General features: G+C 69.8%; 43 protein-coding genes and 3 pseudogenes (2 of these 46 cut by a window edge). 17 read left to right on the top strand and 29 right to left on the bottom strand.

Annotation, left to right across the window (positions count from 1 at the left end):
• Window positions 1–268: the 3' portion of an SMP-30/gluconolactonase/LRE family protein gene (locus tag ACZ6SQ_RS12080; RefSeq protein ID WP_469559824.1), read on the top strand. It extends 695 nt beyond the left edge of the window; only the last 268 of its 963 coding nucleotides appear in the window; its start codon lies off the left edge, out of view; its stop codon occupies window positions 266–268.
• Between the two features lie 716 nt (window positions 269–984).
• A complete protein-coding gene (locus ACZ6SQ_RS12075; RefSeq protein WP_469559821.1) occupies window positions 985–1,695 on the top strand; it encodes a hypothetical protein in 711 nt (236 codons plus the stop codon).
• Window positions 1,696–2,505: 810 nt separating this feature from the next.
• Here ACZ6SQ_RS12075 and dmpG read toward each other — a convergent pair.
• The 3 genes from dmpG to mhpD are packed head-to-tail and all read right to left on the bottom strand — an operon-like array spanning window position 2,506 to window position 5,302.
• Window positions 2,506–3,537 (bottom strand): 4-hydroxy-2-oxovalerate aldolase, encoded by a 1,032-nt coding sequence (gene dmpG, locus ACZ6SQ_RS12070; RefSeq protein WP_469559818.1) that lies wholly within the window; start codon window positions 3,535–3,537, stop codon window positions 2,506–2,508.
• Window positions 3,534–4,484 (bottom strand): acetaldehyde dehydrogenase (acetylating), encoded by a 951-nt coding sequence (locus tag ACZ6SQ_RS12065; protein WP_469559815.1) that lies wholly within the window; start codon window positions 4,482–4,484, stop codon window positions 3,534–3,536. The genes dmpG and ACZ6SQ_RS12065 overlap by 4 nt, the downstream gene beginning before the upstream one ends.
• Complete coding sequence (mhpD, locus tag ACZ6SQ_RS12060; RefSeq protein ID WP_469559813.1) at window positions 4,481–5,302, bottom strand: 2-keto-4-pentenoate hydratase; 822 nt, start codon at window positions 5,300–5,302, stop codon at window positions 4,481–4,483. Before mhpD ends, ACZ6SQ_RS12065 begins: the two co-directional genes overlap by 4 nt.
• A gap of 184 nt (window positions 5,303–5,486) precedes the next feature.
• On the opposite strand from mhpD, the gene ACZ6SQ_RS12055 reads away from it, so the two are divergent.
• Window positions 5,487–6,233, top strand: coding sequence for an IclR family transcriptional regulator (locus tag ACZ6SQ_RS12055; RefSeq protein WP_469560250.1), 747 nt, complete (start codon window positions 5,487–5,489; stop codon window positions 6,231–6,233).
• 258 nt (window positions 6,234–6,491) lie between these two features.
• The gene (locus tag ACZ6SQ_RS12050) at window positions 6,492–7,655 is read left to right on the top strand and encodes an amidohydrolase family protein (RefSeq protein ID WP_469559810.1); all 1,164 of its coding nucleotides are present in this window, start codon (window positions 6,492–6,494) and stop codon (window positions 7,653–7,655) included.
• Between the two features lie 93 nt (window positions 7,656–7,748).
• Here the strand turns inward: ACZ6SQ_RS12050 and ACZ6SQ_RS12045 are convergent, their stop codons facing one another.
• The 5 genes from ACZ6SQ_RS12045 to ACZ6SQ_RS12025 form a co-directional block, all read right to left on the bottom strand.
• Window positions 7,749–9,389, bottom strand: a complete 1,641-nt coding sequence (locus ACZ6SQ_RS12045; RefSeq protein ID WP_469559808.1) for a sodium/solute symporter — start codon at window positions 9,387–9,389, stop codon at window positions 7,749–7,751.
• Window positions 9,386–9,802 carry a DUF485 domain-containing protein gene (locus ACZ6SQ_RS12040; protein ID WP_469559804.1) on the bottom strand — a complete coding sequence of 139 codons (417 nt, stop codon included), beginning with the start codon at window positions 9,800–9,802 and terminating at the stop codon, window positions 9,386–9,388. Before ACZ6SQ_RS12040 ends, ACZ6SQ_RS12045 begins: the two co-directional genes overlap by 4 nt.
• 335 nt (window positions 9,803–10,137) lie before the next feature.
• Window positions 10,138–11,157: a VOC family protein gene (locus ACZ6SQ_RS12035; RefSeq protein ID WP_469559802.1), complete on the bottom strand. Its 1,020-nt coding sequence runs from the start codon at window positions 11,155–11,157 to the stop codon at window positions 10,138–10,140.
• Window positions 11,154–12,029 carry an alpha/beta fold hydrolase gene (locus ACZ6SQ_RS12030; RefSeq protein WP_469559800.1) on the bottom strand — a complete coding sequence of 292 codons (876 nt, stop codon included), beginning with the start codon at window positions 12,027–12,029 and terminating at the stop codon, window positions 11,154–11,156. Before ACZ6SQ_RS12030 ends, ACZ6SQ_RS12035 begins: the two co-directional genes overlap by 4 nt.
• 13 nt (window positions 12,030–12,042) lie before the next feature.
• Window positions 12,043–13,650: a bifunctional 3-(3-hydroxy-phenyl)propionate/3-hydroxycinnamic acid hydroxylase gene (locus ACZ6SQ_RS12025; RefSeq protein ID WP_469559797.1), complete on the bottom strand. Its 1,608-nt coding sequence runs from the start codon at window positions 13,648–13,650 to the stop codon at window positions 12,043–12,045.
• Between the two features lie 139 nt (window positions 13,651–13,789).
• Between ACZ6SQ_RS12025 and ACZ6SQ_RS12020 the strand changes: the two genes are divergently transcribed.
• The 4 genes from ACZ6SQ_RS12020 to ACZ6SQ_RS12005 all read left to right on the top strand — a co-directional run bounded on the left by ACZ6SQ_RS12020 (window position 13,790) and on the right by ACZ6SQ_RS12005 (window position 17,292).
• Complete coding sequence (locus tag ACZ6SQ_RS12020) at window positions 13,790–14,422, top strand: TetR/AcrR family transcriptional regulator (protein ID WP_469559794.1); 633 nt, start codon at window positions 13,790–13,792, stop codon at window positions 14,420–14,422.
• Entirely contained in the window at window positions 14,419–15,210 is a 792-nt protein-coding gene (locus tag ACZ6SQ_RS12015) for a 2-keto-4-pentenoate hydratase (RefSeq protein ID WP_469559791.1), read from the top strand. The genes ACZ6SQ_RS12020 and ACZ6SQ_RS12015 overlap by 4 nt, the downstream gene beginning before the upstream one ends.
• Before the next feature lie 257 nt (window positions 15,211–15,467).
• Window positions 15,468–16,517 (top strand): amidohydrolase family protein, encoded by a 1,050-nt coding sequence (locus ACZ6SQ_RS12010; protein WP_469559789.1) that lies wholly within the window; start codon window positions 15,468–15,470, stop codon window positions 16,515–16,517.
• Window positions 16,518–16,575: 58 nt separating this feature from the next.
• On the top strand, window positions 16,576–17,292 hold the full coding sequence (locus tag ACZ6SQ_RS12005; protein WP_469559785.1) for an LmeA family phospholipid-binding protein: 717 nt from the start codon (window positions 16,576–16,578) through the stop codon (window positions 17,290–17,292).
• Window positions 17,293–17,422: 130 nt separating this feature from the next.
• Here the strand turns inward: ACZ6SQ_RS12005 and ACZ6SQ_RS12000 are convergent, their stop codons facing one another.
• The 5 genes and pseudogenes from ACZ6SQ_RS12000 to ACZ6SQ_RS11980 all read right to left on the bottom strand — a co-directional run bounded on the left by ACZ6SQ_RS12000 (window position 17,423) and on the right by ACZ6SQ_RS11980 (window position 22,355).
• Window positions 17,423–19,285: a SpoIIE family protein phosphatase gene (locus ACZ6SQ_RS12000; protein ID WP_469559782.1), complete on the bottom strand. Its 1,863-nt coding sequence runs from the start codon at window positions 19,283–19,285 to the stop codon at window positions 17,423–17,425.
• A 25-nt stretch (window positions 19,286–19,310) separates the two neighbouring features.
• Window positions 19,311–19,886, bottom strand: a pseudogene (locus tag ACZ6SQ_RS11995) (PAS domain-containing protein); the annotation flags it as partial.
• A 698-nt stretch (window positions 19,887–20,584) separates the two neighbouring features.
• Window positions 20,585–21,376, bottom strand: a complete 792-nt coding sequence (locus ACZ6SQ_RS11990; RefSeq protein WP_469559779.1) for a maleylpyruvate isomerase family mycothiol-dependent enzyme — start codon at window positions 21,374–21,376, stop codon at window positions 20,585–20,587.
• Between the two features lie 122 nt (window positions 21,377–21,498).
• On the bottom strand, window positions 21,499–21,813 hold the full coding sequence (locus ACZ6SQ_RS11985) for a type 1 glutamine amidotransferase family protein (RefSeq protein ID WP_469559778.1): 315 nt from the start codon (window positions 21,811–21,813) through the stop codon (window positions 21,499–21,501).
• Window positions 21,814–21,977: 164 nt separating this feature from the next.
• Window positions 21,978–22,355: a winged helix-turn-helix transcriptional regulator gene (locus ACZ6SQ_RS11980; protein ID WP_469559775.1), complete on the bottom strand. Its 378-nt coding sequence runs from the start codon at window positions 22,353–22,355 to the stop codon at window positions 21,978–21,980.
• Window positions 22,356–22,432: 77 nt separating this feature from the next.
• Here ACZ6SQ_RS11980 and ACZ6SQ_RS11975 point away from each other — a divergent pair, with 77 nt between their 5' ends.
• From ACZ6SQ_RS11975 to ACZ6SQ_RS11965, 3 genes are all read left to right on the top strand, one after another.
• Window positions 22,433–22,843 carry a RidA family protein gene (locus ACZ6SQ_RS11975; protein ID WP_469559773.1) on the top strand — a complete coding sequence of 137 codons (411 nt, stop codon included), beginning with the start codon at window positions 22,433–22,435 and terminating at the stop codon, window positions 22,841–22,843.
• A gap of 562 nt (window positions 22,844–23,405) precedes the next feature.
• Window positions 23,406–24,266 carry a YihY/virulence factor BrkB family protein gene (locus ACZ6SQ_RS11970; RefSeq protein ID WP_469559771.1) on the top strand — a complete coding sequence of 287 codons (861 nt, stop codon included), beginning with the start codon at window positions 23,406–23,408 and terminating at the stop codon, window positions 24,264–24,266.
• 844 nt (window positions 24,267–25,110) lie between these two features.
• On the top strand, window positions 25,111–26,205 hold the full coding sequence (locus tag ACZ6SQ_RS11965) for a barstar family protein (protein ID WP_469559768.1): 1,095 nt from the start codon (window positions 25,111–25,113) through the stop codon (window positions 26,203–26,205).
• Between the two features lie 591 nt (window positions 26,206–26,796).
• Here the strand turns inward: ACZ6SQ_RS11965 and ACZ6SQ_RS11960 are convergent.
• The 7 genes from ACZ6SQ_RS11960 to ACZ6SQ_RS11930 form a co-directional block, all read right to left on the bottom strand.
• Complete coding sequence (locus tag ACZ6SQ_RS11960) at window positions 26,797–27,879, bottom strand: protein kinase family protein (protein ID WP_469559766.1); 1,083 nt, start codon at window positions 27,877–27,879, stop codon at window positions 26,797–26,799.
• A gap of 230 nt (window positions 27,880–28,109) precedes the next feature.
• Window positions 28,110–28,697, bottom strand: a complete 588-nt coding sequence (locus ACZ6SQ_RS11955) for an SMI1/KNR4 family protein (RefSeq protein ID WP_469560247.1) — start codon at window positions 28,695–28,697, stop codon at window positions 28,110–28,112.
• Window positions 28,698–29,234: 537 nt separating this feature from the next.
• Complete coding sequence (locus tag ACZ6SQ_RS11950) at window positions 29,235–29,420, bottom strand: hypothetical protein (RefSeq protein ID WP_469559763.1); 186 nt, start codon at window positions 29,418–29,420, stop codon at window positions 29,235–29,237.
• Entirely contained in the window at window positions 29,407–30,060 is a 654-nt protein-coding gene (locus ACZ6SQ_RS11945) for a DUF6338 family protein (RefSeq protein WP_469559761.1), read from the bottom strand. The genes ACZ6SQ_RS11950 and ACZ6SQ_RS11945 overlap by 14 nt, the downstream gene beginning before the upstream one ends.
• On the bottom strand, window positions 30,057–31,109 hold the full coding sequence (locus tag ACZ6SQ_RS11940) for a hypothetical protein (protein WP_469559758.1): 1,053 nt from the start codon (window positions 31,107–31,109) through the stop codon (window positions 30,057–30,059). The genes ACZ6SQ_RS11945 and ACZ6SQ_RS11940 overlap by 4 nt, the downstream gene beginning before the upstream one ends.
• Entirely contained in the window at window positions 31,109–34,534 is a 3,426-nt protein-coding gene (locus tag ACZ6SQ_RS11935) for a CHAT domain-containing protein (RefSeq protein WP_469559756.1), read from the bottom strand. Before ACZ6SQ_RS11935 ends, ACZ6SQ_RS11940 begins: the two co-directional genes overlap by 1 nt.
• Window positions 34,535–34,868: 334 nt before the next feature.
• Entirely contained in the window at window positions 34,869–35,066 is a 198-nt protein-coding gene (locus ACZ6SQ_RS11930) for a hypothetical protein (RefSeq protein WP_469559754.1), read from the bottom strand.
• Window positions 35,067–35,189: 123 nt separating this feature from the next.
• Here ACZ6SQ_RS11930 and ACZ6SQ_RS11925 point away from each other — a divergent pair, with 123 nt between their 5' ends.
• Window positions 35,190–36,713 carry an AsnC family transcriptional regulator gene (locus ACZ6SQ_RS11925; protein ID WP_469559752.1) on the top strand — a complete coding sequence of 508 codons (1,524 nt, stop codon included), beginning with the start codon at window positions 35,190–35,192 and terminating at the stop codon, window positions 36,711–36,713.
• A gap of 133 nt (window positions 36,714–36,846) precedes the next feature.
• On the opposite strand, the pseudogene ACZ6SQ_RS11920 reads toward ACZ6SQ_RS11925, so the two are convergent.
• From ACZ6SQ_RS11920 to ACZ6SQ_RS11895, 6 genes and pseudogenes are all read right to left on the bottom strand, one after another.
• Window positions 36,847–37,365: pseudogene (locus ACZ6SQ_RS11920) on the bottom strand (transposase); the annotation flags it as partial.
• A gap of 38 nt (window positions 37,366–37,403) precedes the next feature.
• Window positions 37,404–38,363, bottom strand: coding sequence for a hypothetical protein (locus tag ACZ6SQ_RS11915; protein ID WP_469559748.1), 960 nt, complete (start codon window positions 38,361–38,363; stop codon window positions 37,404–37,406).
• Between the two features lie 409 nt (window positions 38,364–38,772).
• Complete coding sequence (locus ACZ6SQ_RS11910) at window positions 38,773–41,406, bottom strand: SpoIIE family protein phosphatase (protein ID WP_469559745.1); 2,634 nt, start codon at window positions 41,404–41,406, stop codon at window positions 38,773–38,775.
• 391 nt (window positions 41,407–41,797) lie between these two features.
• Window positions 41,798–42,382 (bottom strand): GGDEF domain-containing protein, encoded by a 585-nt coding sequence (locus ACZ6SQ_RS11905; protein WP_469559742.1) that lies wholly within the window; start codon window positions 42,380–42,382, stop codon window positions 41,798–41,800.
• Between the two features lie 588 nt (window positions 42,383–42,970).
• The gene (locus tag ACZ6SQ_RS11900; RefSeq protein ID WP_469559741.1) at window positions 42,971–43,798 is read right to left on the bottom strand and encodes a class II aldolase/adducin family protein; all 828 of its coding nucleotides are present in this window, start codon (window positions 43,796–43,798) and stop codon (window positions 42,971–42,973) included.
• Window positions 43,799–43,822: 24 nt separating this feature from the next.
• Window positions 43,823–45,313, bottom strand: coding sequence for a sodium:solute symporter family protein (locus ACZ6SQ_RS11895; protein ID WP_469559738.1), 1,491 nt, complete (start codon window positions 45,311–45,313; stop codon window positions 43,823–43,825).
• Window positions 45,314–45,614: 301 nt separating this feature from the next.
• Between ACZ6SQ_RS11895 and ACZ6SQ_RS11890 the strand changes: the two genes are divergently transcribed.
• A complete protein-coding gene (locus ACZ6SQ_RS11890; RefSeq protein WP_469559735.1) occupies window positions 45,615–47,219 on the top strand; it encodes a PucR family transcriptional regulator in 1,605 nt (534 codons plus the stop codon).
• A gap of 1,092 nt (window positions 47,220–48,311) precedes the next feature.
• Here the strand turns inward: ACZ6SQ_RS11890 and ACZ6SQ_RS11885 are convergent.
• Both ACZ6SQ_RS11885 and ACZ6SQ_RS11880 read right to left on the bottom strand, forming a co-directional pair.
• Window positions 48,312–49,091: a hypothetical protein gene (locus ACZ6SQ_RS11885; RefSeq protein WP_469559732.1), complete on the bottom strand. Its 780-nt coding sequence runs from the start codon at window positions 49,089–49,091 to the stop codon at window positions 48,312–48,314.
• Between the two features lie 396 nt (window positions 49,092–49,487).
• Window positions 49,488–50,015, bottom strand: a complete 528-nt coding sequence (locus tag ACZ6SQ_RS11880) for a GNAT family N-acetyltransferase (RefSeq protein ID WP_469559730.1) — start codon at window positions 50,013–50,015, stop codon at window positions 49,488–49,490.
• A 172-nt stretch (window positions 50,016–50,187) separates the two neighbouring features.
• Between ACZ6SQ_RS11880 and ACZ6SQ_RS11875 the strand changes: the two genes are divergently transcribed.
• The 3 genes and pseudogenes from ACZ6SQ_RS11875 to ACZ6SQ_RS11865 form a co-directional block, all read left to right on the top strand.
• A complete protein-coding gene (locus ACZ6SQ_RS11875) occupies window positions 50,188–52,455 on the top strand; it encodes a fibronectin type III domain-containing protein (RefSeq protein ID WP_469559727.1) in 2,268 nt (755 codons plus the stop codon).
• A gap of 148 nt (window positions 52,456–52,603) precedes the next feature.
• Entirely contained in the window at window positions 52,604–53,434 is an 831-nt protein-coding gene (locus tag ACZ6SQ_RS11870; protein ID WP_469559724.1) for a S1 RNA-binding domain-containing protein, read from the top strand.
• A 129-nt stretch (window positions 53,435–53,563) separates the two neighbouring features.
• Window positions 53,564–53,773 (top strand): annotated as a pseudogene (locus ACZ6SQ_RS11865) (hypothetical protein); the annotation flags it as partial.
• On the opposite strand, the gene ACZ6SQ_RS11860 reads toward ACZ6SQ_RS11865, so the two are convergent.
• Entirely contained in the window at window positions 53,773–55,710 is a 1,938-nt protein-coding gene (locus ACZ6SQ_RS11860) for an eCIS core domain-containing protein (protein ID WP_469559723.1), read from the bottom strand. The pseudogene ACZ6SQ_RS11865 and the gene ACZ6SQ_RS11860 sit on opposite strands and share 1 nt — an antisense overlap.
• A gap of 389 nt (window positions 55,711–56,099) precedes the next feature.
• Between ACZ6SQ_RS11860 and ACZ6SQ_RS11855 the strand changes: the two genes are divergently transcribed.
• A protein-coding gene (locus ACZ6SQ_RS11855) for a S8 family serine peptidase (RefSeq protein WP_469559720.1) crosses the window boundary here: on the top strand, window positions 56,100–57,671 show its 5' portion. Its footprint extends 201 nt past the window's final position; 1,572 of the gene's 1,773 nt are visible here — the first part of the coding sequence; its start codon is at window positions 56,100–56,102; its stop codon lies beyond the right edge, outside the window.

Here is a 57,671-nt window from a genome sequence, read left to right as displayed (position 1 = left end):
CACTGCCCGGGTCACCGCCACCGACTTGACCGGGATCGACGACTTCGCCTTCACCGGCCACGGCGACCAGATGATCGCCGCCCTCAACACCGTCAACCAGGTCGCTCTGATCCGGCCCGACGGCACCCGGACCACCGTCCTGACCGCCGCCGACGGCCTCCAGGGCCCGACCTCCATCGCGCTGCGCGGCAACACCGTCCACATCCCAAGCGCCGCCTACCTCACCGCGAAGGACCCCAACCTCATCCTCGCCCACCTGCACGGCTGAGCCCCGCTCGGCAGCACCAGTCAGCGCATCCCGGCCGGGGAGCGTACTGCTTCCCCGGCCGCCTGACGTTTCCCGCCTCGCAAGGTGTTGTGCCAGCCGGTCTCCTGACGGACAGCCAGGGCCGGTCAGGCGGTCGGCGAGGGCGTGCCCGAACTCGTGCCGCAGGTCCCGCGCGGCGCAGCCGATGGGTGGTCCGGGCGTTGCGGTGATCTCTTCGAGCATGGCACCGCAGGCCGTGAGGCCCGCCCGGCGACGTGTCGGCTCCGCCCTCGGCGGCCGGTCGACGGCGGCGCGCGGGATGCCCTCAGGTCTGCTGGTCCTCCGCATCGCGCTTCCCACCCGCCGAGCGGTCGGCATGGCGGTATCCCGGGGCCCTTCCCCCGGCGTGCGCGTGTGCCTCGAGCAACGGGGTGTACGGGGCTCGACCACCGTCGAAAGGACCACCACACTCATGGACCTCGCCATGTTCGGTGAGCGGGTGATGTCCAGCAGCGCCTGTGCGATCTCAGCCACATCCGGTTCGTCCAACACAGTCGGCCGCCCTGGTTCTCGATCGCAAGGAAAGCAGGATCCCCATCGAGCCCGCCGCTTCCGGGTGAGCCCCTCGTGTACGAATCACAGCGCCCGCTTCCACTCGGCCCTGCCCTTCCTCCACTTGGGGCACTTCCTGGCGCGGATGCCCTCGCCTACTGGCCTGCGTCGAGCAGCATGGCCGGGTGCGGCAGACGAGTGGTGGGGACGGAGCTGCTCCGGCGTTCGACGCGGTTCAGGCGGACGTGGGGAAGCGGCTGGACGACGTGGCCAAGATCCTGGCCGGTGCCCTGGTCACGGTGGCCGGGGTCATGACCGCGCTCGGGCTGACGAGCGATCTCGTGTTCGTGGCGCTGAACAACGAGTCCTGGCCCATCTACGTCGCCTCTCTGTGCGCCATCCTTGCGATCGTCTGCAGCATCGTGGCGATGCTCATCCACCCGACCGGGAGAGGCAACGTGTGGAAAACCGCCGTGCTGGTCGTCGGTGTGATCTTCTACATGGTCGCTCTGAGCGTGTCGGTCGTCGGCGCGGCCAAGGCAGCGGGCGGGAATGGCAGGCCGACGATCAGCGACGTCAGGCTCGAAGGGCCGAGGTCCGGTCTCAGGCTGAGTTTCGGCATCCAGGCCGACGGCGTCGAGACGTGGGCGAAGGTCGGCGTGTACGTCGACGCCATCGACGAAGAGGGGAATTCCCTCGAGGGCTCGCCAGACCTCTACGACAGCAGTCTGAGGCCCGATGACAAGGGCAGGATCAAACAGGACGTCAGCGTGCCGGTCTCAGCGCCAGACGACGCCTGGGGCCTCGAGATCGTCGCGTCCAACGCCGGCGGTACCGACGACTGCGACGCCCCGGCGGTCCACGGAGCCGCATGCACGACGATCCAGCTGCCCTGATCACGATCTTCTCCAGACAGCGCTGTCACAGGCCTGGCCTCCCAGGCGGCCACCCGAGGGTGGGCGCAGAGCAGGTGCGGAGTCGTAGCCGAGCCGCATGGGCCGCAATCGACAAGAGCCGGCATCTGGTATCCGGGACCGGCTTCCGGTCTACCGCTGGAGGAGGTCTGTCCCGCTGGAGGAGGTCTGTCCCGCTGGACGAGTCCCGGTCGCACGCTCAGCATCCGAAAACCCGCCGCCCCGTCGCCGGCCCTGACTGGCGTCCACGCGCCGGTCCCCACCGACACGCAAGAGACCGCCACGGCAGGGATGCGGTCCACCGGCACCACCAGGCCCCCGACCGCCCGGTGCTGGCGTCACCTGTTTCGCAGCGCTCCGGCGCACGGCCCGGCCTCCTCCCCCGCCGGTCGGCTGTCCTTACGCCACGGCATCCGCGTCCAGCTCCGCCCCTCCGACTCCGGCGGTACGACCGCGCTGGTCATGCTCCCCGACGCCGTCATCCAACACCCAGCGGCAGGTGTGGATACGGCGGGCCCGCGCCCTGAGTGACGGGTACCGCCCCGTGCGATCAGGAGAGGCCCCGCCCATCCCAGCCGTCGCGCCGTCGCAGGCACCCGGCCGGGCCGGGTGCTCCTGGCGGCAATGTGCGCTGTAGCCCTGGTGGGCGCAGGGGCCGGCCCGCCGCCGCTGGACCGGAAAGCCGCCGAGGCGGCCACCACGTCACGGACGACCGCCGCACGTCCAGGCCCGGCTCAACTCGCCGGTCCCTGTTCCTGAGGAACCGGAGCCTCGCAGAAGGCACGCTCCCGGTCAGCCGACCGAGTCGGCCGCCGCGAGGTCGAGGGCGATGTCCGTGATCATGTCCTCCTGACCGCCGACCATCCCGCGCCGGCCGACCTCGACGAGGATCGCGCGGGTGTCGAGGCCGTGCCGGCGAGCGGCGGCCTCGGCATGGCGCAGGAAGCTGGAGTACACGCCCGCGTAGCCGAGGGTGAGGGTCTCGCGGTCGACGCGGACCTCGCGGTCCTGCAGGGGGCGTACGACGTCGTCGGCGGCGTCCATCAGGGGGAAGAGGTCACAGCCGTGCTCCCAGCCCATCAGGTCGGCGACCGCGATGAACGCCTCCAGCGGGCAGTTTCCGGCTCCGGCACCCTGGCCGGCGAGGGAGGCGTCGACGCGGGTGACGCCGTTCTCGACGGCGACGACGGAGTTGGCGACACCCAGGCCGAGGTTGTGGTGGGCGTGAATGCCGATCGCGGTGTCCGGGTCGAGGACATCGCGGTAGGCGCGGACGCGGTCGCGGACGCCGTCCATGGTCAGGCGGCCGCCGGAGTCGGTGACGTAGACGCAGCGGGCTCCGTAGGACTCCATCAGCTTGGCCTGGCGGGCCAGTTCAGCAGGGTCGGCCATGTGGGACATCATCAGGAACCCGGCCACGTCCATGCCCAGGTCGCGGGCTGCCGCGATGTGCTGGGCGGAGATGTCGGCCTCGGTGCAGTGGGTGGCCACGCGGACCGAGCGGATGCCGAGCGTGTGGGCCTGGCGCAGGTCGTGCAGGGTGCCGATGCCGGGCAGGAGCAGTGTGGTGGGCACCGCGTGGTGGACGCTGCCGCAGACGGCTTCGATCCACTCCCAGTCGGTGTGCGCACCGACGCCGTAGGTGATGCTGGAGCCGGACAGGCCGTCGCCGTGGGCGACTTCGATCGCGGCGACCCCGGCGTCGTCGAGTGCGGCGGCGATGGTGCGGGCCTGGTCGACGGTGTAGCGGTGGCGTACGGCGTGCATGCCGTCCCGCAGGGTCACGTCCTGCACATACAGATCGGGGGGCTGGTTCGCGGTCATCGGGAGAGCACCTCCGTGAGGGGCTGCGCGGCGGCCATGCGTTCGGCGGTGCGCAGGGCGGCCGAGGTCATGATGTCGAGGTTGCCGGCGTAGGCGGGCAGGTAGTGGGCGGCGCCCTCGACCTCCAGGAACACCGAGACCTTCGCGGCGTCGGCGGACCGCGTGCCGGCGGGCAGCAGCGAGCGCAGGGGGTCGTCGTCGGCGACGCGCTCGAACTGGACCTTCTGCTTGAGGCGGTATCCGGGCACGTACGCCTGGACCCGGGCGACCATGTCCTCCACCGAGGCGGTCACCGCGGCGTCGTCGCACTCGCCGACCAGGCAGTACACGGTGTCGCGCATGATCAGCGGGGGTTCGGCCGGGTTCAGGACGATGATCGCCTTGCCCCGGGCGGCGCCGCCCACCTTCTCGATGGCCGAGGAGGTCGTCTCGGTGAACTCGTCGATGTTGGCCCGGGTGCCGGGGCCGGCCGAGCGGGAGGAGATCGAGGCGACGATCTCGCCGTAGTGGACGGGTGTCACGGCTGCGACGGCGGCCACGATCGGAATGGTGGCCTGGCCGCCGCAGGTGACCATGTTGACGTTCGGTGCGCCAAGGTGGTCGTCGCCGTTGACCGGCGGGACGACATACGGGCCGAGCGCGGCGGGCGTCAGGTCCACGACCCTGCGGCCCAGCGAGCGCAGCACCTCGTCGTGGCGGCGGTGCGCACCGGCCGAGGTGGCGTCGAAGACGATCTCGATGTCCGCGAACTCGTCCAGTTTCACCAGGCCGTCGACGCCCTCGTGGGTGGTGGCGACCTTCAGGCGACGGGCGCGTGCCAGGCCGTCGGATTCGGGATCGATCCCGGCCATCGCGGCGATCTCCAGGGATTCTGAGAGCCGCAGAACTTTGATCATCAGGTCGGTGCCGATGTTGCCCGACCCGATGACGGCGACCTTCGTGCTCATGCTCCGGCTCCTTCCGTGGCGGCGGACGCGAACGTGGTCGTGACCGTGCCGAGCCCTTCGATGTGCGCGGTGAACTCGTCGCCCTCGGCGGCGACGGCCATCGGGCCGAGCGCGCCGGTCAGGACGATGTCGCCGGCCCGCAGCGGGTCGCCGAGCCCGGCGAGGGTGGAGGCGAGCCAGAGGGCGGCGGTGAGGGGGCTGCCCAGGCAGTCGGCGCCGGTGCCCTCGGAGACCGTCTCGCCGTTCTTGGTGAGGGTCATCGTCACGGCCCGCAGGTCGACGCGGCCCAGGGGAACGGGGGTGCCGCCGAGGACGTACAGACCGCAGGAGGCGTTGTCGGCGACGGTGTCGACGATGGTGATGTCCCAGCCGGCGATGCGGCTGTCGACGATCTCCAGCGCGGGCAGCGCGAACGACGTGGCGCGCAGCAGGTCGGCGACGGTCGGGTCGCGATGCGGCAGGTCCGTGCCCAGTACCAGGGCGACCTCGGCCTCTACCTTCGGCTGGAGGAGTCGGCCGGGGGCGATCGGCTGTCCCTCGGGCACCGCCATGTCGGCGAACAGTGCGCCGAAGTCCGGCTGGTCCACGCCGAGTTGCCGCTGCACGGCGGGTGACGTCAGGCCGATCTTGCGGCCCACCAGCCGCCGCCCGACGGAGACCCCGCGGTCCACGTGCAGGCGCTGCACGGCGTACGCGGCTGCGATGTCCGCCTCGTGCAGGAGCGAGCGCACGGGGGCGCACGGGACGCCGATGCGGGCGGCCTCCTCCAGGACGGCTGCCACCTGGGTCACGGCGTCGGCGTGCTGGTAAGGGCTCACGGTCGCCCCCGGCGGGGACTGGTGCTGCGGTGCGGAGCGAACATGCGGGTTACCTCCGTGCGGAGAGTGTCGGGGCTGTCGGAGAGGCGGCGCCGGCCGTCCGTCGATCCACGAGCAGGTATAGGCGTACGGTCCGAGCAGCGGCAAAATACGTTCCATGACACGGAACAGCGCGCAGGGGAACATGCTCGACAAGGCGGCTGCCGTCCTCGACTGCTACCGCCCGGGCGGCGGTGCGTTCCGTCTGACAGAAATCGCCGCTCGCACGGGAATGGCCAAGACGACCGCGTTCCGCCTCTGCGCCGACCTGGTGCGCCTCGGCATGCTCGAGCGTCACGGCGCGACCTACCGGCTCGGCGGCAAGCTCTTCGAGCTGGGCTCACTGGTACCGCGCCGGCTCGACCTGCGGGAGGCGGCGCTGCCGTTCCTCCAGGACCTCTTCGAGGCCACCCACGAGACCGTGCACCTCGGCATTCGGGAGGGGCACGACGTGGTCTACATCGAGCGGATCCACGGCCACCAGACCCTGACACTGCCCTCGCGCATCGGGGGACGGCTTCCCCTGACCTGCACAGGCGTCGGCAAGGCGCTGCTGGCCTTCTCCGGCCCCGACCTGACGGACGAGGTACTGGCCGGGCCCCTGCCCCGGCTCACCCCGCACTCGGTCACCGACCCCGCGCGGCTGCGCACCGCCGTGGAGCAGATCCAGGTCTCCGGTCTCGCATACGAGGAGCAGGAGGCCGCCCTCGGCGTCAGCTGCATCGCCTCGCCCGTCTTCGACGGACCGACGGCGGTGGCCGCCCTGTCCGTCGCCGTGCCCCTCGGCCGGTTCCACCCCGCCCAACTGGCGCCCGCCGTGCGGACAGCTGCTCTGGGCTTGTCCCGCGTGCTGCGCTCGGGCGGCGCAACGGTGGCCGGAACCTCTTCCTGAGCCGGCACCGGACGACCGGCCCGTGGGCGGCGGGCGGACCGGGGTAGTCCCCCACGTCCGCGAATCTCCACTGCCGCGATCCTTGACGGCCACCTCCACCCCTCTTACCGTAGCGATCATTCCAGTCACTGTAGTGATCACTACAAGAACGTCGGCGCGGCTGCCGCTGCGCCGGCCGTCTGTGGCTTCCAGGTGTCCGCGTGGACCTCCAGCGGACGTACCTTCTTCTCCTTTCGCTCCTTCGGTGAGGTGTTTTTCATGGCTGCTACTGGACAACCCGACTCACGCGGCATGAGGCGGCGCGGACTGCTCAAGGCGGCATTGCCGCTGGCAGCCACCGCGGCAGCCCTCGGCACCGAGCCGGCGAGCGCGACCGGCAGCCCCTCCTCGGACGCTCCGGCACACCGCAGCAGAGACCGCATCGACGTGCACTGCCACCTGATCCCGGACTTCTACCGCCAGTCCCTGGCGGCGCACGGCATCACCGAGATCGGAGGCGTGCCGGTCCCCGCGTGGAGCCCGACCCTCGCGGTCGACTTCATGAACCGATACGGCATCGCGACCCAGGTGGTCTCCGTCTCCGAGCCGGGCGTCACCCACCTGTCCTCCGCGAAGGACCGGGTGGCGATGGCACAGCGTCTGAACACCTACACGAGCCGGGATCTGATCCACAGCACGTCCGCACGCCTGAAGGGACGCTTCGGCGGATTCGCCGTCCTCCCCCTGGGCGGCACCGTCGACGAGCAGGACGTCTCCCACGCCGTCACCGAGGCCAGACGGGCGATGCGGGACCTGAAGATGGACGGCATAGGCGTCTTCAGCAGCTACGGCGGAAAGTACCTGGGTGATCCCGTGTTCGCACCGCTGATGAAGGCGCTCGACGACCTGGGCGCCATGGTGTTCATCCACCCCGTGACCCCGCAGGGCTACCCGGACCTCGGGTTGCCGCCGTTCTTGTACGAGTTCACGTTCGACACCACCCGCGCACTGGTCAACATGCTCTACAGGGGCGTCTACCAGCAGTACCCACGCATCCGGTGGCTGGCCGCGCACGCCGGCGGCACCCTGCCGTACATCTCCTACCGCACCAGCCTGCTGACCCTCACCCCTGCGATCGCGCAGCAGGCAGGGGCCGCCGGGCTGGACGACAGCAGCCCGTACTTCCGCAAGCTCTTCTACGACACCGCCCTGTCCCCGGCTCCCCAGGCGATGAAATCCGTGCGCGAACTGGCCGGAACCGAGCACATTCTCTTCGCCACGGACTGGCCGTTCACCAGCGCCTTGTTTCCGGCGGCAGGAGACCCCGCACCGCAGCTGGACGAGACCTTCTCGCCTGCCGAGCGACTGGTCGTCGAGCGGTCCAACGCGCTGGCTCAGTTTCCCGCGCTGGCCGCGAGGATAGGGGCCAGCGGGGGAAACTGAGCGGGGCTCAGCGACGGGGCCTTGTCTGTTGCTGTGAGTGAGTGCGCGGCGGGTGCCACGGCCCGGTCGGACCGCCGGGCCGCGCGGCACAGGTCACTCCTCTCGCGCTCCGACGAGAACCCGTTCACGCCATCGGGGGTCCGTCCCGGCTTCTTCTGCGGGCCGTGCGCGCTGTCCGGCGAGGCTGCCCGCCCACCCGAGCAGGAATCCCGCGGGAACGGCGATCACAGCGGTCGACTGGAGCCCGATGAGGTGGACATCGTGTCCCGGCAGGAGCGAGGCGGGCGTGCCTGAGAAGGAGAGGGAGCAGACGTACAGGGCGGAGGTGCACAGGACACCGCCGTATACGGTCCACAGCAGCCCGGTCCGGCTGTACCGGCTCCAGAACAGTCCGTACAGGCAGGCGGGCAGGACCGTGGAGGCGGCGAGAGTGAGTGCGAGATAGGTCAGGGACTGCAGGTTCCGTCCCTGGGCCGCTGCCGCCAGGAAGATGCCGAGCCCGCCCACGGCGCCTACGGCCCATCTGGCCGACCGGACTTCCCGACGCTCGGACAGACGACCCCTGCGTGTCACGTGCGCGTGCACGTCGTGCGCCAGGGCGGCCGCGGCGCTCAGTGCGATGCCGGCGACCACGGCCAGTACGGTGACGAAGACGGAGCACGCGACAGCGGTGTACAGCACGCTGCCCGCGAGTCCCGAGGTGCCGCCCCCCAGTTCCCCGGCCAGGAGGAGAAGGGCCGTCTGGCCGCTGCTGTCGACGGCACGGATCTTCTGGCCTCCCACCACACCGGCGGCACCGAGTCCCGCGATGACGACGCAGAGGAAGAAGACGGCCATGACGGCGACGGCGTAGCGGGTCGCCCGGCGGGCGGTGGCGCCGTCGGCGGCCGAGTTGATCCTCATCAGGACGTGCGGCATGCACGCGCCGCCCAGGACGACGGACAGTTGCAGGCTCAGGAAGTCGAGGCGGCCGACCGCGCTGTCCCCTGCGGCGTGACCGGGTTCGAAGTAGCGGTCGTGCAGCCCGCTCCCCTGCTCGGCCGCGGTCAGCAGGGCGCCCGGGTCGAAGTCGTGGTGCCGCAGGACCAGAAGGGCGAGGAGCACCATGGTGGTGAACACCACGGCCACCTTGACGATCTGGACGAGACTCGTCCCTCTCATGCCGCCGAGCACCGTGAAGCCGGTCATCAGCACTCCGACGAAGACGGTGCACACCTGTTCCGCTCCCAGACTGGTCAGTCCGAGCAGCAGTGCCGTGGCACTGCCGGCTCCGGCCAGTTGCAGGACGAGGAAGGGCAGGCAGACGGCCAGGGTGGCCGTGGCGGCAGCGATACGGGACGACGAACCCGGCGACCGCAGCGCGAGTATGTCGCCCAGGGTGTAGCGGCCGGCATTGCGCAGCGGACCGGCGAGGAGCAGGAACACCCCGACGGCCAGGCAGCTGCTGACTGCCAGGGAGATGCCGTCGTATCCGGCCACGGCCACCAGGCCGGACACGCCCAGGAGTGTGGCGGCCGAAATGTAGTCCCCGGTGAGCGCCAGCGCGTTCTGCACCGGCGTCAGTGACCGGTTGCCGATGTAGAAGTCGGCCGTGGTGTCGCCGTCCGGACCGGCCAGAACGCACAGCAGAAGGGACAGGACGATGAATGCCATGAAGGCGGTCAGCACCATCGCCCGGTCGTCGGAACTGCCCGAGAACGGCGTGAGCCCTGCGGCGAGCGACAGCTCGGTCATCGCTGTCTCCCCTGTGACGGGTACGGCCATCGGGACATGGCCTCGGCCGGGCCCGGCTGAGGCGGTGGTGAGTGCACGAGTTCGGTATGACGCCGCATCAGGTCAGCGAGTGGATCGGCGTGGCGACGGAGCGTGCGGTCGTACCGCCATGAGGTCAGCAGCAGTACGGCCAGTTGCAGAGCGCCGAGCGCGACGCCCAGGGGCATCCTGCTCGTCAGACGGGTGGCGAACAGCTCGCCGGCAGTGCCGGACAGCCATGCGGTGATCAGGAAGGCGGCACCGTTGACCGCCAGGAACGGCCGACGCGCGCCGGACAGCGTGCGAGGCAGTTGCTGCCGGGCGCTCGCGACAGCCTCATGGGGGCGGTCGTCCGGCGGGGGCCCGCTGCCGGGCCTGGGGGGCGGGACGGACATGAGTCGGGGTCCTCTCGCGAGGTTGACGGTCACTCACCGGGGCCTGAGGCATCACGGTTTCTGGCATGCCGTGACGGGAAGCACGGCGAGCGGTGTGCCGGACGGGCCGAGCAGTGCGGGACGGCGACGGATGGGCAAGCGGAACCGCGGGCGTTCCGGGATTGCCGGGACCGCGAGAGTTCGCCGTGATCGGGCCGTGAGGCCGGGTGCCTGTGGAAAACCCCGGTGCTACGGATGTGTGACCGGGCGAGAGGGCCGGCGGCGGTGTTGCGCCGCGCTGCCGTGGATCGAGCGAGTACGGTCACCCCGCCGGGCGGCGGGGTGACCGTCCCGGGTCAGCCGTCGGCGATGCCTGCACCGCTGAGGGCGGGCACCGTGTTCTCGGGGTGCGCCAGGGAGCGGGCGCCGGCACGGAACTGGGCGAGCTTGTCGACGATGGTCTGGCCGACGGGGAGGTGGCCCCAGATGCTGATGCCTTGGTGGGTGGTGGGTTCCCAGGTGCTCTCGTCGACGACGATGGGGTTCCAGCCGACTTCCCACTCGAAGCCCGAGGGGGTGCGGGCGTAGTAGGAGAGTTCCTTGTCGTTGGTGTGCTGGCCGACCGACAGGGCCATGTCGAAGCCGAGTTCGTGCACCCGCTGGTAGCTCTGGGCGACGTCGTCCAGGGTGGCGGCCTGGATGTTGAGGTGCTGGACGCGGGTGCGGATCGGGTCGATGGGCAGCCCGCGGGTGGCGGCCACTGCGATGGAGTGGTGTCGTTCGTTGACGCGCAGGAAGCGGATCTTGAGTTTGACACCGCTGATGGTCTCGTCGATGTAGTCGGTCAGGCGGGCGTCGAAGACGGTGTTGAAGTAGCCGCGGATCTGCGTGGGCTTGGTGGAGGTCAGCGCGATGTGTCCCATGCCGGAGTCGCCGGTGACGAATCCGGACGCGAGCATGCGCAGCGGTTCGGCCGACATCACCGGGGTGGTGTAGATCTCCTGGGTGATGCCCTTGGGGCCGGGGAAACGCAGGAGGCGTTCCACGCCGCGCAGGGCGGCCTCCTCGTCGGAACCCCGGACGACGGGGACGCCGTGGGCGCGGATACGGGCCTCGATCTGCTCGAAGGAGGTGTGGTCGTCGATGTGCCAGCCGGTGGCGACGACGTCCTCGGCGGGGCCGCGCCTGATCAGGAAGCGGCATTCCTGGTCGTCGAGGCGGAAGCGCATCAGGTCGCGGGAGAGGGTGTCGTGGTGCATGCCGATGGCGTCGGTGCCGAAGCGGCGCCAGTCGGCGAAGCGGTTGGTCTCGATGACGATGTAGCCGAGGTGGACGGCGCCGAAGACGGAGGCCGCGTTGGTCGCTGCGGTGTTCATCGGCGGCCCGCCAGGAACTCGGCGCACAGCCGGTTGAAGAGCTCCGCACGTTCGAACTGGACCCAGTGGCCGGTGTTGGCGACCAGGTACAGGTCGCAGTTGGGCATGCGCTCGGCGAGCATCCGGCCGCCGGACGGCCGGTTGACCCTGTCCTGCGCCCCCCACAGCACCAGCGTGGGCACCGGCAGCCGGGACAGGCGCGCGTCACGGGTGAAGTCCATCTTCCACACGGTCCGCAGGGCGTTGGGCCCGGACGGCCGTTGCAGCGGCGGTGAGGCGATCACTTCCGGATCGATGCTGGCCCGGTAGCGCTCGTCGATCGCGGCGTCCGGGACGTCGGCGGCGTTGAAGACGAGATGGTTGCGGATGAACTTCTCCAGCTTCTGCCGCGAGGGTCCGTCGCCGGAGTAGTAGTTCAGCAGGCTGTTGAGGCCTGGGGTGGGCAGGGCGCGGGTGGTGCCGATCCCGCCGGGGCCCATCAGGACCATGCGATCGACCCGGTCCGGGGTGTCCAGGGCCAGGCGCAGGGCGCAGGCGCCGCCGTAGGAGTTGCCGACCAGATGCGCCTTGTCCAGGCCCAGTTCGTCGATCAGGCCGCGAATGCCGTCGGCCAGGTAGCCGAAGGGGTCGCTGCCGTCGATGCCCTTGGTGCTGCGGCCGTAGCCGGGCAGGTCGGGCACGATGACCCGGTATTCCTTGGCCAACTCCGTTATGTTGCGCGCGTAGTTGGAGACGCCGGAGGCTCCGGGGCCTCCGCCGTGCAGCAGCAGGACCGGCGGGCCGTCTCCGGTCTCCGCGGCAAAGATCTTCCTTCCGCCGATGTCGTACGTCGTCTCCTGCATCGTCGGCAGGCCGGTCGGTGTCGTCGTCATGATGCCGGTGTCCTCACTGGGCGGTGGACGCGGTCGGGCGCGGAGTCGTGGACGGAGTGAGGCCGCGGGGCGGCGGCGGAAGCGGAGCACCGGCGGGGGCCGCCGCGTAGACATAGGCATCGGGGCGCAGAGCGAGCGTGGCCGCGCCGTGCCGGGTCATCCACGGCAGCAGGACGCCGTCGCTGTCGACGAGGGTGCCCTCGGCCGGCCGGGAGCCGGCGGGTGTGACGGTCAGGGAGGAAACGCCGGGGAGGTTCCAGGCGGGCTGGGGGACGGCGGTGCCGGCGTGCAGGAGGATCCATCGGCCGCCGAGCGCGTCGTCGAGTCGGATACGGGTGCCGTCGGGGCCGGTGACCCAGGGCTGGGGAATCTGGTGGCCGGTCGCCTTGGTGCGGGGGCGGGCCTGCAGGCCGGCTTTGTAGCGGGCGACGGGGATCCAGTGCGAGTCCTGTGTCCAGTCGCCGAAGTGCGGTATGCGGTCCAGGACGCGCAGGGCGCCGTTGCGGACGCGGGCGACCGGCCGACGGCGTTCGGTGATGATCCGGCCGACGAACACCGCCCGCTTGGTGACCTCCTTGACGTGCGGCTTGCGCTCGGCCTCGTAGCTGTCGAGGACGCTCTCGGGCAGTTCGCCGCCCAGCACGGCGTCGAGTTTCCAGCAGAGGTTGGCGACGTCGCGCACGCCGGCGGCCATGCCCTGGCCGATCCACGGGGGCATGGCGTGGGCGGCGTCGCCGGCGAGGAAGACCCGGCCCATGCGGAAGCGGGTGGCGAAGCGCACGTGGTGGCTGTAGACGGTGGTGCGCAGGACGTCGATGCTGTCGCGGGAGATGCCGTACCGGGCCAGCAGCCGGTACACGGCGCCCTCGGTCGTCAGCTGCTTCTCGTCGTCGCCGGGCAGGATCGGGAACTCCCACCGGTGGTGACCGAGCGGGGTCGGGCAGTCCACGGCCGGACGGGCCGGGTCGCAGTGGAAGCGCAGCTTGTCGTGGTCCGGCCAGGGCTTGAGCATCTTCGTGTCGATCACCACCCAGCGGTCCTCGTACGTCGTGCCCTCGTAGCCGATGTTCAGCTGGGCGCGGGTGAGGCTGGATCCGCCGTCGGCCGCGATCACGTACGAGGCGCGCAGGCGGTGGACGGAGTCGTCGGCGGTGCCGACGACCGTCAGTTCCACCCCGTCGGCGTCCTGGCGCAGTCGCAGGCACTCGTGGCGCAGAAGGATCTTCACGTTCGGGTAGCGGTCGACGCCGTCACGCAGGACCTGCTCCAGCGCCGGCTGGTAGATGAACATCTGCGGTGGGTGACCGTGCCCGCGCGGGGTGGGGTGCGCGCTGAGAAACGTACGGCCGTCGGCGTCGACGAAGTCCACGTCCCGCTCGGTCAGCATGTCCTGCTTGAGCCGCTCGGCCAGGCCGATCCGCTGCCAGATGCGGACGACCTCCTCGTCGGTGGAGATGGCCCGGGCACGGGTGAAGATCGCGGCGTCCCGTTCCAGGACGACGACGCGCAGCCCCATGGCCCCCAGCAGATTCGCCGCGGTCACGCCCGTGGGCCCGTAACCGATCACCGCCACGTCGTAGGCGCTGTCTTCGGCCTCTGCCCCGGCCCTGGTGTCACTCATCAGGCCACCTCACTGTCGATCATGTCGCACGGCTCTTACTGTAGCGTTCACTCCAATTGGAACGAGTGCTACGGTAGGCTTGTCGCCAGGGACGGTCAAGTGGCCGGCACGAAGCGCACCAACAGGAGGGGCACCTGCCATGACGAAGCCGCAGACGACCCGCAAGAAGCGCGCGAACGGAGTGGAGTCGCGGCAGCGCATCCTCGACGCCGCCGTGGAGATCGCCGGCGAGCGGGGGTACGAAGGCACGTCGATCGCCGCCGTCAGCGCCGCGTGCGGACTGCCCGCCAGCTCGATCTACTGGCACTTCAAGGACAAGGACGACCTGATCGCCGCCGTCATCGAGCGCAGCTTCGACACCTGGCTCGCCGCGTTCGAACTCCCCGGCGACGAGACCGGCACCCCGCTCGAGCGGGTCACCGCCGCGGCAGGGAACGTGGCGAAGTCACTCATCGACGCCCCCGACTTCCTCCGCCTGGGGCTGATGCTCGCGCTGGAGCGGCGCCCCACCGAACCGCGCGGCCGCACGGTGTTCCTCCAGGTCCGCGACATCGCACGCGCGAAGATCGCCGAGATGGCCGAAACACTCGTCCCGGGCCTCGACGAGGAGTCCGTCCAGATCCTGACGACCTACGCCGTCGCGGGCGCCGACGGACTGTTCGTCCAGCGGGAGATCAACGGTGACGCCGTCGACCTGGTGACGATGTTCGAACTGCACGCCCAACTGATCTACGACGCGGCGACACGCATGGCGGCGAGGAACAAGGCATGAGGCCGGCGGCTGCCCGGCGCCGCACGGAAGCCGCCCGGCTGCTGCGCGAGGCCGAACACCGCACGGCACCCGTCGAACCGCCCTCCACCACGTGGCCCGACCTCGATCTCGCCGACGCCTACGCCGTCCAGCAGGACAACATCGCCCGCCGCCTCGCCGCCGGAGCGACGGTGATCGGCCACAAGGTCGGTCTCACCTCAGCCCCGATGCGGCAACTCCTCAAAGTGCACGAGCCGGACTTCGGGCACCTGCTGGACGACATGGTCCACCGCGACGGCGGCACGGTACGCGCCGCCCGGTACTGCGCCCCACGCGTCGAACCCGAGATCTGCTTCCGCCTCGCCCGGCCGCTGCGCGGCCCCGACGTGACCACCGCTGACGTACTGGCCGCCACCGGGGCGGTCGCGCCCGCACTGGAAATCGTCGACAGCCGCATCCGCGACTGGCGGATCACCCTGGTCGACACCGTCGCGGACAACGCCAGCTCCGCCGGACTGGTGTGCGGCTCCTGGACCCCGGTGGAGCACTCACCCGACCTCGCGGCGGTCAGCGCGGACCTGCTCATCGACGGAAACCAGGTGGCGACCGGCAGCAGCAAGGAGGTCCTGGGTGACCCGGCCACCGCAGTCGCGTGGCTGGCCAACGCCCTCGCCGCCTTCGGCAAACAACTGGAAGCCGGACACGTGATCCTGCCCGGCGCCATGACCACCGCTCCCTTCATCGGCACCGGTCAGAAGGCGGAGGCACGCTTCGGAGCGCTCGGCTCGGTGTCGGTGTCTTTCATCTGAGGTGTCTTTCATCTGACCCCCCACGCCGCCTCGGACATCACAAGCCACCCTCGCAACCCCCTTCGCCCCGATCTTCCCTGCCGCTCTCCCGACCGCCCTCCGCCACCGCCACGCCGGACCTCTTCGCCCCCAGGCACCGATACCCACAGCCTCGCCGCGTGGGCCGGCAGTGCACGGTCGACGGCCGGGACGACGCGACTTGCCCGCCGCACCCCGTAGACCGGCCGCACCCCGTAGACCGCATGAAAGGCCGCTTCATGTCCCCTTCGGCACAGCGCATCGACGTCCACCAGCACGCCGTACCCGCCTTCTACCGCGACGAACTCGCCAAGGCCGGCATCGCCGACGCCGGCGGCCGGGCCCTGCCCGACTGGAGCCCCGAGTCCGCCCTGCGACTGATGGACCTGCTCGGCATCACCACGTCGCTCCTCTCCGTCTCCACGCCCGGCACCGGCTTCCTCACCGACCCCGCCGAGGCCGCCGACCTGGCCCGACGCCTCAACGACCACTCCGCGGCCCTGGCCTCCGACCACCCCGGCCGCTTCGGCTTCTTCGCCACACTGCCCATGCCCGACGCCGATGCCTCAGTCACCGAAGCCGTACGCGCACTGGACGACCTGCGCGCCGACGGCGTCACCTTGCTCGCCAACAACCAGGGCACCTACCTCGGCGAGGACGGCCAGGACACGCTGTGGCAGACGCTGAACGACCGCGCCGCGGTGGTCTTCGTCCACCCGGCCGAGCTTCCCGCACCCCCGGTCGACGGCATCCCCGCCTTCGCCGCCGACTTCCTCCTGGACACCACCCGCGCCGCCTACCTCCTGGTCCGCAACGGCATCCCGCGCCGCTACCCGAACGTCCGGTTCATCCTCAGCCACGCCGGCGGCTTCGTCCCCTACTCCTCGCACCGCATGGCCCTCACTATCGCCAACGACACCGCGCGCAGCCCGCTCGACATACTCGAGGACTTCCGCTCCTTCTACTTCGACACCGCCCTGTCCTCCAGCCCCGCCGCCCTGCCCACCCTGCTGGCCTTCGCCCGCCCCGGACACGTCCTCTTCGGCAGCGACTGGCCCTTCGCCCCCACTCCCGCCGGGCAGTACTTCGCGAGCGGCCTCGACGGCAACGCCGACGCGGACACGCTCAAGGCCGTCAACCGCACCAACGCCGAAGCGCTCTTCCCCCGCCTGGCAGCCACTCCCCCGACGCCGCCCCCGGCCCTGCCGGCCCCTGTGCGCCTGCGCCACGCGGTGCAGCGCTCCGCGGCGCGCCTGGTCTTCAAACTGCTCCAGCCCGGCACCGACTGAGACGACGGCTCGCGTAGACGCGCGGCGCAAGGCTGCGAGGTCCCTAGAAGGAGAAGGCATGAACGCACCAGAGAACGGCCGGGCAACGCGGCGCAGCCGTAGAGGGAACGGATTGATCGCAGTGACCCTGGTGCTGCTCGCCGCCGCTGGCAGCGAGGTGTGGGCCACGCAGTACGCGCAGGACCGCATCGCCGACTCGGTTCAGCAGAGCCTCGGCCTCGACTCCGCTCCCCAGGTGCATGTGAACGGTTTTCCCGTGTCACTTCAGCTGGCTCGAGAGGTGATCACCGAGGCGGACATCGACGCCGCACAGGTTCCAGCCGCCCTGAACGGCCGCGTCCTGACCATTCAGGATCTCACCATCCATCTGCACGGAGTACACCAAGAGCAGGGCGGGCGGGAGCGGGCCGACGAGGCCGAGGTCACGGCGACCATCGCGTACGACGACCTCTCGACCTTCTACGGGGTCGACATCAACCGAGGCAACGGCGAAAACCAAGTGGTAGCGACCACTCAGGTCCCGCTGCTTGGACAGGTCTCGGCCTCCGCGCACGTCGGCGTCGCCGGCTCGAGAGCCATCGGAGTCAACGACGTCCGGCTCTCCGACAACGTGCCTCCGGCAGCACGCACCCTGCTGGAGAAGGCCTTGGAGCGTCAGGCCCCGCTCGACAACCTGCCCGAAGGGCTCGCACTCGAGTCCGTGGCCGTCACCGACCAGGGCGTCGTTGCCCTCATGACCGGGCATGATGTCGGGCTGCAGCCCCGCATCGCCTAGAAACCGGCTCCGGCCGCTGTGACGGAGACCTCGCAGACCTCCAGCGCGCTGACCGCGCGCCCGCAGGACTCCCGCTACTGGGCCAGAGGGGGCAAAGAGCGTGTGGCCACGGCCGGCGTGCCGGTCGCGATCACGGCGGCAAGTCGAGCAGGCCGAGATCAGTGGTGAGGGGCTGTTCGGTCCAGATGGTCTTTCCGCTCCGGGTGTAGCGGCTGCCCCAGCGGGTGGTGAGCTGGGCGATGAGGAACAGGCCTCGGCCCCCTTCGTCGGACCAACGGGCCCGGCGCAGCCGTGGCTGGGTGTTGCTGGGGTCGTGGACCTCGCAGACCAGCGCGTTCTCCCGGATGAGGCGCAGGCCGATGGGGCCGCCCGCGTACCGGACCGCGTTGGTGACGAGTTCGCTGACGACCAGCTCGGTGGTGAAGGACACCTCGTCCAGTCCCCACGCGGTCAGCTGCCCGGCCGCTGCCTTGCGGGCGGCGGCGACGACGGAGGCGTCTGCGGGGAATTCCCAGGTCGCGGTGTTCCCCGGGTCGATGGCACGCGTGCGTGCCAGGAGCAGGGCCATGTCGTCGCGGGCCGGAGCGTCGCCCAGGCTGCGGAGAAGCTCGTGTCCCACGCCGTCCAGACCACGGCCGGGGCCGGCGAACCGCGCGAGACGGTCGGTCAGCCGCCGCAGACCGGCGTCGGGATCGTGGTCGTCGCGGTAGATGACGCCCTTGGTGTACACCGCGACGATGCTCCCGGGCTCGAGGTCGAACGTGGTCGCCTCGAACGGCATCCCGCCCACACCGAGCAACGGTCCGGGCGAGACATCGACGGATTCGACGGTGCCGTCGGGCCGGATCACGACGGGCGGTGGGTGTCCGGCGCTGGCCAGGGTGCACTGGCAGGTGACGGGGTCGTAGACGGCGTACAGGCAGCTGGCGCCGACGGTGTCCCCTTGGTGGGGCGCCTCGGCCTGGAGTTGGTGGACGAGGTCGTCGAGGTGGGTGAGGAGTTCGTCCGGCTCCAGCTCCAGGTCGGCCAGAGTGTCGACGGCCGTGCGCAGCCGGCCCATGGTGGCGGTGGCGGGCAGACCGTGTCCCGTGACGTCACCCGCGACGAGGGCGACGCGGAAGGACGGGAGGGCTATGACGTCGTACCAGTCGCCGCCGATCTCCGCTCCGCCTCCCGCCGGCACGTAGAACCCCACGGTCTCCGCCGCGGGAGTGTCGGTGGTGGCCGCGGGCAGCAGGCGCTGCTGCAGGGCGACGGCCGCCCGGTGCTCGCGCGTGTAGCGGCGGGCGTTGTCCACGCCGAGTGCGGCCCGGGACGCGATCTCCGTCAGCAGGTCGGCGTCCTGCTGGCCGAAGGGGGCGGGTCGGCGGGTGCGCCAGACGACCACGGTGCCGAGGACGAGGCCACGGGCGTACAACGGAGCCGCGATCGCCGAGTGGCCGTGCTCGGGGACGAACAGATGAGCCAGCTCCGAGTGCCCCTCGGCTGCGGCGATCACGCTGTCCCGGTCGGGCAGCAGGACTGTCTCCCCCTGTCCGATTCTCCGTAGAAGCGGGTGGTTCGGCAGCGCGGGCGCAACCGCGCCCACGGCCGGGAGACCGGTGGGCCAGTCGTCACCCGGCGGGGCCACGCCGATCCGGCGCAGATTCCACTGCCCCGGGCCGAGTGTCTTCGGGGGCTCGTCCCCCTCAAGTACAGCCTCGGACAGGGCTACCCAGACGACGTCACCGAGGGCCGGCACGAGGACGTCCGCCAGCTCCTGGGCGGTGCGTGCCACGTCCAGCGTGGCACCGATGCCCGCTGCGGCCTTGGTCAGCAGTTCCAGGCGCCGCTCGGCCCGGTACCCGTTCGTGATGTCGACGTACGTCTGGCACATGCCGAGAGGGCGGTCGGTCGGGTCGGTCAGCCGGAACGTGGACAGCGACCACATCCGGTCGCCGTCCGGACCGGACGGGGGGGCTCCCGCGCACCGGAAGGCCGAGGACGGACTCACCGGTCTCTCGCACCTGCCGCAGAACCCGGTCGATCGTTCCGGAGTCGACGTGGGAGGTGTCCGCGCCGACGTTCCGGCCGATGAGCCGGTTTCCGGGGTGGCTGAGGGCTCGCTCTGCCGCTCCGTTCAGCAACCGGTACCGCAACTCGTCGTCCAGGAGGGCGATGGGGGCGGGATACTGCTCGAACAGGGCCCGCATCATCGCCCGGTCGACGTCCTCCCGCTCGATCCGCCGAGCGTCTCCTGCGGAGACCGACCATCCCGCCCGGCCCTCCCGGTCCGTGAGCGGGCGCACGCGCAGCGCGACCCTCACCCCGTGCCCGTCGCGGTGCCGCAGGGCGAGAACGCCGTCCCAGCTCTGGCCGACCTCAGGCCGGTCGCGCCCGGCCAGTGCCGCTTCGCGGTCCCCGCGCGTGGTCAGCAGCTCCACCGCCGGTGTGCCGCAGACTTCCTTCGCCGGGTATCCAAGGAGGGCTTCCGCCTCCGCACTCCACAGCTGGACGGTGCCCACCTGGTCCACCCAGGCAGTGGCGGGACAGGGATCCGGCGGCGGGCCTTCCTCTCCCGCACTGGCCGCCTCGGCATTCACGGGTCCGCTCATCGGCATCAGCCCATCTCTGGCCTCGCCCTCCGGCCATCATAAAAGAAGCGGACGGCACACCGGAGCTGGCCGGCGAGCGTGCGGTGGAGGACATTCCGTGGTTCACCGACCCGTTCGGTCTGCGGCACGAGCTGTCCCGGGGCCGCGACCACCGTCCCGCCACCTTCCGGCCGGCCGACCTCTCAGCGGCTTCACAACCGGGACCCGCACACCCTCATGCCGGGCCGGTACGACTCCGAGGGGCGCCTGCACTACGCAGGCCGGAGCACGACCTTGCCGCGGGCCGCAGGCCGCTCCATGGCCGCGCTGCTCACCCCGGACGAGGCCGGCCCTCTGGGCGGGCTGGACGTCCTCCTCCGCGCGAGCCCCTGCACGCCGCCCTGGCCGAAGCCACGGCCGTGAGTCCCGGAGGGGTGTTCCGGCCGACCAAGCCGACCACCCTCGGCCTCGCCCCCTGATCGCCCACGGCTGGCACGACCAGCGGGCCCGTCACATCTCCTGGACCGAGCCGGACGCGGAGACGGCCTCCGTCACCCGGCTGACCGACCCCGCCCAGCCGAGCGCCGCCAAGAAGCACCAACTGGGTCGTGAGCGGAGGCGGTCTCGGGCCAGGTGACCGGGAGGGCTGGTACGCGGAGATGACGCGGGCCGTCGTGTCCGCCCCGGGCGGGGCACCGCAGCCGGCGCCCCGTGACGTCCTAGGCCTCCGGCTCCCAGGCGCGGAGCAGGTCGAACAGCCCGGCGTCGCCGTCGATCCGCACAGAGCCGGCCGGGACACGGTCGTAGAGGAAGAGGATCAGTTCACCGGCCGTGGCGTGGGCGGACACACCGGCTGCGTCCGGGCCCTCACCGCCGGTGGCCGCGGGCAGACGGGTGGTCCGGGCGCCGTCACCGTCGACCGTGAGGCGCCAGGAGCGGCCCTCGGCGGCGTGGAAGTCGAAGGCGGTGGGCTTGTGCGGCCAGGCGCTGGGCGTCGCGACGCAGGTGAACAGGAACTCCTCGAGACCGTCGAGGGCCACCTCCGCCGGCAGCGGCTGCGGGGCGCCCGCAGCGAGCTGGGCGTCGTAGGTGTGCACCGCGCTCTCCTGGACCCGGTGCCGGGCGACTCCGCCGGAGCTCCGCGGCGTCTGCAGGCCGCTCCACCAGGCCCAGCAGCCGGCGTCCTCGCCCGCCTCCCGCAGCGCGCCCAGCAGCAGTTGGGTCGACTCCTCCAGCCAGGCCACCAAGGCCTCACGCTCCCTCGGCGGAGCCAGGGCGGCCCGCTCGGCGGCGGCCTCCGCCGGCGGGGCGTCGGCAGGTCCCGCCGCGACGATGGCGGCCCAGAAGCGGTCGCCCCCGCCCAGGTGCTGCGCCAGATCGAACAGCGTCCACTCGGGGCAGGTCGGCACCTTCGCGTCGAGGCCGGGCGCTGAGGCGATCGCGGCCCGGAACGCGGTCGACCGTTCGTCAATCAGCCGCAGGAGGTCTGAGAAATCGAGAGTGTGATCCACCCCGGGTGTCTATCACCCTGCTCATCCCACGGGAAAGCGATTTTCCCCGGCCACCGCGGCAGCGGCGCAGCACGGGCCGCTCGGGCCGGAGGCGCGAACGGCAGGCCGCCGTCCGCCCGCTGTCACGGCGTCAGCCGCGCGCCGGGGCGGTGGGAGCTGACCGTGGCGCCGTCCCCGCCCGAGCGGACGAGATGGGCGCGGCCGGCACCCCGCACCAGGCCAGCCCCGTAGGCCAGGGACACAGGGGTGTTCTCGTTCAGCGCGATCCCGTACGGCACCAGGCCGTTGGCGAGGGCTTCGGCCAGCCGCGCCAGGGTGCCCCACTGGGCGGCGGGCACGCCGACGGCCGGGGTCGGCGGGCCCGGGCCCGGGCGGACCTCGATCTCCTCCAGGTCCGCCCCCGCGTCTTCGGGGCAGGTGGGTACGCGGTCCGACAACCACCCGCCCACCACCGCCTGCGGCGATCACCGCGCCCACCGAGAATCCGGCGTACGGCAGCGGACGACCCGCCGACAGGTTCCAGCGACCACCGGCGAACTTCGCTGCCTTCATCGCCAAAGTCATGGCCTGCGTCGGCCAGGGACGTGTGGTCCCGGGCAGGTCAGATGCCGGTCTGTTCTTCTTCCCGAGTGTCGAATCCTTGGCGTGCGCGTTCGATGGCGGGCATGTTTTGTGCGGCCCACGCCAGCAGCACGTCGACGGGAGGGCGCAGGGTCTTGCCGAGGGGGGTGATCCGGTACCGGACGGCCACGGGGCGGGTGGAGACGACCTCACGCTCGATCACACCGTTGCGTTCGAGGCGCCGCAGCGTCGCTGTCAGCGACTTCTGCGTGACCTTGGGGACGGCCCGGCGCAGCTCGTTGAAGCGGCACGGGCGCTCGCAGAGCTCGTTGAGGACGCTGAGCGACCACTTGTCGAGGATCTGGTCGAGCAGTTCCCGGTGGGGGGCATCGATGCGGAGTCCGTCGTCGGTATCCAAGGCGAAACCTGGTCTCGTTGAAGTGCCTTTCGTCTACTAAGTAGCTTACAGATACCTGCTTCGGAGGAGAGACAACCATGACTGTCCAGCACTTCACGCCGGAAGGCATGCTGCAGCCGGTCCCGTACCATCACGTCGCCGTGGGCACCGGAACGAGGCACGTCCACGTCAGCGGCCAGGTCGCGCGCCAGGCCGACGGCACCCCGGTAGCGCCCGGCGACCTGGCCGGGCAGGTCGCCCAGGCACTGCGCAACACCGCCCTCGGGCTGCAGGGCGCGGGCGCGTCGTTCGCGGACGTGCTGCGCCTGACCTTCTACGTGACGCGGTGGGACCCGGAGAAGATCGGCGACTTCATGGCCGGCGTAGAGGCCGTCGCCGAGGAGATCGGCCTGCGGCTTCCTATGCCCCCGGCCTCCCTCATCGGCGTCGAGTACCTCTTCGAACCGGATGTCCTCGTCGAGGTCGAAGCGACGGCAGTCCTGGACTGACCGCTTCGACAGGGGCATGCGGTCGTCGGCGCAGACGCTGGACGACGCCACGCTGCACCGTACGGCGGCGGGGATGGAATCGAAGCCGGCGTCCTTCCTCGGCGCCGTCCGGTAGCGCTCCCGTACTCGTGCGGAGAGCTTCGGCGAGACGCAGCAGAGGGTACGGCCTGCGGCTTGAAGGTGCTCGACCAGCAAACCCTCGCCCCGTTCGACGGCGATCCCGGCCGGCGGTGCGTGACGGCGCAGGTGCCCGTCCAGACGCCCAGGTCCGTCTGGGAGTTCCCGCCACCAAGGAGTGGGCACGGGTGAATCCGGACGGTGGCCTCGGGCCAAGTTGCGGTGATCGCGTCGGACAGAGGGACAGACGCATGTGCCCGCGCAGCGCGGGCAAACGCAAGCAGGTAGGCACCCGAAGGGCAGGCAACCCGAGCCGGCTCCGGACTCTGGCCAGGGAGCGTGGAGACATGCGGCACCAGCACTTCCCTCCTGACCTTCGCCGGGACAATGCGTGACTGCCGGCCAGCCGGTAACCCCACTGGCTTCCCACCCGGGACGCGCGACCGTGCGCGGTCGGCGTGACTGGTGGCCGGCCCTGCGCAGGACGCCTGCGGCCTTGTGGCGGGAGGACGCGACGGACTGGGCCGCCGCGCTGACCTACTACGCGGTGCTCACCCTCTTTCCCACTCTGCTCGTCGCGCTCTCGCTGCTCGGAATCGCCGGCCGCCCAGGAGGCGGGCACGTCGTCGGACAGGTGGCCACCATCGTCCCGGGGCAGGCACGTCCCGCCGTGCTGAGCGCGCTGGAGAGCATGTCCCAACAGGAGGCCTCGGCCCGGCTGCTGGCCGCCTTCGGTACCGTCGGGGCGCTGTGGTCGGCCTCCAGCTATCTGAGCGTCTTCCGCCGTGCCCTGCATGCCATGAACGGTGTCACCGACCGCCGCCCGCTCTGGAAGAAGGCCCCGCTCACCATCCTCACCGCGCTCACGCTGCTGACCCTGCTCGTGTCCAGCGTGCTGGCCCTGGTCCTCACCGGCGACGCGGCCCGGGCCGCAGGGAGGATCCTGGGGGTGGACGCCGTCGGCGTCGCGGCGTGGAACATCCTCAAGTGGCCGCTGCTGGCCTGCCTGGCCACCGTCATGGTCCTGGTGCTCTTCCGCTCCGGCCAGGCCGCCGCCTACGGCCTGCGCCACCGCGCCGTGGGGGGCCTGCTCGCCGTCGTCCTGTGGCTTCTCGCATCCGCCGGCTTCACCCTGTACACCGCCAACTACGCGGGCACCTACGACCGCCTCTACGGCTCCCTCGCGGGCATCGTCGTCTTCCTCGTCTGGCTGTGGATCTCCAACCTCGCCCTCCTCACCGGAGCCCAGTTCAACGCGGAACTCGCCAAGATCCGCCAGGACCGGCCGGCCTCGACCGGGAATTGAGGCAGGGCAGGCCGCGGGCCCGCCGGGGCAGGGGCGGCAGACTCCCCGGCCGCTGCCGGAGCCGAACCCATCAGGCAGCGCCCATGACGCACCCGACCCTGGCCATCGCCACGCACGCGACCCCGTACACGCGACCGCCAGCCCCACCACGGTGACGCAGTCGTCTACGCCCTCGGTGGGGCAATGCGCGGCAACATCCACGTCCGCCGTTCGACTGGGCGTTGACGGGCAGGCAACCGAACGGCAGCGGGAGAAGCCTTGCGGCTGTCACCAGGGCGGTCGGGGGCACCTCGGGCTGACGGCGCGAATGGGTCAGGCTGCGGGCCATGAAGGTGATGAAAGCCCACTGGATGTGTGCTTCGGCGTGGGACACGCGAACAGGCCCGTCAGCACCTTCACGAAGCGCTGTCATGGCCCGAGAGCGAGGCTCGGATCACGGGGCCCGGCACGGCAGCCAGCCACAGTCTGTATGTCTCCTCCACGGCCGCAGTCTGGCACGTTGCACCACAGCGAGGCTCCTCAGCGGCCAGCCTTCAGGCCCTCTTGGCTACGCTGGTACCCCAACTTCCCTCCTCATCCTTTGTCCTCACCGCGCACTCCGGCCAGGGCTGGAAGACAAGATCAGCGGCCTGCAGGCCATGACCGCCGGCCTACCCCGCGTCGCCGAACTCGCCCTGCCACCCGAGTAGGAGCAGTCAGAGCGGCGTCGCGGTCCGCGGCAAACGTGCCAGCCTGGCGCGCCCGCGGTGAGTCGGACCTCGGGGGTTCCGCCAGACCGGGGGCCTGGCCTCGGGCACCGTGACCGCCTATGAAAAGAACTTCACGGACTGCACCCAGTCTGGGCATGCTTCCGACCGTGCATGTGGACAGGGAGCATCGCGGGCAGGGACGGTACACGCTGACGGACGCAGGAAGTGGCCGCGTCTGGGGAGTCTGCGCCGAGGCCGACGGATTGTTCCGCGAACCCCTGCGCGGGACATACGAATTGTTCGACTGGGTTCCGGACGGTGCCGAACTGCACGGTTGGGTCGGCAGCCGGGTGTGGCTGGTGCCTGAGGACAGGACGCTCGATGCCTGGCTGCTGGAGGACCCGGAGAGCCTCGGACAGCACCCGGACACAAACGGCCTCGTGCTCACCGGCCTGGACGAATACGAGGGCCCACCCGAGGGATACCGGGCTCCCGTCCGACTGCACGACGGCCAGCGGTGGCTGGGCTCCTGTCGCGAGTTCGCCCGCGTCCTGCCGTCCGAGCAAGGAGAACCTCCACTCGTCCTGAGGGGGCTCGCCCCGAGTGACCGGCTACGGCAGGCACTGGCTACGGGCACCCGGCGCACGCTGGATCTGGGGGAGGTCTCGCTGGAGATACGGGACGACTGGTGCGAACCGCTCACCGGCCGGCTTCTGCGACCCAAAGTCCGTACGTGGCAGCCGTCCTCCCGTGGGACGGACCTGATCGATCTGGAACTCGACGGCTACCTCGCACCCGTACCGGAATACGCCCGGCCCGTCTGGGAGCGCTGGCTCGCCGGCCCGCCGGACGCACCAGGCGCCTGGGCTGCGCTCGATACCCGTCAGCGTGGGGCCTGGCTCGATCTCGTCCGGGAGCGGGGGTGCCGGCTCAAGCACCAGGACCGTCAGGCCGGGCACGCGTACAAGCTGGACGGCCGGCACATCACGGACGAACCCGGCCTCTACCTGGCACTCGGCGAGGCCGTCAACGGGCCTGGCGGCTACTTCGGCGGCTGCCTGGACGCCCTCGTGGACTGCCTGCGCGGCAACTTCGGCTACAGCGCCCCCGCAACCCTGGTCTGGCGGGACGCCGCGACTGCGCGCGAGCACCTGTCTCGCGTACTGACGCCGGAAGGGAAGCAGTACGACCTGGTCGCCCTGGTGATCGAAGTCCTGACCGAGCGCGGGATGGACGTGACCGTCATGTGAAGTGGGCCGAGCTGCCGCGCCAGTAACCCAATGCTGCTGCCGGTCCGTCGGGCCGCGCCCGCGAAGTCCCCAGAACCGGCGCGGCTGCCATGCGGCCCGGCCCGTGGTTCGTGCACGCGGAGCGGACGCGGTATCACCGCCCATGAGCCGGGAGTCCGGTTCGATGCCAGCCGGAGCGGCTCTCTTGCGGGCGCGCCGCGCGCACGGCCTCCGTGCCTGTGCACACGGTCTCGTCGGGACTGACGGCCTGGTCCACGAGACACGTACCCCGATCACCGGGAACGAGCCGCAGTGCGGTATGTGTCACCATACCGATCGCCGCCGTACCGGCCTCGAGGGTCACCCGCAGTCCGATCCCCGCCGGATGCGGGCAGACGGCCCGACCTCAACCGCCTTGCCCGTGGTCACCCACACGTCCGGACAATCGTGCATGCGAGGCGCCCCGGTGATCTCGACGCACTCGGCGACGGTGTCAGCCCCCACACGCTGCCGCAGGTCCTTGGTCCGAGCAGGGCCTTCCGGATGGCGGGGCTTCGGTCTGAGTCCGGCCCCGACCCTGGTGGGTTCCACCGGGCGTTCCTGAGTGGGGGCTTACGCGGGCTCGGACGGGGACTGTGGTGTGTCGCTGAGCTGCCGGATGTGCGTCAGGGGGTAGGGAGTCTGCCTGCTCTGCTGTTGAAACCGGCGGTTGAAGTCGGACATCACTGCGGCGATGGGAGCATCGCGGGCGAGGATCGCTGCGGCTGCCTCTGGGATTCCTGCAGGGCGTTTGCCATCGGCGTAGGCCCGCACTGCGGCGTAGCGGCCCTCCCTGTCCTCCTTCGGATATCCGTGCAGGGCGGTGACGAGCCAGTTCACCAGATACGCGGTGGTGTAGGAACGATCGTAGGTGCGATGCCGGTCGAAGAATTCGATCTCCTCCAGTGACAGCTCGAAGTCGGACGAGAGGGCGAGGCCGTAGTCCGCGAAGTAGAGGCGCCGGCCGTCGGTGAGGATGTTCTCGAAGTGGGCGTCGAAGTGCAGAAGCCCGCGGCTGTTCATGAACGAGGTGCCGACCCTCAGTTCCCTCTCCACCATGGTGCAGGCCCGGTTGGGGGTCTCGTCTCCTGCCGCGATCTGGGCGCCCAGCCACTCGTGCAGGTTCTGCGGAATGTACTCCAGGAACAGCGCGACGCTCGCCGAGGACTGCTGGAGGGCGTCGATCCGTCGGCGTACCTGCGGTGCACCGCCCCAGTAGGCGACGGCCCGTTCGACGTCGGCCAGCTCTTGCGGCAGCGGAGTCGAGTCCGGCAGCACCCGCCAGTGGTACATCAGGGGAAAGCCCTCGTGTTCCGCCGTGAGCACCCAGTGCGTCGTCATGGAGTGCACCGCGAGCTCACGCCAGGCTCCGAAGCCCGGCCCGCCGATGGCGCCGACGCCGTAGTGACAGAAGACCGGCAGATCGAACAGGTTCGCCGTGGACCGGACGTGCTCGGGCTGCCTTTCGACGTCGGTCAGGGGCACCCGTTTCACGAAGACCGGAGTTCCGGATACCTCCAGCAGGGCCGACTTCCCGCCGATTCCGGACCCGATCGGCAGTGCCGTGTCCAGAGCCTCACACAGGTCGTCGTCGCCGTACGAGGCCAGCGACTCGGAGACCACCCTGTAGGCGATCAGCCGCGCAGCATGCGACATGTCAGGGCACCGCACCGTGGCCTCCCGGGCTGGAAACCTCAATTCTGCATGGTGATCAGCATCTCCACGACGTCGCCGCCCACCTCCAGGCAATAAGGGCAGTCGACCGGACACCAACCCGAACCAGCCCGCCCGAGCCCGCAATGCGTTTCGCAAGGGGCATCTCGACTGTTACCGAGACGGCGGGCGAGCGCCCACGCTGCCCCATGGGACGAAGGGTTGGTGTTTCGCTATGTGCCGGACGAGAGTCGGCTTGCAGCCTGGTCCCATGGCTGAGGCTCGACCGGGTCGTCCTTCTCGAAGGCGTCCTCCTCGAACCAGCCCGTCCCCGCCAGCCACGTCTCCAGCCACCCTGCGAGGCCGGCGGAGTCGAGGAACCAACACTGATCCCACGATCCGCCGCTGTACGGGTTCGGCTCGAAGAGCAGGACCTGACCGTCCTCGCTGAGACAATCCACGCCTGCATACATGGCACAGCCCCAGGTCAGGATGGGTAGGACGCCTTCGGGCCACTCCGGGTGCTCCACTCCAACCGACGCCTCACGTCGCGTCAGGTATTCGCCAACGACGCTGAAGCCCGGACCAAGCAGTGGCAGCAGTCGGTAGTCGGGGCCGAAGCCGCCGTCAGCGACCTCGCGATACAGGCGTGCAAGAAGGGGATGCAGGGCGAAGCCCAGTTGCGCCTCGGCCTCAACGATCTGGGCATCGTCGACAGGCGCGGGAAGCCCCTCGTTGTCCGATGCGGCCCGGATGGAGACACGTTGCACGAGGTCATCAATGTCGATCACGACCGTGATGCTGTCAGAGCCCACCGACATGCCGACGGCCGCGGCCACCGGGTGGGCTGTTGAACTACAGGAAGGTCAGAGAAGCTCGCCCGACTCGATACCCAACTCTCCCGCACCACAGGGACAATCCATCTAGGGGTTCCCACGTTCGGCCACATCGTTGGCCGGGCTGAGGAACCTGCGAGCGCCAACGGCGGTACCACTTCCCAGTATGAGATCCAGGAGTAGCTCCTCAGCTTGGCCCTTCCAGCCGACGGCGTGAGGCGGGGCCAAGCCCGACCCTGGCGGACTCCGACGCACCGATGCGGTCGCTGCCGTGTCCGTCGGGTGTCCACGGCCGCCCGTTCCGTGCCGGGCCGAAGAGCGCGCCGGCAACGGACTCGCTGCCCCGGGTCGGCGGCACGCAACGGCTGGGTCTCCTCCGGGAGATCGTCCGACAGATCTCTGGGGGGGCGGCATGCGCCGTGTCTTGCATCTGTCCGCCGACGGTGTACCAGGGCGCCCAGGCCGATGCTCCTCGTCCATGACGGTCCGTCGGACGCCGCCTGGAACCCGCACGGGATCACATCATTGCGGCGACGTGTCGCCGTCCCGTTCCACGGTGGTGGAGACACCCGCCGGTCCCTCCGGTGGCAGGGCCTCGTCCTCGGGGACGTCCTCCTTCTTGGGACGGCGGGTGCCCCGCGGCGGGCCCGCCCAGCTCGCGAAGTCGTCGTCGAGTTCCTCGTAGTCGACGGCGTCAGACTGCGTCATCGGTGTCTCCTCGGGTGTCGCGGCGCGGTTCGTGGAATTCCAGGAGGTCCACGTCGGCGGCCCGGACGTACAGCCCGGCCGTGCCGCTCATCCGTGGCCCGAAGGTGCCGTCCGGCTCCATGCGGTACTGAGACTCCAGGTAGAGGTCACCAGGCTGCGGATAGGCGGAGGAACGCGAGCGTGTTCCGTACCAGCCCCCCGCCCAGCCGCCGTTCTTCAGCCTGACCCGGACGAAACACGCCCCACGGTCCTGGAAGAGGGCGTCCCACGCGGTGGGGGTCTCCTCGTGCACGGCGGCACGCCGACGCCGGATCCAGTACGCCTCCGCCCACGCCACCAGTGTCGGCACGACGACGACGAGACACAGCAGCCACACCCCGGCCTCCCGCGGCTGCTCGGCGACACCGGTCAGAGGCCCCTTCCCCCCGCCTGCCAGCAACCGTACGAGGTGGGGACCGACGGTGATCAGATAGGCGGCGTCGAGCAGGACGCCCACGGCGAGGGCGCGCAGGACGCGGTTGTTCACCTCCTGCTCGGCCTCGCGGACCCCGAGGAGCCGCTCCCTCGCGAAGAGGTAGGAGGTACCGGGCAGAACCAGCAGCACCAGGATCGCGAGCTGCTGAACGGTACTTGGTGTCATGGTCTGCTCTCCCGCTCGCGGGCGCAGACGGACGCGTTGCGGGCCAGCGTGCGCAGTGCGCCGAGATCCAGATCAAAGGCGTGGGCCTTCACCCACTCGGCCTGGGACGGCTTGATCAGCTCCACTTCCTGCCCGGCCCGCTTCATGAGCTCGAGCGCCGTAGGCTCGTCGCCCTCGTGGAAGGCCAGCCGGCCGCCTGCGAGCAACAGGAAGGCCGCCAACAGGCGTTCCCGTGGCCGGGCGCGCCGTTCCAGCAGGGCCAGGGCACGGGAGAAGCACGTCCTCGTGCGCGGCACGATGCCCCGCAACGCGCTCTCCGCACCGTCGTCGACCAGAGCGCGCACCTCGCGCAGGGCGCCTGGGCCGAGCGGCGGCGCGTTCGCCGGGTCGTCGATGCGCCGGTCCGCCTCCAGCAGGAGCCGGGTCGTCTCCCGCCGCATCGACCGGGCGCCCCCGAGCGACTCGGTCAGCACCAGGACCCGGTCCAGGACGGCGATCGCGTCCGCCACCCGCCCACGGTCGAGGAGCGCCTCCCCGAGCAGCCGGGAGGCCCGCGCGGCTTCCGGCTGCCGGTCCGCCGCCTCGAAGACGGCACGGCATTCCTGGAGAAAGGGGAACTCCGTCTCCCCGGTCGGCCGCCCGGCCTCCAGCGTCAGAAGGGCATTCGCACCGGCCTTGAACAGGGTCGTCTCGTCGTCGCCGCGGCGTGCGTGCGTCCAGCTCTCGAGATAAGCGGCGAGGCCCTGTGCGAGGTCACCTGCCTGGCAGTGGGCGACCCCGAGGTTGAGCAGTACGTGGCCGAGCAGGGCCGGGTCGTCCGCCGCCGCTCTCCTGGCGATCCGCTGTGCCCGCAGCCCTGCGGCGAAGGCCTCGTCGTAGCGTTCCTCCATGGCGTAGGCCAGGCAGAGGCAGCCGAGTACGGAGGCCACATGCCTGTCCGAGAGCGTGCGCCGGACGGCCGGGTTGTCGACGAGGGCGAAGTGCGCTACCCGTTCGTAGGCGGGCATGTGCAGGAAACGGTCCGCGGTCGTCTCCGACTCCTCGGTCATCAGGCCCCCACCATGCTGAACGGTGCCCATAGGAAGGGGTGCAGGAAGGGGCGCGGCGGAACGCCGTCGGTCATCAGCCGCCGGCGGATCTCGGCCGGGAGCCAGTCCAGGCCCAGCAGTTCGGTCACGGTGGCCGAGCGGAGCCACAACTGGGCCCACCGCAACGCTTGTGCGGGCGATTCGGCAGCGCCGGGCGGTGTGCCGTACGGGGGCGGCTCGACGCCGTGGCCGAGCAACCGCCGGTAGAACGCGATCATCAACAGCACGGCCGCGGTGTCGTTCGTCCTCCAGCGCGTGCAGACGACGCCCGCTCCGCCGGCCAGCAGGATGCCGGTCGGCAGTCCGATCGCCTCGTCCGGCCGCCGAGGGTCGACGATCCCGGTGTCACAGGCCGACAGGGTCACCAGCCGGGCCCTCTCCAGCGGGCGGGGACGCGCGTTCAGCAGGTCGGCCAGGGTGATGCTCTCACCGCCGAGGTCGAGCCTGGAGGCGAGCGGGTCCGTCGGGTCGTAGGTGCCGTGGCATGCCAGGTGGACGTGGCTGCCGCCGGACAGCGCGTCGATCAGGCCCCCCTTCGTGCACCCGTCCTCGGCCTTCGGCGTCTCGCCGGTGACGTCCCGGCTCTCCCCCACCGCGGCGAAGAGCCGCCGCAGCGTCTCCACCTCCTGCGCGGCGAGCAGTCCTCCGTCCTGCCCCGGGGTGGACGCCGCCACGAGAAGGGGTTTTGACGGCGGCGCCACGGCCCGGTGTCTGGCCGCGAGGAGCAGTCGCACCGACGGTGCGTACACGACCGCACGGGTCACAAGCAGCGGCTCACCCGTGGAAGGGAGCTGCGCGGCGTGCAAGGGCAGATGGGCGACAGGGCCACAGGCGATCACGACCACGCCGGACGCCGCACCGAGCGCCTCGGCGACCCCTCCGACCAACCCCTCCCCGAGCCGCGGAAGCAGCTCCCGCAGCTCCGCTCCCCTCACGGCTACCGTCGCGGCGAAGGCGTCGGCCAGCGCACGGGCGTCAGCGACGGTCAGCGCGGACTCCACGGCTTGGACACGTGGCCCGGGGTCGCTCTCGTGCCGGACGATCAGGGACAGGCTCCCGTTCCTGGTCACGGAGATGTAGCAGAGCGGCTCTCCCGGCCGTGCGGCGCCCAGAATGTCGGCCTGCGTCGTCTCCCGAAGAAAGGACTCCATACCCGGCAGCGCCCTGACCCGGGCCAGGGCGGTTGCCAGCTCCGCCCTGGCTCCGTCGAGCACGCCGCCCAGCTCGTATTCGGCCGCATCCAACTCCCGCCCGCCGTCCCGCGAGGCTTCCCAGCGGCCCAGCTCACGATTGCGGGCCTCCAGGGTCTGTACGGTCTCGGCGGCGCGCAGGTAGGCGCCGTGGGTCTCCGGGTCCGTCTGCGCCAGCCGGTGCAGCTGCTCGTGATCCGGCGACAGGGCCAGATTGAAGTTGCGTGTTCTGCCACGCTCCAGGCAGAGCAGCGCCTCTTCCAACCGGCCCGCGCGAGCCAGTGCGTAGGCCGCTCGCTGATGCAGATCCCCGGCCGAGTCCAGCCGCAGCTCCCGCGAGGAGCTCACCAGGCAGGCCCGGAACAGCTGTTCGTCCGCCTCTACGGCCCGCTGGTACGCGTCGGCGGCCGCGGACCACTCGGTGCGTTCCGCGAGGGCGTCACCGAGCCGCTCTGCCGCTATCCGCAGCAGGTCGCTGTGACCGTGGGCACGGTCCATCGCCTCCCGCAGAACGGACAGCTCCCGCTCACGGAGTTCGTCCTCCCGCGAGAGGTCCAGCTTCCGAGAGACCCGGCACGCCTCCGCCAAAGAGACGAGCTGAAAGCCGAGTTCGAATCCGGTCGGCAGCCCCTCGTAGGCGGCGACGGCGTCCTCGATGTGCCCCAGCCCCCGCCGCGCCGTGGCGACCGGGTCCTCCGCCTTGCCTCTCACGGCCCCCTTGAGCAACGCCCAGCCGAGCTTGGACATGCTGCGTGCCCACAGGTGGGGAGCGGTGTCCCTGCGGCGGTGCACGAGGGCGGCCTCGTGGCACCGGATCTCCTCGTCGTACTCGCCGAGCGCACCTGCGACGACGGCAAGCTTGTCGTAGGTGCTGGAGGCCTCGCCGCGGTCGCCGACCCGCTCGTAGACGGCGAGCGCCCGCAGCAGGTGCTCGCGTGCACGAAGACTGTTCTCCCGGCGGTCCCCGCGTTCTCTCTTGGAGAGTGAAACCGCCAGACGGGCCTGGGTGTTGGCCCACTGTTCGGGATCGGTCTCTTCCGATTCGACGGTGTTCAGCTGCTCGTACAGCCGCACCACATGCTCCCTGTTGACGGCCGGGTCGCCTTGTTGCCTGAGGTTGTACGCGCCGGCGAGGAAGCTCTGGGCGTCGCACCAGAGCTCCTTGTCCCGGGCGGGATCGAGCCGGGCGACGACCGGTTCCAGCAGGCCGATGGCCTCTTCGATCTGGCCGGGTGCGGACTGTGTGCCCTGATCGGTCAGCACCTTCGCCAGCTCGTTGCGCACGCGGGCCCACGTGTCGGGATTGCGCTCCGGCCCGGTCTCCTCCAGAGCCGCCCGCAGGTGCCCGATGGCCAGCTCCTGGTTGGCGTGGACGTCGCCCGTGTAGCGCTGGCCGTAGGCGCGTGCCAGCTCGTACCGCGCCACGGCCCAGCCCTGCGGATCCTCCTCCCGCGCAATACTGCGCGCGTTGCGCAGCAGCAGACCGATGGCCCGTTCCAGGCCGATGACGTCCTGCCCGCGGCTGGCACTGGTCAGCATCATGCCCAGCGTCATCTGCAGGGCGCCCCGTAGCTCCGGCTGGTCACGGTCGCCCAACACCTCCAGCGCACGCTCCGCCAGACGCCCCAGCTCCTCGGCGAGCGGCCTGTCACTCAGGGACCGGCCGAGCCCGCCACGCCCGGACGCCTCTAACTCGGCAGCGATGCGCAGCACTTCGAGCGGTGGTGCCGAACGCCGGGGCTTGACCCTGCACACGCGCGGCCCGCCGCCCGCCGAGGTGCCGCGAGCAGTCGCCGTCAGCACTCCCCGTGCCGCATCGAACGGCACGGACAGGACGCCGGAGTTCTCCGCGTCCTCCGCACTCACCGGCCCCAGCCTGTCGAGCAGGGCCTCCACGTAGAGCTTCCTATTGGCTTCGTCCTGCTCAGGCCGGGTGTGGGGTGGATAGAAGTAGACCAACTGCCCAGTCGCCTCGCCGCGGTACACCAACAGCGGAAACAGCCGGGCCTTCCTCACGCCACAGGACGGACAAGTGACCGACGGGACCTTGCCCTTGATCACTCCCCGCACCAAGTCCGGCCGCGCCAGAGCGTCGACGACCATGTACGTGTGGTCCCGGACGTCTTCCCCGCACCTGCGGCACCGCCAATCGTGCCTGATCCGAATCGAGTAGTTCACCGGCCCCCCAACCGACATCCCATGCTGCGAGTGAGGATCCCTGCCCGTGCCCACGGGGGCTCCCCGGGTTGAAGCCGTCGAACCACAGACACACCGTCACCCGCAGCCCCACTGTAGGGACTCTCAGTGACAGCCGCCGCGTGAACCCGTGATTCGCCCATCGCCCGCCTCGCGCGAGCTCTCCGGGACGGCGGCCGGGCCGATGGCGGCTGCGGTCTCGGTGAGCACGGTCCACCGCCAGCGATCGGGCGCGTACCCGCCCGGTGCGGTGAACCCGACGCCTGCGAACCCCCTTGGGACGGCGTCCTGCTCGGCGCGCTGACCGAACCGAGGTGGCCACCGAAGAGGCCGATCAGCTGAACAGTGCGGCGAGGGCCGCAGTAGCGGTCGCGGCGAGAGTGATGACCGCGGCGAAGACGGTGGCGGCACGGTTGAGGGCGGCGGGATAAGTGGCGCCGTCCAGACGGGCGAGCTTACCCGCGCCGGCCGCGGCCAGCACCGCGACGACGATCACGAGGGCGGCGGACTGAAGGACTACGGCGACGGCCACGACAGGACTCCCGGTGTGCGGTGCGGTGTTGACGTGGACGAAGGTCGCCGAAACGGCGTCCGCCGAGGTCCGCCGGGACGAAGATGAACACCGGCGAACACATCACCACCCGGGGGCAAGCGCGTGCAGGACGAACCGAACGGCCACACCCCGGATGCGGCACTCACCGAGTTACGCAGGAATCTCACCGACGGGCTGGCCCGGACCCGACTGAACCAGACGCAACTAGCCGCCAGGGCACAGCTCGGGCGCACCACCGTGTCGGAGGCGCTCTCGCCCAGCAAGCCTGTGCCGTCCGCGCAGACGGTGGCGGCGCTGGCCCGCGCGCTGCAACTGCCGGTGCCCGAACTGCTGGAGCTGCAGCGCAAGGCGGCCGCAGAGCCGGCCACGGTCGCACCGCGTGGGCCAGGGCGTCCGATCGGGCAGTGGGAGCCGCACGATCTGGAGGTGCATCCCGCCGGACCCGGCCGGACCGCTTCCGGCTCCGGCACTGCTGCCGTGCGGGCGCTGCCCGGATATGTGCGGCGCGAGCACGACCGGATGCTGGCCGAGGCGGTGGAGGAGGTAGCGGCCGGTCGCAGCCGGATCGTGGTCCTGGTGGGCAGCTCCTCGACGGGGAAGACCCGGGCCTGCTGGGAAGCAGTACAGCCGCTCGCCCAGCAGGGTTGGCGGCTGTGGCATCCCTTCGATCCGACCCGGGCGCAGGCTGCGCTGGAGGACGTGCAGCACGTGGGGCCGCGCACGGTGGTATGGCTGAACGAGGCCCAGCACTACCTCGGCGACCGAGCCTTCGGGGAGCAGATCGCGGCAGCCATGCACCGCCTGCTGACCACCCCGCAGCGTGGGCCCGTTCTGGTGCTGGGCACGCTCTGGCCCGAGTACGCCCACCGGTACACGGCCCTGCCCGCCCCGGGCGAGCCAGATTCGCACAGCCGGGTGCGAGAGCTGCTGGCCGGCCGGATCTTGACCGTCCCCGACTCCTTCGACTCCCAGGCTCTGGCGAAGGCCACTGCCCTGGCCGAGGGCGGTGACCGGCTGCTGGCCGACGCCCTCACCCACAGTGCCTTCCTCTCCGACGCCTCACTGCACGCATATGCCACCGAACCCGCCCGCAACGTCATCGCCTGGTGGACGACGGGGCGCCCCCACACACCCGTTCTCGCCCCCTCCGGCCCCACCGCCTCCGTCTACCGGACGGCGGTGCAGGACGAGGTGGACGAGCGGATCCTGGCCGAGCTGGAGGACGACGGCCGGCTGCCCTTCGCCGAACTGGCCGGGCGCGTGGGGCTCTCGGCGGGAGCCACCCGCTCGCGCACACTGCGCCTGCTCGAAGGCGGGGTGGCCAAGGTGGTCGCCCTCGTGCGGCCCGAGGTCCTGGGCATGGGCTATCTGTGCGGTTTCAGCCTGCGGATCGACGGCCCGGCCGGCCGGGCGGCCGAGGAGGTCGCCCGCCTGGACCGCGTGACGTTCCTGTCGACCTGCCTGGGCCGCGCGGAGCTGGTGGGAACCGTCACGGCCGAATCGTTCGGCGCGGTACAAGACACGCTGGAGACGTTGCGGGCGCTGCCCACAGTGCGCGAGGTGGAGAGCTGGCTGCACCTGGAGTTGGTGAAGGAGCAGTACGACCTCGGCCCCAGAACGGCCTGACCACCCCCAGAGGAGACCGGGAGGCACTGGACGCCGGCCGAGACATCCACCCCAGCGAGGCAGTCAGGTGCTCGCCACGTTCGCTCACGCCGTGACGAACGGCAGCGCCGGCATCCCCGCTGAGACCGAGACCCCCGCCTCGGGGGACGCGGATGCGGAACATCACCGTCTCGAAAGCGGGTGCGTCGCCAGCCCGGCCCGCGGTGACGTGAGAGCCGAAGGCCGTCACCGCCGTCCGCCACCAGGTGCACGTTGATTCGCAGCCCGCCACGGGAACGCCCGAGTGCGTGATCGGCGGGTTCGCTGGAGCGGGCTGCCCCCATTGCGTGCCACTGCCACGTGCTGGAGGGCCCGGACGACGGCGGAGTCCACCGAGACTGTCCAGTCGATGTCGTAGTCGGCGTCCGCCGACGCCAGGACGGCGGTGAGGACCATCTCCCAGGTGCCGTCGACGGCCCGACTAATGAGCCGTTCGGGGGCGGTCTGGAACGAGCCGAGCTCGTCGGGGGGGGTCCCTCCAGGGCGAGTTGGCGCGGTGCTTCCACGCGATGGCCACGAATGTGCGGCGATGGCGTCCGCGGCCCGGATCGGCCGGCATCAGCGGCGCGATCCGGTCCCCCATCACATCAGTGATCACTGATCGGACAGACACATCCGATCAACTGGCCAACCCCGCACGGAGACAGGGGGTCAACGCTCGGATTTGGCCCGCGCTTGCGTGCGTTGGAAGACGGTCACTGGATCTCCTTCGAACTGCCAGGGCCAGTGCGTGACAGCCCCGCCGATCGCCTGGAAGACAGGATGGGCATCGCGGCGGCGGTTGGTCGCCATAAGGGCGTAGGCGAGGGTGTTGAGGTCGGCGAGGGCAGCTGCGTGACTGAGGAAGGACGGCCGTGCCCAGTGTTGTGCGGCGCGGTCGAGCGTGTCGGTGACATGTGTATCGGTCCAGAAGTTGCGTGCCATGAAGCCCTCGACGCCTCCGCGGGCCTGTATCGACTGGTAGTGCAGTACCTGGGAGGTCAGCTCTGTTGCCGCGCAGGGCGCGTTTGCGGGGACGCGCGCACGCAGGGAGTCGACGAATTCCATTACCTGAAACCGCGAACCGCCCTCGTCCGGTGACAGGTAGCGCGTCATGCTCAGGTAGGCCTCCCGGTTCCAGCGGTCGCGCAGCACCACCTCGTTCCAGACCTGGAAGACGTCCGCGGAGTCGTGGCGCTCCAGGCGGCCCATCTCGAGCAGGACGATCCAGGGGGTGGGGTCCTGGGGGGTGAGATCTGCAGCGCGAAGGCAGTCGGTTCCGGCCCTGGAGACGCCTTCCGAGGTCCCTGTCGCACGTGCCCGGAAGAGTGTGGACCAGGCATGCAGGACCAGGGCGCCGGCATTTTCCGGATTCAGCCTGGCCCATGCCGAGGGCACCGGGGACTTGGACAGGAAGCGTGCCAGAACAGCCAGCCGGAAGGTTCTGCGGTCCCAGTCCTGGGACTTTGCTGTCAGGAAATTGGCGACCTGCGCCACGCAAAGGTCCGTACGCGCCATCGCACCCGTTTCCATTGTGGCGCGCAGCGACTTGAGGAGTTTCCCGAGACGCACATCGTCAAGCTCCAGTGTGATGGCCGGAGTTCTTTTGTGGCTACTAGAAAAGAATGACATGCAGACAGACTAGAAAGGCTCATGCGTCAGGCAAAGCGGGTCTGGTGATCGTTACGCGATAGGCATGCTGTGCCCCATTACCGTTCCGTATGGCGGGATGCCGTGCACCCATGATCGTGCGGGGTCCTCTATTTCCTACGTCAAACAAGTCGCGGGGTTCTCGGACTCTTAGTAGGTTCCGTCGCGGAGCATTACGAACAGCACCTTGATCCGTTGCGCGCCGGTCGAAGAAGGGCCTCGAATGCCCTGCCCAGAGCCTTGTGCAACACCCTCTGATTTCGGTTTCGTCCGCGGGCCGCACCGACCTGAAAGCATATACGTCGAAGCGACCCAGCGGTGAACCGAACCGACAGCCGTACCCTTCAACTCACCCCCGGCAGAACTCCCGGCCGGGGATATGGTCACCCGATTAGAGTTGGGAGTCGTCCCACTGGTCCAGGAAATCGTCCGTCACGTCCATAGTCGGCTCCTCATGCCGCGCGAGCGGATTCAACTCGGCCCAGATCACCTTCCCGCGAGCCCGGTAGCGAGTGCCCCACCGTTCGGCATAGTGGGCGACGAGGAACAATCCGCGCCCGCCTTCGTCGGTGCTGGCGGCGCGGCGCAGATGGGGCGAGGTACTGCTGCCGTCGGATATTTCACAGACCACGGTCCGGTCGTACAGCAGACGAACGCCGATCGGCTGGATCCCGTAGCGGACGGCGTTGGTGATCAGTTCGCTCAGGACGAGTTCGGCGGTGAACGTGATTTCGTCCAGCCCCCACGACTCCAGCGTGCGGATGCACTGGGACCGGACGATACCCACGGCGGCGGGCTCAGATGGCATCTCCCATTCGGCGACCCTGTCCGCTGCCAGCCTTCGAGTGCGGGCGATCAACAGGGCGACGTCGTCGCTGGGGCGTGCCGGGAGCATGGCGCTCGTGATCGCCGCGCACATCTCCTCCAGCGTGTCTTCCGTGCCGGAAGAAAGCGCGGATCGAAGCTGCTCCAGGCCGGTGTCGAAGTCTCGGTGGCGGTCTTCGATCAGCCCGTCGGTGTACAGGACGAGCCGGGCACCCTGCGGCAGGATGAACTCGGAGGCCTCCGCGGGCATGTTGCCACCGAGTCCGAGGGGCGGAGATACAGGGAGGTCAGGGAACGCGACACTGCCGTCGGGGTATACGACCGCGGGTCCGGGGTGGCCGGCTGAGGCCACCGTCGTGCGGCCGGTGACCGCGTCGTAGATGACGTAGAGGCATGTCGCCCCGGTGATCTCGAAGTCCTCGCTTTCGCCCATGACATTGGCGTCGATGCGGGCGACGAGTTCGTCCACGTGGCTCAAGAGCTCGTCGGGCGCCAGATCGAGACTCGAGAAGTTGTGGACGGCAGTGCGCAGCCGGCCCATGGTCGCCGCGGCGTTCAGTCCGTGTCCGACGACGTCGCCGACGACCAGAGCGACCCGGGCGCCCGGCAGGGGAATGAGATCGAACCAGTCGCCGCCGACACCGGCTTCGGCAGGCAGGTACCGGTAGGCCACATCGAGCGCGGACTGCTCTGGGAGGCCTCGGGGCAGAAGGCGGCGCTGCAGGGCGACGGCCACGGTGTGTTCGCGGGTGTAGCGGCGGGCGTTGTCGATCGCCACGGCTGCCCGGGCCGCCAGTTCTTCGGCGGAAGCCAGATCATCCTGTTCGAACGGCTGGGTGCTCTCCGTACGCCAGAAGTCCGCGAGTCCCAGTACGACTCCCCGCGCCCGCAAGGGCACGGTGATCAGTGAGCGGATACCGTAGTCGACGACCTGCTGGGTTCGTGCGGGATCCTGAGCCTGCCATCCACTCGCCGTGCTCAGGTCCGCTTCGAGGACGGCACGGCCGCTTGCCATGCTCGCAGCCATCGGAGTGGTGGGTACGAAGTCGATCAGTTCTCCCAGCGGATACAGGGGCCCGCCGGGAGCCACGCCGACCGCAGCTGTCCGACGCATCCGCATAGAGCCCTCGCCGGGTTCCCCTCCGCTCAGGACGGGCTCCAGGAGCTCGACGGTGACGATGTCGGCGAAACGGGGAACCGCCAGCTCGGCCAGTTCCTCGGCCGTCCGCACGACGTCCAGGGTGGTGCCGATGCGCACCCCGGCGTCATGGACCAGCCGCAGGCGCTCCCGGGCGGCCTCCGCCTTGTCGGCGAGCGCACGCAGCTCGGTGGAGTCCCGCAGTGTCACGGCGTTTCCGGCGGGCCCGCCGTACGGCGCCGTCGGCCGTACGTTCACTGCCAGGAGGCGATCTCCCGCCAGGTGGACCTCGTCGGTCGCCACACGGTCGGAGACCATCAGATCGGCGACGCCCGGGTCGAGCCGCAGTTCCGACACCGGCCGCCCTTCCGCGTCCGGGGGGAGTTCCAGCAAGCGCCGCGCCTCGTCGTTGGCGAGCAGCACTCGCTCGTCGCCGCTGGTGATGATCACGCCCTCGCGAACCGCGTGCAGGACCGCGTCGTGATGCTCGTACATCCGGCTCAGGTCCGCCGGGCCGAGGCCGTGCGTCTGACGCAGCAGCCTCCGGCTCACCAGAAGCGACCCGGCCGTCACGACCAGTAGTGCTGCGGCAGCCGACCCCAGAAGCAGAGGCAGTTGATCCGTCACGGCCTCGTTCACGTTCTCCACGGAGATGCCGACTGCCACCAGACCGACCACCGACCCATCGGTGTCGATCACCGGAACGGTCGTATCCACTGCCCGCCCGACAGGCGTATCGAAGACGCTCGTGTACGACTCGCCGGCCAGGCCCTGCTCGAACGTGCCGGTGACGTGTTTACCGATGAGACCGGGATCGGGATGCGACCACCTGATCCCTGCGGGGCTGAAAGCGACGACGTAATCAACCCCGGAGCCCGCCCGGGCCGCCTCGGCGGCGGGCTGGAGCAGCGCACTCGGACGGGGGGACTTCATCGCGCTCAGAGTTCCGGGCGCATGCGCGAACAGTTCGGCGCCGGCCACGGAGCGCTGCCGGGCTTTGTCCATGCTGCCATCCCGGGCCAGGAGCACCAGCGCGACCACAGCAGCGATCACCAGCAGCATGGTCAGGACCAACTGCAAAAGGAAGCCCTGGGCCGCGACACTGCGTACACCCAGGAGAGCGCGGGCGCTCCGGCTCCACGAAGACTGGGACACCTGGTCGGCTCGGTAGCCTGTACCCCCAGCGGACGAACCCCCAGCAGACGGGTTCATACCCATGTTATACACCCTGCGTAGCCGCCGCTGGTGTGGCGAGCCGCGCGCGGGACGCCTTCGTGGGCGACGTGGCCGCACCGGCTGTAGAGGCTTTGTCTTGGGCGAAGCGGTCCCCCCAGACACGCGGTGCTCGTACCTGACGGCGCCCTCTGAGCAGTTCGGACGCGGTGATCAGCCGTGCAGGAGACCCCGACTGAACCCGCTCGGGGCATGCGCCGACTCGCCGTTTCGCGTTCGGTCATACGGCACGCTCCAGCGCGGTGCCGGGGCGTCCCTGTCGACGGCCGTTGACGGTCGGGGTCTGAAGGTCCGCGATCTCCGCCCACCCGTACCGGCCGGAGTACTTGGTCCGGTACATCGAGGCGTCCGCGCCGCGCAGCAGGGCCGGCAGGGCGCGAATCCCGAGGTAGTCGGGGACGGCGGTCCCTACAGAGGCAGCGACGGCGAGCGGTCCGGCCAGGGTGGGCACGGGCTCGTGGAGTGCGCCCATCAGCCGCTCCAGGCTCTGCTCCATCGCGTTGTCACCCGTCCGGGTGCCGATGCGGGTGGCGACGGCGAACTCGTCTCCGCCCAGGCGGCCGACGACCCCATGCGGGCCCGCCCAGCGGGAGAGGCGCTCGCCGGTCGCTGCGAGCGCGGCGTCACCGGCGGCGTGGCCGTGCGTGTCGTTCAGTCCCTTGAAATTGTCGAGGTCGACCAGGCAGATGAGGGAATCTCGCTGGTGGCGGGCGAGCAGGCGCTTGGCCCGGTGCTCGAACGCGGCGCGGCGCTCGGCTCCGGTCAGCGGGTCGCGGCGTTCGGCTGCGAGGCGACGGTGAAGCACGAGTGCATGGACGGCCCAGCCGGTGACTGGGACGGCGAGGGTCGTGAGGATGAGGGTGCGGTGCCCGATCGAAGCTGCAGCGCGCGTGAGGGGGTCCACTTGGGGTCTCACTCTCGTCTTGTGCGGAACAGACTGGCCCCGGGACGGTCGGTTCCATCGGACGCCTGAACGTCTGTCCCGGAGTCAGAACGTCAGAGCGGAATCCCACCAGGTGGTGCCCGGCTCGACTGGAGGGGTTTCGCAAGGGGTTGGCGGTTGGTGATGTGGCGATGCGTACGTCACGTTCCAAGGACTGCATCGGCACGATGACCCATCTCCAATATCGTGACCGCCCCGGCCGGGATGGCCGGGGCGGTCACTGGGCAACACCACGATCCTGCTGGGGAGGGGCAGGTGTCAGTGGTGATGGTGGCCGTGTGCTCGAAGAGGGTGCGGGCGTCGGCGACGCGGCCACACGTGCCGTCGGTGATGCGCTCGCGGCCGGGGGCGGGTGTCCTGCTGTCGCTTTACAGCGCGTTCGGGCCGCCGCCGCTCCGCCGTTCGAAGCGCTGCCGAGTCGTACGACACGGATTCGCAGTCCGCGAGTGATCAGTCCGCGTAGTCGGGGGCGATGCGTCCCACCAGACGGAGCAGGGCCTGCCAGGCCAGGTGGTACGCATGGTCGTCCTGGAGGTCGGATCCGTGTTCCTCACCGCGGAGTTGGCGGGCGGTGTGCTCACGCAGGTCGACGGGCGGCAGGGTGAGCGGAGTTCCGCCGGCTTGAGCGGTTACCTGGATCTCGCATGCCCTTTCCAGGTAGTACATGCGCAGGAAAGCCTGGGCGGCGGTCTCCCCGACGGTGAGCAGGCCGTGGTTGCGCAGGATGAGGGCGGGGTGGTCCTCGATGTCGGCGACGAGGCGCTGCTGTTCGTCGAGGTTGAGGGCGACTCCTTCATAGTCGTGATAGCCCACCCGGTTGTGGAATTCCATGGACATCTGGTTGACCGGCAGCAGACCGCCTTGCTGGGCGGCGACGGCACAGCCGGCCTTGGTGTGGGTGTGCAGCACGCAGTGGGCGTCGGGACGGGCGGCGTGTATCGCGCTGTGGATGACGAAGCCGGCGGGGTTGACCGGGTAGGGGGTCGCCTCGACGGGGTTGCCGTGAAGGTCGACCTTCACCAGGTTCGACGCGGTGATTTCCTCGAAGAGGAGCCCGTAGGGGTTGATGAGGAAGTGGTGCTCGGGCCCGGGCAGCCGCAGCGAGATGTGCGTGAAGATCAGGTCGGTCATCCGGAAGTGCGCTACGAGCCGGTAGACGGCGGCCAGTTCACGCCGCAGCCGGAGTTCTTCGTCGCCGTGATGCTGTCGGCCGACCGGGAGGCCAGCGGTTGCGATGGTGGCCGGGGTGGCTTCGGTCGTGGTGGCGCTGGTGGCCATGAGGACTCGGTTCCTGTCAGTGCGTCAGAGGGTGGTGGCCGCGGTCGTGGGCTGCGTGGCCGGGGGATCGTCGCGGTCGGTGTCCTGGCCGGCGAGGCGACGGCGCCACTGGTCGAGGATGTGCGTCTCGGTAGGCCGTGTGGTGACACTGACCGCGATGTAGGCGATCAGGCTGGTGGCGAGGCCGTAGTAGATGGGTTCGTTGGCGAGCATGCCGTGGGTGGCCATCAGGAAGATGACGGTGACGCTGCCGGCGGTCATGGCCGCGAGTGCCCCTTGCAGGTTCCCTCGCTTCCAGAGCAGGCCGCCGAGGATGGGCACCAGCAGGGCGCCGACCAGCAGGTTGTAGGCGACGGTGAGGGCTGCGAGGACATCGTCGAGCAGGCAGGCGAGAGCGATGGACACGGCGCCGAGGATGATGATGGCGAGCCGGTTGGAGGCGACCTCGTCGTGGTCGTCGGTCTGCTTGAGGGCGGTTCGCCCGCCGAGCGCGCGCAGTCGGTGCCAGATGTCGTTGTTGGCCACGGTGGCGGAGGCGATCAGGGCGCCGCTGGCGGTGGACATCATGGCGGACAGCGCCGCGGCGAGCACGAGGCCCTTGACACCGGTGGGCAGCGTGCTCTTGACGATGGCCGCGAAGGCGTTGTCGGCGTCGGCGAGGTCGGGGTGGAGGACCTTGGTGGCCATGCCGATGACGGCGCCGGCGAGTGCGTAGATCAGACAGTACACGCCGGCCGCGGTGCCGCCCCAGGCTGCGATCTTGTCGCTGCGGGCGGTGAAGACCCGCTGCCAGATGTCCTGGCCGATCAGCATGCCGAACGTGTAGATCAGCACGTAGGTGAAGATGCTCTCGCCGCCGATGGAGCCGAACGACAGGTAGCTGTCGGGGAGCTGATCGGAGAGCTCGGCAAAGCCGCCCGCCTTGATGACTGCGACCGGCAGCAGGATCACGAGCACGCCGATGCTCTTGATCACGAACTGCACCATGTCGGTGAGGGTGATCGACCACATGCCGCCGAGCGCGGAGTAGCCGACCACGATCGTGCCGCCGATGACAACGGCGACCCAGCGGGGCACGTCGAACAGGACATCGAAGACGGTGGCGTAGGCGATGGTCGAGGTGACGGCGAGCATGAGTGTGTAGACCCACATCACCAGACCCGAGATGATGCTGGCCGAGTCGCCGTACCGCAGGGACAGCATGTCGGCGACGGTGTAGACCCGCAGACGGGCGATGCGGGCGGAGAAGAAGATGCTCAGTGCCAGCAGTCCGAAGCCGATGGCGAAGACCATCCAGGCGCCGGACAGGCCATAGGTGTAGCCGAGGCGTACGCCTCCGATGGTGGAGGCGCCGCCGATGACGACGGCGGCCATGGTGCCGGTGTACAGACTTGGGCCGAGGCGCCGTCCTGCGACGAGGAAGTCGCTGGCAGATCGGGCTCGTCTCTTGCCCCACCATCCGACGGCGGCGATGCCCAGCAAATATCCGATGATCACGACGTAGTCGACGCCCATGACGTCCTCCGGTCCTTGGCGGCCCGCGTCGAGGGAACGCGGTACCGACGTGCTCGTATGAGGGGGAGCGGCTGCGCGCAAAGCCGGGGGGTGGAGGCGGCGGCTGCATTGCTCGGGGGTGACAGACGGCTCGGCCACGTCGGGAGACGGACTCGCAGGTGCCTGCCCGGTGTCTGGCTGGTGTGCGCCAACCGTAGGCTGTCGGGCCTTGACTCCACAGTGTCGGATCTGTCTCATATCCTGACCGGCAAGGGATGAATCATCCCACCGGGTCGTGCACCGCTGACTCGAGGAACCGCTCATGCCGCCGACCAGTCCCATGACACCCCCGCCGGACACCCCCTCCGTGCCGTTGAGCACCCTGCTCGCCGACCCCGGCCTCGGCCTGCGGCAGCTCGCCGGGCCCCGCGAGGACCGGCTTGTTGGCACGATCGGCACCACGGAGCTGGAGGACCCGGCGCCGTACCTGCTCGGCGGCGAGCTACTGCTCATCGCCGGCATAGGCCTCCCGCCGACGGCGGACAGGGTCGACGTGTATGTGCGACGGGTGGTTCAGGCCGGCATCGCAGCGCTCGGCTTCGGCGTCGCCCCTGTGCACGACGAGGTCCCGCCCGCTCTGGTCGCCGCCTGCGACCGGCACGGCCTGCCTCTGCTGCGGATCCCGCCCAGGACGCCGTTCGTCGCCGTCAATCACGTTGCGCACGCGGCCATGGCCGAGGCCCGGCATCAGGAACTCCGGCAGATCTCCGAAGCCCAGGCCGCCCTCGCCACGGCCGCCGCCCGTCCCGACGCGCTCAAGGCCGTCCTGCACCAACTCGCCACACACATCGATGCGTGGACCGTCCTCCTGGACCCGCAGGGCACCGAGCTCCTCGCGGCCGGCACCAGGCCCACCGCACCTGTTGCGCAGCAGTTGCACGCACTCGCCGCGCGCACCACGGCCCACGTGCAATCCCGCTCCCAGCAAGGGCGAGCCCAACCTCCCACAGCATCGGCCGAACACCATGCCGACATCCACCTCACGGTGCACACCCTTCCCGCGGAGCCGGCCGAAGGCCCCTTCACCCTCGGCATCGCAGCAACCTCCGCGCCCAGAGCGGTGCATCGCTCCATCACCGGCACCGCTCTTGTCCTGCTCTCCCTGCTCACCACACCCCGTCACGCCCTGGACACCGACACCCGCAGCGCCGCGGCGCTGGTCCGCCTGATGCTCGGCCACGGCCCGGTCGACGTGGCCCCGCTTCTCTCGTCGGCCGCACGACCGGACGGTTGGGTCGTCGTCCGCGGCCGCCTCACAGGAGCGGCTTCCGAGGCTCGGCCCAGTGACGGCCCGGTGCAGCTGGCCACCCTCGCCACCGCCCTCACCACCCCGTACGTCGACGTGGACGGCATCAGCCTGGTCGCCCTGATCCCCAACAGCCCCGGTCTCCTGCCCGACCTCACCTCGGCAGTCCGCCTCGGCTGGACCCTCGGCATCAGCTCACCCGTTGCCGCCGCCGACCTCGCGATCGCCGACAGACAGGCCGACCGCATGCTCCGCCACGCGCTCGCCACCGGAACGTCCTCGGCAGAGCACCGCCCCCAGGAGCTGACCATGCACTCCCTGGTCAGCGCGGACGACGCCACGGCACTCGCGCAGGCCCGCTTCGCTCCACTGAACGAAGCCCCTTCTCCCGGGCCTGCCGTCCTGCTGGACACCTTGCGAACCTGGCTCGCCCATCACGGCAGCTGGGACCGCACGGCCGCCGCTCTGGAAGTCCACCGCAACACCGTGCGCCGACGCATAGAAAAGGCAGCCGAACTGCTCGGCGCCGACCTGGAAGACCTCGACGTCCGGATGGAGCTGTGGTTCGCCCTGCGTTGGCACGCCGGAGAACAGCCCACCAGGAAGCCCGACGGCAATTGACGTGTCGACGGTCGGCGGGTGTACCCACGGCGGGCTTGTTCCCATTGGCGGACATCGAAGATCAGCAGCTTCGGCTCCAGAAGGATGATGACCAGGCCCAGTTCGGGGTCGTAGGCGGGGGCGCCGCCTCCACCGCTCCCAACCGCGAAGGTAGCGCATGTGAGGTGAGGGCCACTCCCCCACGCTGCTTACAGTAGTGAGCGTTCAATTCTTGCTTGTCTGTGCTATTTGGTTTAGCTGTCGCGTGCCAGTGACTGGTTCCGCATCAATCGACGTGGGAGAGCCCGCAACGTATCCTACAATGGAGGGCTTCCTGTCAGAGGTATGCGAGGCGCAAGCAAGCCGACGGCGGTGCAGCGGAGCTGCAGTCGTTTTGGGCGGTCGCGCCCGAGGAAAAGCCCTGACCGTCTTCGCGATCGGTGCCCTCCCACGCTAGGAGCATCGGTATGCCTGGCAGCAAAGTCGGCGACCGTGTCATTCTCTTCGCCGAAAAGATTTCCTCGGACTGGGCCAGTTCCTCGCCGAAGGATCCTATGACTCATCGGACTTGAGCATCGGAAACGACACCGTTCATTCCGTCAAGGTGCCCTCGGAATTGATAGTGCGCCTGTATGAACACTGGCACTTTCAGGGTAGCCGTCTAGACGTCAGTCAGGACGTCCCGGACCTCGGCGGGTGGGCGCGGAAAGCGAGTTCGGCCGTCGTCCACAAATCGGCCGATCCTCCCCCTGAGATCAGAAAGATCGTTCTTCACGAAGGTCCGCAAATGGCTGGTGCAGCTCGGGTCGTCGGGCCGTACAATTTCCCCTTCGAGGAAACGCGCCCCCTGGTTCCGCTTGGTTCTGCACTCATCCCGGATGGAATGGTTCTTCGAGTCTATCCAGACGTAGTGTTCAGCCCACCCCTCGACTACACGGACTACATCAGTGACGCCATGAACTTGGGCCCCCAAGGCGCCGAGAAGTACTCATGGAAAGCATACAAACAGCCTGGGTGACAACCCTGAGGAGCCTGGCCGAGGTTGAACACCAAGCTCAGCGACTTCTGTGGTAGCAGATGAGGGCGCAGGCAGCGATGTTGGGCCGCACCCGCTCAGCCGGCCGAAGCGTTCTGCGTCACCTCGCGTGCCTCTCTGAGGGCTCGCTGCCTGAGGCTCCCGTCGAACAACTGAATCGTGGTGGCGGCCAAGATGTCATCCCTGCTGACAGTCCGCCTGTCACCCCTGCGGACGGACGGGGCCTGGAAGGAATCGTTGAAGAACGGGGGTGGGGCCGGTTCGCCCGGCATCACTAGGGTGACCGTACCGAAACGATCGACTCCGCCCTCGCGGGCGACCCTGGCCGCGTCGCGGGCGAGGTCCGTCAGGAACACGCTCGCGATTCCGTCCAGGTCGCGGACCATCGCCGGGACGGCCGTCGCCCCCTGGCTCCGCAGCAGCTTCCTCACCCCGGCCTCGAACCGGTGGGCACCGGCCACAGCACTCGGTTTACGCGACCTGCTGCGCTTGGGAGAAGGCACGACGACACCCTCGGCGTCGTACATGACACCGGTCAGACCTCGAAACGTCGGACTGTGGTGGTACCACAGGCCCCCCACCTCGACCTCGACGTTCCGGTCGATCGCCGAGACGAAGTCCCGGGGAATCAGCTTCTTCCGGGCCTCCTCCGCCGCCGCTCTCCTCGCGCCGTCGATGATCTCCGTCAGCACTGTCCGCGTCACCGACGCGGCGGCCCACGCGGCCGACCGAGAGACGTGCATCGGGGTCACGTCCCTGAACACCGCTTTGACGAGAGAAGGCTTGAACGGCGAGACGTCCATGACCGAGGCGGTCTCGGGACCGCTGCGATCGGAGCGTGCGGACAGTACGGTCATCGGAAGAAGCGCTCCCTGCTGTCGGAGTTGTCAGAGGCCCATACTCCAGCACGCAGACCCGCTCCCTTCCCCCATCCCCCGTCCAAGCGGCAGCCGGTCAAGGGCCTGACAGGCACATCCCGACGGTCGGGCCGACGACCAGCCACCTCCCGCACGCCCTCGCACCGTGGCACCTGTGTCCCCTGTGCGGCTGCACCCCGTTCTCCCTGGCCCTGCCACCGAGGAGGAGCAGCCGGAGAGGCGCCAGGTAGCTCTCTGCAGACCTTGCTGTCCCGCCAGTTGAGAGGCCCGTGGCCATCGGGACGCAGCACCAGCACCAAGTGCCTCACCCCGCGTCGGGGTTCAACCCTCGCGAACCTTCACACATCGAGGATCAGGGGTGACCGTGCCCGTCTGTCAGCCGGCCCCCGGCAAGATCGCGCTGTCCGGCTGGAGCACCAGGTCGCGCTGATACCAAGTGCCCGGCTCGCCGTCGAGGTGGGCCGGGTCTGCCGGGCCCACAGGGACGAACCCGGCTCTGGTCAACACCTTCTGGGACGCGGAATTCTGGCGAGCGGTGGCCGCCCGCAGTGTGCGCAGCCCGTGCCGGGCCGCCGCCAGTCGGCACAGCTCCCGGACGGTTGCGGTCGCCACGCCACGGCCGGCGACATGCTGCGCGACCCGGTAGCCGAGTTCCGCAGTGTGGTCTTCGATGTCGAGCAAGTTGAACCTGCCGAGTATCAAGCCGTCCTCGGCGACAAGGACGTGGAAGGCGCAGATGCCGGCCTCCTGCTCAGCAAGCAAGGCGTTGTACCGGTCTGCGAACTGGTCGAAGAAGTCGTCGCCGCGGTCCGGTACCGAGGCAGCGAAGTAGGCACGGTTCGCCAACTCGAAGGCCAGGACCGCCGGGGCATGTCCGGCATGCAACCGCTTCAGCTCGGGCACTGCTCGAGCCTACCCGGGCAGCTGGCCGGGGCCACCCGAGTTTCCGCAGCGCCGTTTCGTCGGCGACTTCACCTCACACACCATCTACCCCAACTGATCTTGCAAATGGCACTATTGAGGCGGCATACACGCCATGTCCTCATCTCCTCACCGAAAGTGTGAGCATCCGTAGATGCGAATATCCCTCGGCGCGGCGCGCCGTACAGGTGGTGCGGTCGTGCTGTCCTTGGCCACGGCCGTGGCCGGGCTCGCTTTCCCCGCAACCGCGCACGCGGCCGTGTCCTGCCCGGCCGGCGTGTGGAAAGCCCAGTACTACGCCAACGCCACCCTCTCCGGCACTCCGAAGGCCACTGTCTGCGATACCGCCATCGCCGAGAACTACGGCTCCGGCGACCCCTCCGGCGTGACCCTGCCGAGCGACTACTTCGGCGTCCGCTGGACCACCACCCGTAACTTCGGCTCCGGCGGCCCCTTCGACCTGCGCGTCGCCGTCCAGGACGGCGCCCGCGTCTACGTCGACGGCCAACGCAAGATCGACCTGTGGCGCAACGTCAGCTCGACCCAGACGAAGACCGTCCGCCTCACCCTGTCGGGCGGGACCCACACCCTGCGCGTGGACTTCGCCGCCATCACCGGCACCGCCAACATCTCCTTCTCCTACAAGCCGGTCGTCAGCGCCACGTACGACAAGATCGCCCCGCTGGCCCCGGGCGGCGTGAAGTCCAGCTACTCGGCGTCCACTCTCAAGACGAGCCTGGCCTGGTCCCGCAACTACGAGATGGACCTGGCCGGTTACCGCGTCTACCGCCGCATCGCCGGCACCGGCGGCTGGAGCCTGCGCAACTCCACCCTGATCACGAGCACCGCCTTCACCGACGCGCCCCCGGCCACCGGCGCCTCCTACGAGTACGCCCTGCGCGCCGTCGACCGCTCCGGCAACGTCTCCGCGCTGTCCGCGGTGACGAGCGTCGTCAGCGCCGACAAGACGGCCCCCGCCGTGCCCACCGGGCTCACGGCCACGTACGACCAGTCCGCCGGCGCCCGGCTCTCCTGGACCCCGCTGGAGGAGGCGGCCTCCTACGAGGTGCAGCGGGCCGTCGTACCCGAGGGGACGTTCGCCCCGGTCGGCACGCCCGTGCAGGGCGCCGCCCTGACCGACCCGTCCGCCGCAGTGGGCACGACCTACTACTACCGCGTGCGGGCCAAGGACAGCGCGGGCAACGCGTCCGCGTACTCTGCGCCCGTCCAGCTCGACGCCACCGAGGCCCAGCCGCTGCCGCCGACGGCCGTCTCCGCCAACGGCTGGGCCGACCGCAACACCGTCGGCTGGACGTACGACGGTGACGCCTCCCACCGGTTCCACGTCTATGCCGCCGCGTCGGCGACCGCTCCGTGGACCCGGCTGACCGACATCCCGGTCACCGGCCCCGCCTACGACGACTACGCGGCGCCCGTCGGCGAGGTGCGCTACTACCAAATCAAGACGGTCACGATGCTCGGCACGGAGTCGAACCCGTCGGCGACGGCCTCGGCCACCCGCACCGGCGACACCACCGCGCCGCACATGCCGTACGGCCTGGACGCGTGGGACGCCACGGACGGCGTGCACCTCACCTGGACGCCCAACACCGACGACACGGACCACTACATCGTCATGCGCAAGCCGATGCTCGGCGCGTGGGAGGAGATCGCCACGGTGTGGGGCTCCACGTACGTGGACACCGGCACCCCGGCCGGCGTGCAGTACGGCTACACCGTCCGCGCCGTCGACGGGGCCGGCAACGTCTCCCGCATGCCCGAGCCCGGCTACGGCACGGTCTACGGCAAGCGCCTGCCCGTCTACGAGAAGCCGGCCGCGCCCGCCCAGGTCACCGCGACGGCCGAGAACGGCAACGTCAAGGTGGAGTGGACCGCGAGCACGTCGACGGACGTGGCCGGCTACTACGTCTACCGGACGACCGCCGCGGACCCGACGACGGCCTACTCGGTCTCCCCGCTCATCACCGGGACGACGTTCACCAACGTGGACGTCCCCGCCGGCAAGACCTGGTACTACGTGGTGCGCGTCGTCAGCACGCACAGCCAGTGGTCCGACTACTCGCCGCTGGCCGAGGTCACCGTGCCCTGCCCGGTCATCACCGGACCGCCCACCCCCAAGATCACCGGGGGCGGCAGGGGCGCGGACTGGGTTCAGCTCAACTGGGCGGTCGGAGCGTGCGACCAGGGTGCGACGGTCTCGTACAACGTCTACCGTTCCACGTCGAGTTCGGACGTCTTCACCCCTGAGCGCCGGATCGCCACGGGCGTGACGGCACTGACGTACAAGGACCCCGGTCTGGCACGGGCGTACTACTACTACGTCGTCACCGCGGTGGCCGCCGACGGCACCGAATCGGCCCCGCAGGCCGTGCCGTTCGGGATATCGATGATGGCGCCCTGACGCCCTGCTCCATCGCTCAGGCCCGTCGTCCGGAGGCCTCGTGCTTCCGGACGGCGGGGCCTTCACGTCGCCACCTCGGTTGCCGGGCGCGGGCATGAGCACCCATGAACCTGGCTGATGACGGGCTGCCCGTGAAACGCTGGACGGCATGAGCAGCGCGTCGGGCGAAGAGGCTTCCCGGAGGTTTCTGGCTTCGTTCCAGGTCGGTGACCTATGCAGCGGTATCGCGGCAGAAGTGTCTCGGCGAGGGGTGTCAGTGATCCTGGACGGTTTCGCGGAATACCCGCTGGGGTTTGTGGGGCCGTTGGACGTGTCGTGGCGCACGTTTCCGGCTGGAGCAGTCGGGGCCGACCAGCGGATCACCGCCGAGGTGACCGCCATCGACCTGGATCAGGGCCGAGCCTGGCTGTCCATGGCTGCTACGGAGAACGCCGACCTCTGGGCATTTCTGAAGTCTCAACGCGTCGGCGAAATCCTCTCGGGCAGGATCGCGTCGATCGAACGGTTCGGCGTGTTCGTGGCGTTGGACGATGGCCCTGATCACCCTGTCTTCCCCGGCGTCGGCTTCATCACGATTCCCGAACTGTCCTGGCGACATTTCGAGACCGCTGCGGACATCGTTCAGCTGGGACAGCGCGTTTCGTGCGAGTTCCTCCGTTTCGACACGACGAATGGAGAGGCCAGGCTGTCCCTGCGGGCGACGCAGCCTGACCCGTTCCAGACCTTCGCCGAGAGCACCGCGGTGGGGCAGACACTGCAGGGTCGGGTCACGAAGCTGGTCCCGTTCGGTGCCTTCGTCCAGGTCACCAAGGACATTGTGGGGCTGGTTCATCTGCAGGAGCTCACCTGGACGGCTGTCGAGGCTCCGGAAGAGGTGGTCCAGGTCGGCGAAAGGATCATGGTCGTCGTCACGGAGATCGACCCAGGGCGACGCAGGGTGGCCCTCTCCCGACGACAGGCTTCTCCGGCTCTCGAATGACCTCGAGGGCGCGCACGAGAAGGGTGGGGCGGAGGACCAGATGCGCCGTCGTCCATGGTCAGCTCGACACCCATCGTGGGGCTCGTGCCATGCTCCGGCGTCCCAGACCTCGGGATCGGTCCCCTCGTCGCCGACCTGCGCGCCGGACTGATCGACGAGTACGTGATCGCCGCCCATCCGGTCCTGGTGGGCAGCGACACGCCGTTCTTCACCGTGCTGCACAGCTGGGTGAACCTGAACCAGGTAGAGACGCCGCTGCCGGCCACCATCGAGGCCGGCTCCGGCTCGCGGGGACTGTGTCCACCTGGGGCGGTGACCAGCCGCTTCGCGACCCGGCGCTACGCCGGTGGTTGCGGCTTTCGACTGCGCGTGGTGAGCGGGTTGATGAGCTGGTTCCGGCCGCCGCCGTACTGCTGCTCATGGAAGGACTGTCCTTCCTCGGTGCCGTACATGCGGAAGAACCAGCGTGTGGGCATTTGCACGTCCTGGACAAGCCGCGCGTACTCCGCCCTCGCATCGGCCCCGGCGCTCCCCGCCTCCTTCTTCACCAGTTCTTCCAGCAGTCGCAAGAATTCCACGTCATCGGGGTCTTGCTTGTAGTCGAGACCGAGGAGTTTCATGATCTTCCCCATGAGGGTCTCCCGGTAGCGCACGACCAACTCGCTGTAGAGCATTCTCTGGGCGTCGCCGAAGCTGTCGTCCCTGGTGTAGTTCTCTAGGGTCACGCGGTCCTTGCCGGCCCGGGCGACCACGCCGGCGAAGTGGTAGTTCCACGTCGCCAATTCCGACGGCGCGGGGCCACCCGGGAAGGCGAAGTCCGTCTCGCCGAGCTCGCCTGTCTGGCCGATGGAATAGATGCCGAACGCCTCGCCGATCCCCGGGGCCGCGTGCTCGTTGACGCCGAGCTGCGCGGCATCGCGCAACGCTCCGGCCGCATGAGCCGTGCCATAGCGTTCCCCGAGGGTTGTCCGGCCTCCCGTTTGGGTGTCCGGGCCAACCAGTCTGTCGGCGAGGGCTTTCGACTCGAAGACCGTCCCGTCAGGTGCTGTATGCCTCTGGGGCGCCTGCGTGAATTTGTCATTGCCGTGGAAGTCTTGCGTGACCGCCATCCCGATGATGCCGCCCGCAAGGCGGATGCACTGGTGCTCCACGAGACTTGCGAACTGCGCGGCCTGATGATCACCGCCGCTTCTCACTGCGGTCACCCGCCGAAGGGTCGCAGGCGTGCCACCGGCATCGACATCGATCGTGGTGTCCCCGACCGCCGTAAGCCGGATCGCGCTGTCCGCGGCAGCCAAAGCCGCGTTGGCCTCGTCGAGACGAGCCGTGCTGGCGTAGAACTCCTTCGGCTCGCTCTCGCTGTCCAGCACGGCGAGTGAGTAGTCCTGCGAGACGCGCACACTCACCGGTGTCGCTTCGGTCGGGGTGTAGGTGGCGACCGTGTGGTCGATTGCCCAGGGCAGCTGGCCGGCGACATTGTTGTCGTCCAACACCGCGTTCGGTGTCTGCGCCTGGAAGTGCGGACCTGCTCCTCCGGCTGTCGTGATCCTCTGTGGCTGGGTGTGGTAGCGCTGCACGGTCTGCGCGGTACCGCCTGCCGCCGCCCCGGCGTCCGGTGACTGGTCGGCCGTCTCGTTTCGGACGCGCTGGACGGCGTCTGGTGCGGGACCCGCCAGCGCTCGTGCGGCGTTGGCTTCGGCTTCGCGTTCGAACCGGTCCGACGGGTCGCTGACACGCAGGCCGGTGCCGTTGTCGGTCCCGGCGACAGGGCCTTGGCGCTGCTGAACGACGTGGGTGAGTTCGTGGGCGAGGGTGTGTTTGTCGTTTCCGCCGTCGCCGATGACGACGTTGTTGCCACTGGTGTAGGCGCGGGCACCGACTTCGGCGGCGGAGGCGCGGGCGTTGGTGTTGTCGTGGATACGTACGTCGGAGAAGTCGGCGCCGAGGCGGGCTTCCATTTCTTCGCGGAGGGGCGTGCCGAGGGGGCGGCCCGTGCTCGCGAGGACGTCGTGGACGGCGGAGCGCTGTACGGCGGGCCGCTCGCTCTGCTGGTGGCCGCAGCCGGCGCCGTGGACGTGCTGCTCAGAGGTTTGCTCATTGCGCTGGACGAGGGGCTGGGCGTAGGGGTGGCCGGCGAGTTGGAGCATGCGCAGGACGGCGGCGTTTCCCGCGGTGCGCTGGAGCGCGAGGAGCCCCACGTGGTCTTTGGCGGCCGGTCTACGGCGTTCTGGCGGATTGGTCTTGGCGGGTTCCGGGCGGTGCTCGTGCTGAGACAACGGACATGCCTTTCGACGAAGCGTTGCCTGCTACACCACCGGTCGGCTGCACCCGCCACAAGGGCTCTAGAGGCAGCTGTCAGGGCACCATCCGTTGCCCGACTGGGCATCGGGTGTCGCGCCGGTCTCCACGCACCACCCCAAGCGCGGGACGGCGTGGCGGCCTGGCGGCCCTCTCCAGGCGGCCCGCCACATTCACCGCACTTGCACCCATAGTCGGTATTCGGCCACCGATAAACGAACTCCCTTGTTGCAAAAGGTACTTCCGTAATCGGCCGTGTGCATGACATCTTGCGTCCATCATCTGTTTCGCACGACCCGGCCTGACCACCGGGTCTTCGGAGGACGCATTGATACCCCACAGATCCAGCCGACCTCGACGTACCCTCGTGCTGGCCGCCACGCTCGGCTCGGCGCTCGCCTTCGGGGCCCCCGCCGCGCTCGCCGGCACCGACCCCGTCTCCCCCTCCGGCTCCGCCGCTCCCGCGCCCGCGGCGGCGCCCCGGGCCGCGGCCCCCGCTTCCCAGAGTGCGAACTGGGTTGCGGGCACCCGCGCCTACCTCGTGATCACCGCCCCCGGTGACACCTCGGCGGTCCGCAACGCGGTCACCGCCAACGGCGGAACGGTCTTCCAGTACTACGACGCGATCGGTGTCATCACCGCCCACTCCGCGTCCGCCTCCTTCGCCACCACCATGCGCGGCGTGAGCGGGGTTCAGCAGGTCGGCGCCACCCGCACCTCCGACGTGCCGGCGGACGCCTACAACCCGGCGCTGCCCGCCAACCCGGCGCAGTCCACGACCCCTTCGGGCGAGCCGGTCCGCGCCGACATGACCCAGATCAAGGCCGACCAGGCCTGGGCCGTCACCACGGGCTCCGCCTCCGTCAAGGTCGGCATCCTGGACACCGGTGTGGACGACCAGCACCAGGACCTGGCGCCGAACTTCAACGCCGCGGACTCCGCGTCCTGCGCGTACGGCAAGCCGGACACCCGTACGGGCGCCTGGCGCGACGTCGGCACCCACGGCACGCACGTGGCCGGTACGGTCGCGGCCGCCAAGAACGGCAAGGGCGTCATCGGCGTGGCCCCGGGCGTGACGATCTCCTCGGTGCGCATCGCCGAACCCGGCACCTCGCTCTTCTTCGCCGAGAACACCATCTGCGGCTTCATGTGGGCCGGTGACCACGGCTTCAAGGTCACCAACAACAGCTACTACACCGACCCGTGGCAGTTCAACTGCCCGGACAACGCCGACCAGGCCGCGATCATCGAGGGCGTCAAGCGCGCCCAGGAGTACGCGGAGGGCAAGGGCTCGCTCCAGGTCGCGGCGGCCGGCAACTCCAACATCGACCTGGCCAACAAGACGACCGACACCGAGAGCCCGAACGACTCGACGCCGGTCACCCGCACCATCACCAACGCATGCCTGGACATCCCGACCGAGCTCCCGGGCGTCGTCACGGTCTCGGCGATGGGCACCACCGCGAAGGCCTCGTACTCCAACTACGGCCTGAACGTCATCGACGTCACGGCCCCGGGCGGAGACACCACCGGCATCTACAGCACCCTGCCCGGCGGCAAGTACGGGTCCAAGAGCGGCACTTCGATGGCCTCGCCGCACGTCGCCGGCGTGGCGGCGCTGCTGGCCAGCACCAACCCCGGCATCACCCCGGCACAGCTGCGCGACAAGCTGGCCACCCAGGCCAACGACGTCGCCTGCCCGTCGGACAGCCGCTGCAAGGGCACCACGGCCAAGAACGGCTTCTTCGGCGAGGGACAGGTCGACGCCCTCAAGGCCGTCGGCAGCACCCCGCCGCCCGGCAAGTACTTCGAGAACACGACGGACTTCGCCATCGGTGACAACACGACCGTGGAGAGCCCGATCACCGTCAGCGGCGTGACCGGCAACGCCCCGGCCACCCTCAAGGTCGGCGTGAACATCGTGCACACCTACATCGGC

This window comes from Streptomyces sp. NPDC048600 (assembly GCF_055587025.1).
Note: the sequence above shows the minus strand (reverse complement) of the source record. Positions and strands in the feature narration are given on the sequence as shown.

What these genes read in the sequence shown, in the direction of transcription:
- dmpG (WP_469559818.1), bottom strand. Translation starts at nt 3,537, where the DNA reads ATGACCGCGAACCAGCCCCCCGATCTGTATGTGCAGGACGTGACCCTG.
- ACZ6SQ_RS12065 (WP_469559815.1), bottom strand. Translation starts at nt 4,484, where the DNA reads ATGAGCACGAAGGTCGCCGTCATCGGGTCGGGCAACATCGGCACCGAC.
- ACZ6SQ_RS12055 (WP_469560250.1), top strand. Translation starts at nt 5,487, where the DNA reads ATGCTCGACAAGGCGGCTGCCGTCCTCGACTGCTACCGCCCGGGCGGC.
- ACZ6SQ_RS12050 (WP_469559810.1), top strand. Translation starts at nt 6,492, where the DNA reads ATGGCTGCTACTGGACAACCCGACTCACGCGGCATGAGGCGGCGCGGA.
- ACZ6SQ_RS12045 (WP_469559808.1), bottom strand. Translation starts at nt 9,389, where the DNA reads ATGACCGAGCTGTCGCTCGCCGCAGGGCTCACGCCGTTCTCGGGCAGT.
- ACZ6SQ_RS12040 (WP_469559804.1), bottom strand. Translation starts at nt 9,802, where the DNA reads ATGTCCGTCCCGCCCCCCAGGCCCGGCAGCGGGCCCCCGCCGGACGAC.
- ACZ6SQ_RS12035 (WP_469559802.1), bottom strand. Translation starts at nt 11,157, where the DNA reads ATGAACACCGCAGCGACCAACGCGGCCTCCGTCTTCGGCGCCGTCCAC.
- ACZ6SQ_RS12030 (WP_469559800.1), bottom strand. Translation starts at nt 12,029, where the DNA reads ATGACGACGACACCGACCGGCCTGCCGACGATGCAGGAGACGACGTAC.
- ACZ6SQ_RS12025 (WP_469559797.1), bottom strand. Translation starts at nt 13,650, where the DNA reads ATGAGTGACACCAGGGCCGGGGCAGAGGCCGAAGACAGCGCCTACGAC.
- ACZ6SQ_RS12020 (WP_469559794.1), top strand. Translation starts at nt 13,790, where the DNA reads ATGACGAAGCCGCAGACGACCCGCAAGAAGCGCGCGAACGGAGTGGAG.
- ACZ6SQ_RS12015 (WP_469559791.1), top strand. Translation starts at nt 14,419, where the DNA reads ATGAGGCCGGCGGCTGCCCGGCGCCGCACGGAAGCCGCCCGGCTGCTG.
- ACZ6SQ_RS12010 (WP_469559789.1), top strand. Translation starts at nt 15,468, where the DNA reads ATGTCCCCTTCGGCACAGCGCATCGACGTCCACCAGCACGCCGTACCC.
- ACZ6SQ_RS12005 (WP_469559785.1), top strand. Translation starts at nt 16,576, where the DNA reads ATGAACGCACCAGAGAACGGCCGGGCAACGCGGCGCAGCCGTAGAGGG.
- ACZ6SQ_RS11975 (WP_469559773.1), top strand. Translation starts at nt 22,433, where the DNA reads ATGACTGTCCAGCACTTCACGCCGGAAGGCATGCTGCAGCCGGTCCCG.
- ACZ6SQ_RS11965 (WP_469559768.1), top strand. Translation starts at nt 25,111, where the DNA reads ATGCTTCCGACCGTGCATGTGGACAGGGAGCATCGCGGGCAGGGACGG.
- ACZ6SQ_RS11960 (WP_469559766.1), bottom strand. Translation starts at nt 27,879, where the DNA reads ATGTCGCATGCTGCGCGGCTGATCGCCTACAGGGTGGTCTCCGAGTCG.
- ACZ6SQ_RS11955 (WP_469560247.1), bottom strand. Translation starts at nt 28,697, where the DNA reads ATGTCGGTGGGCTCTGACAGCATCACGGTCGTGATCGACATTGATGAC.
- ACZ6SQ_RS11950 (WP_469559763.1), bottom strand. Translation starts at nt 29,420, where the DNA reads ATGACGCAGTCTGACGCCGTCGACTACGAGGAACTCGACGACGACTTC.
- ACZ6SQ_RS11945 (WP_469559761.1), bottom strand. Translation starts at nt 30,060, where the DNA reads ATGACACCAAGTACCGTTCAGCAGCTCGCGATCCTGGTGCTGCTGGTT.
- ACZ6SQ_RS11940 (WP_469559758.1), bottom strand. Translation starts at nt 31,109, where the DNA reads ATGACCGAGGAGTCGGAGACGACCGCGGACCGTTTCCTGCACATGCCC.
- ACZ6SQ_RS11935 (WP_469559756.1), bottom strand. Translation starts at nt 34,534, where the DNA reads ATGTCGGTTGGGGGGCCGGTGAACTACTCGATTCGGATCAGGCACGAT.
- ACZ6SQ_RS11915 (WP_469559748.1), bottom strand. Translation starts at nt 38,363, where the DNA reads ATGTCATTCTTTTCTAGTAGCCACAAAAGAACTCCGGCCATCACACTG.
- ACZ6SQ_RS11910 (WP_469559745.1), bottom strand. Translation starts at nt 41,406, where the DNA reads ATGCTGCTGGTGATCGCTGCTGTGGTCGCGCTGGTGCTCCTGGCCCGG.
- ACZ6SQ_RS11900 (WP_469559741.1), bottom strand. Translation starts at nt 43,798, where the DNA reads ATGGCCACCAGCGCCACCACGACCGAAGCCACCCCGGCCACCATCGCA.
- ACZ6SQ_RS11895 (WP_469559738.1), bottom strand. Translation starts at nt 45,313, where the DNA reads ATGGGCGTCGACTACGTCGTGATCATCGGATATTTGCTGGGCATCGCC.
- ACZ6SQ_RS11890 (WP_469559735.1), top strand. Translation starts at nt 45,615, where the DNA reads ATGCCGCCGACCAGTCCCATGACACCCCCGCCGGACACCCCCTCCGTG.
- ACZ6SQ_RS11885 (WP_469559732.1), bottom strand. Translation starts at nt 49,091, where the DNA reads ATGACCGTACTGTCCGCACGCTCCGATCGCAGCGGTCCCGAGACCGCC.
- ACZ6SQ_RS11875 (WP_469559727.1), top strand. Translation starts at nt 50,188, where the DNA reads ATGCGAATATCCCTCGGCGCGGCGCGCCGTACAGGTGGTGCGGTCGTG.
- ACZ6SQ_RS11870 (WP_469559724.1), top strand. Translation starts at nt 52,604, where the DNA reads ATGAGCAGCGCGTCGGGCGAAGAGGCTTCCCGGAGGTTTCTGGCTTCG.